The sequence below is a fragment of the Blautia sp. BCRC 81119 genome (assembly GCF_003184505.1).
GTDB classification, from domain to species: Bacteria; Bacillota; Clostridia; order Lachnospirales; family Lachnospiraceae; genus Blautia_A; species Blautia_A fusiformis.
Genome location: NZ_QJHD01000008.1, coordinates 1 through 57,671, shown reverse-complemented (window position 1 = coordinate 57,671; position 57,671 = coordinate 1). Strand labels below are relative to the sequence as shown.

At 42.4% G+C, this 57,671-nt stretch carries 48 protein-coding genes (1 of these 48 running past the window's edge); 3 read left to right on the top strand and 45 right to left on the bottom strand.

Features of this window, described 5'->3' with window-relative positions; translation table 11 throughout:
• From DMI82_RS06620 to DMI82_RS06570, 11 genes are all read right to left on the bottom strand, one after another.
• On the bottom strand, positions 1 to 45 hold the start of the coding sequence (locus DMI82_RS06620; protein ID WP_110102889.1) for a sugar ABC transporter ATP-binding protein. The gene continues 1,467 nt to the left of window position 1, outside the view; the window shows 45 of its 1,512 coding nt (coding positions 1–45); the start codon lies at positions 43 to 45; the stop codon falls past the left edge of the window.
• A gap of 21 nt (positions 46 to 66) precedes the next feature.
• Positions 67 to 1,041: an ABC transporter permease gene (locus DMI82_RS06615; protein ID WP_110102888.1), complete on the bottom strand. Its 975-nt coding sequence runs from the start codon at positions 1,039 to 1,041 to the stop codon at positions 67 to 69.
• A gap of 157 nt (positions 1,042 to 1,198) precedes the next feature.
• The gene (locus tag DMI82_RS06610; RefSeq protein ID WP_110102887.1) at positions 1,199 to 2,206 is read right to left on the bottom strand and encodes a substrate-binding domain-containing protein; all 1,008 of its coding nucleotides are present in this window, start codon (positions 2,204 to 2,206) and stop codon (positions 1,199 to 1,201) included.
• Entirely contained in the window at positions 2,203 to 3,990 is a 1,788-nt protein-coding gene (locus DMI82_RS06605) for a cache domain-containing sensor histidine kinase (RefSeq protein WP_110102886.1), read from the bottom strand. Before DMI82_RS06605 ends, DMI82_RS06610 begins: the two co-directional genes overlap by 4 nt.
• Positions 3,987 to 5,603 (bottom strand): response regulator, encoded by a 1,617-nt coding sequence (locus DMI82_RS06600; RefSeq protein WP_110102885.1) that lies wholly within the window; start codon positions 5,601 to 5,603, stop codon positions 3,987 to 3,989. Before DMI82_RS06600 ends, DMI82_RS06605 begins: the two co-directional genes overlap by 4 nt.
• Positions 5,604 to 5,851: 248 nt before the next feature.
• Positions 5,852 to 6,853, bottom strand: a complete 1,002-nt coding sequence (locus DMI82_RS06595) for an aldo/keto reductase (RefSeq protein WP_110102884.1) — start codon at positions 6,851 to 6,853, stop codon at positions 5,852 to 5,854.
• A 46-nt stretch (positions 6,854 to 6,899) separates the two neighbouring features.
• The gene (gene pfkB, locus DMI82_RS06590; RefSeq protein WP_110102883.1) at positions 6,900 to 7,829 is read right to left on the bottom strand and encodes a 1-phosphofructokinase; all 930 of its coding nucleotides are present in this window, start codon (positions 7,827 to 7,829) and stop codon (positions 6,900 to 6,902) included.
• Between the two features lies 1 nt (position 7,830).
• Positions 7,831 to 8,883, bottom strand: coding sequence for a galactitol-1-phosphate 5-dehydrogenase (locus DMI82_RS06585; RefSeq protein ID WP_110102882.1), 1,053 nt, complete (start codon positions 8,881 to 8,883; stop codon positions 7,831 to 7,833).
• 2 nt (positions 8,884 to 8,885) lie between these two features.
• Positions 8,886 to 10,403, bottom strand: a complete 1,518-nt coding sequence (xylB, locus tag DMI82_RS06580) for a xylulokinase (protein ID WP_110102881.1) — start codon at positions 10,401 to 10,403, stop codon at positions 8,886 to 8,888.
• Positions 10,403 to 11,428, bottom strand: a complete 1,026-nt coding sequence (locus tag DMI82_RS06575) for a LacI family DNA-binding transcriptional regulator (RefSeq protein WP_059086078.1) — start codon at positions 11,426 to 11,428, stop codon at positions 10,403 to 10,405. The genes xylB and DMI82_RS06575 overlap by 1 nt, the downstream gene beginning before the upstream one ends.
• 34 nt (positions 11,429 to 11,462) lie before the next feature.
• Complete coding sequence (locus tag DMI82_RS06570) at positions 11,463 to 12,314, bottom strand: class II fructose-bisphosphate aldolase (RefSeq protein ID WP_015527310.1); 852 nt, start codon at positions 12,312 to 12,314, stop codon at positions 11,463 to 11,465.
• 347 nt (positions 12,315 to 12,661) lie between these two features.
• Between DMI82_RS06570 and DMI82_RS06565 the strand changes: the two genes are divergently transcribed.
• A complete protein-coding gene (locus tag DMI82_RS06565; RefSeq protein WP_015527311.1) occupies positions 12,662 to 13,108 on the top strand; it encodes an RbsD/FucU family protein in 447 nt (148 codons plus the stop codon).
• A gap of 117 nt (positions 13,109 to 13,225) precedes the next feature.
• Here DMI82_RS06565 and DMI82_RS06560 read toward each other — a convergent pair whose 3' ends face one another.
• From DMI82_RS06560 to glf (DMI82_RS06550), 3 genes are all read right to left on the bottom strand, one after another.
• Positions 13,226 to 16,150: a C1 family peptidase gene (locus DMI82_RS06560; protein WP_158526434.1), complete on the bottom strand. Its 2,925-nt coding sequence runs from the start codon at positions 16,148 to 16,150 to the stop codon at positions 13,226 to 13,228.
• Positions 16,151 to 16,189: 39 nt separating this feature from the next.
• Positions 16,190 to 17,062, bottom strand: coding sequence for a hypothetical protein (locus tag DMI82_RS06555; RefSeq protein ID WP_110102879.1), 873 nt, complete (start codon positions 17,060 to 17,062; stop codon positions 16,190 to 16,192).
• Between the two features lie 122 nt (positions 17,063 to 17,184).
• On the bottom strand, positions 17,185 to 18,300 hold the full coding sequence (gene glf / locus DMI82_RS06550; protein WP_110102878.1) for a UDP-galactopyranose mutase: 1,116 nt from the start codon (positions 18,298 to 18,300) through the stop codon (positions 17,185 to 17,187).
• 249 nt (positions 18,301 to 18,549) lie between these two features.
• Between glf (DMI82_RS06550) and DMI82_RS06545 the strand changes: the two genes are divergently transcribed.
• Complete coding sequence (locus DMI82_RS06545) at positions 18,550 to 19,488, top strand: Rpn family recombination-promoting nuclease/putative transposase (RefSeq protein WP_110102877.1); 939 nt, start codon at positions 18,550 to 18,552, stop codon at positions 19,486 to 19,488.
• A gap of 66 nt (positions 19,489 to 19,554) precedes the next feature.
• Here the strand turns inward: DMI82_RS06545 and DMI82_RS06540 are convergent, their stop codons facing one another.
• The 14 genes from DMI82_RS06540 to DMI82_RS06475 all read right to left on the bottom strand — a co-directional run bounded on the left by DMI82_RS06540 (position 19,555) and on the right by DMI82_RS06475 (position 35,021).
• Complete coding sequence (locus DMI82_RS06540) at positions 19,555 to 20,460, bottom strand: sugar phosphate nucleotidyltransferase (protein WP_110102876.1); 906 nt, start codon at positions 20,458 to 20,460, stop codon at positions 19,555 to 19,557.
• 24 nt (positions 20,461 to 20,484) lie between these two features.
• Positions 20,485 to 21,603 carry a UDP-galactopyranose mutase gene (gene glf / locus DMI82_RS06535; RefSeq protein ID WP_110102875.1) on the bottom strand — a complete coding sequence of 373 codons (1,119 nt, stop codon included), beginning with the start codon at positions 21,601 to 21,603 and terminating at the stop codon, positions 20,485 to 20,487.
• Positions 21,604 to 21,630: 27 nt separating this feature from the next.
• Positions 21,631 to 22,761, bottom strand: coding sequence for an acyltransferase (locus tag DMI82_RS06530; RefSeq protein WP_110102874.1), 1,131 nt, complete (start codon positions 22,759 to 22,761; stop codon positions 21,631 to 21,633).
• 82 nt (positions 22,762 to 22,843) lie between these two features.
• A complete protein-coding gene (locus DMI82_RS06525; protein ID WP_110102873.1) occupies positions 22,844 to 24,289 on the bottom strand; it encodes a flippase in 1,446 nt (481 codons plus the stop codon).
• 43 nt (positions 24,290 to 24,332) lie between these two features.
• Entirely contained in the window at positions 24,333 to 25,370 is a 1,038-nt protein-coding gene (locus DMI82_RS06520) for an NAD-dependent epimerase/dehydratase family protein (RefSeq protein ID WP_110102872.1), read from the bottom strand.
• Between the two features lie 47 nt (positions 25,371 to 25,417).
• A complete protein-coding gene (locus tag DMI82_RS06515; RefSeq protein WP_092068630.1) occupies positions 25,418 to 26,146 on the bottom strand; it encodes an IspD/TarI family cytidylyltransferase in 729 nt (242 codons plus the stop codon).
• Positions 26,147 to 26,222: 76 nt separating this feature from the next.
• A complete protein-coding gene (locus DMI82_RS06510; protein ID WP_110102871.1) occupies positions 26,223 to 27,602 on the bottom strand; it encodes an O-antigen polymerase in 1,380 nt (459 codons plus the stop codon).
• Positions 27,603 to 27,650: 48 nt separating this feature from the next.
• Positions 27,651 to 28,733 carry a hypothetical protein gene (locus tag DMI82_RS06505; RefSeq protein WP_092068636.1) on the bottom strand — a complete coding sequence of 361 codons (1,083 nt, stop codon included), beginning with the start codon at positions 28,731 to 28,733 and terminating at the stop codon, positions 27,651 to 27,653.
• Between the two features lie 24 nt (positions 28,734 to 28,757).
• Positions 28,758 to 29,558: a LicD family protein gene (locus DMI82_RS06500; protein WP_110102870.1), complete on the bottom strand. Its 801-nt coding sequence runs from the start codon at positions 29,556 to 29,558 to the stop codon at positions 28,758 to 28,760.
• A gap of 76 nt (positions 29,559 to 29,634) precedes the next feature.
• Positions 29,635 to 30,759, bottom strand: coding sequence for a glycosyltransferase (locus tag DMI82_RS06495; RefSeq protein WP_242981818.1), 1,125 nt, complete (start codon positions 30,757 to 30,759; stop codon positions 29,635 to 29,637).
• Positions 30,759 to 31,418, bottom strand: a complete 660-nt coding sequence (locus DMI82_RS06490) for an HAD hydrolase-like protein (RefSeq protein ID WP_110102869.1) — start codon at positions 31,416 to 31,418, stop codon at positions 30,759 to 30,761. The genes DMI82_RS06495 and DMI82_RS06490 overlap by 1 nt, the downstream gene beginning before the upstream one ends.
• Positions 31,415 to 32,632: a hypothetical protein gene (locus DMI82_RS06485; RefSeq protein WP_110102868.1), complete on the bottom strand. Its 1,218-nt coding sequence runs from the start codon at positions 32,630 to 32,632 to the stop codon at positions 31,415 to 31,417. The genes DMI82_RS06490 and DMI82_RS06485 overlap by 4 nt, the downstream gene beginning before the upstream one ends.
• On the bottom strand, positions 32,632 to 33,456 hold the full coding sequence (locus DMI82_RS06480; RefSeq protein ID WP_110102867.1) for a DUF4422 domain-containing protein: 825 nt from the start codon (positions 33,454 to 33,456) through the stop codon (positions 32,632 to 32,634). Before DMI82_RS06480 ends, DMI82_RS06485 begins: the two co-directional genes overlap by 1 nt.
• A 329-nt stretch (positions 33,457 to 33,785) precedes the next feature.
• Positions 33,786 to 35,021, bottom strand: a complete 1,236-nt coding sequence (locus DMI82_RS06475) for a zinc ribbon domain-containing protein (RefSeq protein WP_158526433.1) — start codon at positions 35,019 to 35,021, stop codon at positions 33,786 to 33,788.
• 311 nt (positions 35,022 to 35,332) lie between these two features.
• Here DMI82_RS06475 and DMI82_RS06470 point away from each other — a divergent pair, with 311 nt between their 5' ends.
• Positions 35,333 to 36,442: a tyrosine-type recombinase/integrase gene (locus DMI82_RS06470; RefSeq protein ID WP_110102865.1), complete on the top strand. Its 1,110-nt coding sequence runs from the start codon at positions 35,333 to 35,335 to the stop codon at positions 36,440 to 36,442.
• Between the two features lie 188 nt (positions 36,443 to 36,630).
• Here the strand turns inward: DMI82_RS06470 and galE are convergent, their stop codons facing one another.
• From galE to tnpC, 17 genes are all read right to left on the bottom strand, one after another.
• Positions 36,631 to 37,647 carry a UDP-glucose 4-epimerase GalE gene (gene galE / locus DMI82_RS06465; protein ID WP_015527335.1) on the bottom strand — a complete coding sequence of 339 codons (1,017 nt, stop codon included), beginning with the start codon at positions 37,645 to 37,647 and terminating at the stop codon, positions 36,631 to 36,633.
• A 92-nt stretch (positions 37,648 to 37,739) separates the two neighbouring features.
• Positions 37,740 to 38,663, bottom strand: coding sequence for a sugar phosphate nucleotidyltransferase (locus tag DMI82_RS06460; protein ID WP_110102864.1), 924 nt, complete (start codon positions 38,661 to 38,663; stop codon positions 37,740 to 37,742).
• Between the two features lie 143 nt (positions 38,664 to 38,806).
• Positions 38,807 to 40,162, bottom strand: coding sequence for a sensor histidine kinase (locus DMI82_RS06455; RefSeq protein WP_110102863.1), 1,356 nt, complete (start codon positions 40,160 to 40,162; stop codon positions 38,807 to 38,809).
• Complete coding sequence (locus DMI82_RS06450; protein WP_044961949.1) at positions 40,159 to 40,833, bottom strand: winged helix-turn-helix domain-containing protein; 675 nt, start codon at positions 40,831 to 40,833, stop codon at positions 40,159 to 40,161. The genes DMI82_RS06455 and DMI82_RS06450 overlap by 4 nt, the downstream gene beginning before the upstream one ends.
• 154 nt (positions 40,834 to 40,987) lie before the next feature.
• The gene (locus DMI82_RS06445; protein WP_110102862.1) at positions 40,988 to 42,808 is read right to left on the bottom strand and encodes a Na/Pi cotransporter family protein; all 1,821 of its coding nucleotides are present in this window, start codon (positions 42,806 to 42,808) and stop codon (positions 40,988 to 40,990) included.
• Between the two features lie 285 nt (positions 42,809 to 43,093).
• A complete protein-coding gene (gene greA / locus DMI82_RS06440) occupies positions 43,094 to 43,594 on the bottom strand; it encodes a transcription elongation factor GreA (RefSeq protein WP_015527340.1) in 501 nt (166 codons plus the stop codon).
• The gene (locus DMI82_RS19725) at positions 43,591 to 43,734 is read right to left on the bottom strand and encodes a hypothetical protein (RefSeq protein ID WP_158526432.1); all 144 of its coding nucleotides are present in this window, start codon (positions 43,732 to 43,734) and stop codon (positions 43,591 to 43,593) included. Before DMI82_RS19725 ends, greA begins: the two co-directional genes overlap by 4 nt.
• Positions 43,731 to 44,264, bottom strand: a complete 534-nt coding sequence (locus tag DMI82_RS06435; protein ID WP_110102861.1) for a CarD family transcriptional regulator — start codon at positions 44,262 to 44,264, stop codon at positions 43,731 to 43,733. Before DMI82_RS06435 ends, DMI82_RS19725 begins: the two co-directional genes overlap by 4 nt.
• Positions 44,265 to 44,480: 216 nt before the next feature.
• Positions 44,481 to 47,495 carry a translation factor GTPase family protein gene (locus tag DMI82_RS06430; protein WP_110102860.1) on the bottom strand — a complete coding sequence of 1,005 codons (3,015 nt, stop codon included), beginning with the start codon at positions 47,493 to 47,495 and terminating at the stop codon, positions 44,481 to 44,483.
• An 84-nt stretch (positions 47,496 to 47,579) separates the two neighbouring features.
• A complete protein-coding gene (locus tag DMI82_RS06425) occupies positions 47,580 to 48,449 on the bottom strand; it encodes a patatin-like phospholipase family protein (protein WP_110102859.1) in 870 nt (289 codons plus the stop codon).
• Between the two features lie 121 nt (positions 48,450 to 48,570).
• Positions 48,571 to 50,127, bottom strand: coding sequence for an ABC-F family ATP-binding cassette domain-containing protein (locus DMI82_RS06420; protein ID WP_021652255.1), 1,557 nt, complete (start codon positions 50,125 to 50,127; stop codon positions 48,571 to 48,573).
• A gap of 223 nt (positions 50,128 to 50,350) precedes the next feature.
• The gene (gene bsh, locus DMI82_RS06415; RefSeq protein ID WP_110102858.1) at positions 50,351 to 51,340 is read right to left on the bottom strand and encodes a choloylglycine hydrolase; all 990 of its coding nucleotides are present in this window, start codon (positions 51,338 to 51,340) and stop codon (positions 50,351 to 50,353) included.
• A 17-nt stretch (positions 51,341 to 51,357) separates the two neighbouring features.
• Positions 51,358 to 52,914 carry a cardiolipin synthase gene (gene cls, locus DMI82_RS06410; protein WP_110102919.1) on the bottom strand — a complete coding sequence of 519 codons (1,557 nt, stop codon included), beginning with the start codon at positions 52,912 to 52,914 and terminating at the stop codon, positions 51,358 to 51,360.
• Positions 52,915 to 53,311: 397 nt separating this feature from the next.
• Positions 53,312 to 54,115, bottom strand: a complete 804-nt coding sequence (locus DMI82_RS06405; protein ID WP_021652251.1) for a hypothetical protein — start codon at positions 54,113 to 54,115, stop codon at positions 53,312 to 53,314.
• 16 nt (positions 54,116 to 54,131) lie between these two features.
• Positions 54,132 to 54,950 carry an ImmA/IrrE family metallo-endopeptidase gene (locus DMI82_RS06400; RefSeq protein ID WP_021652250.1) on the bottom strand — a complete coding sequence of 273 codons (819 nt, stop codon included), beginning with the start codon at positions 54,948 to 54,950 and terminating at the stop codon, positions 54,132 to 54,134.
• Positions 54,950 to 55,327, bottom strand: coding sequence for a helix-turn-helix domain-containing protein (locus DMI82_RS06395; protein WP_015527351.1), 378 nt, complete (start codon positions 55,325 to 55,327; stop codon positions 54,950 to 54,952). The genes DMI82_RS06400 and DMI82_RS06395 overlap by 1 nt, the downstream gene beginning before the upstream one ends.
• A gap of 437 nt (positions 55,328 to 55,764) precedes the next feature.
• Positions 55,765 to 57,384: an IS66 family transposase gene (gene tnpC / locus DMI82_RS06390; protein ID WP_110102857.1), complete on the bottom strand. Its 1,620-nt coding sequence runs from the start codon at positions 57,382 to 57,384 to the stop codon at positions 55,765 to 55,767.
• Between the last annotated feature and the right edge of the window lie 287 nt (positions 57,385 to 57,671).

The window sequence follows — 57,671 nt, the reverse complement described above, 5'->3', positions numbered from 1 at the left end:
AAAGGACTTATCAATGTCCTTCATAGTTAAAATAACTTCACCCATTGTCGCATCCTCCCTCTAAGATCAGTTCTTTCTGCGTCTTGCAGAAACGTCGATATAAACTGCAACGATAACAATGATACCTGTGATGATCATCTGCTGTCCTTTACCAAGACCAAATGCCATGATGCCCTGCTGAAGAAGAGAGATGATGAATACGCCGATTACAGTACCGCCGATGGAAGCAAGTCCACCAACCATGGATGTACCACCCATAACGCAGCCTGCAATAGCCTCGTTGTTGTACTGATCGCCATAGCCAGGCTGAACAGTTGTGTATGTAGCTACAAAGAAGAGTGCTGCAATACCTACCAGGAATCCGCAGATCACATAAGCAAGCATTTCCCATTTCTTTGTGTTAACACCGGAAAGACGGACAGCCTCTTTGTTGGAACCAAGGCAGAGGATGTAACGTCCTTGTTTTGTGTTGTAAAGAACGATACCGCAGATAACTGCCATTCCCAGGAAGATAATGATTCCTACAGGGAAGCCGTTTACGGAAACGATATTACGGAACCAGCCGTTTGCCTCACTGGCTGCCGGCCAGCTTACTGACTGTGTTTTTGTGAATACAGAAGCAATACCTTTTGCAATATTCATGGATGCCATGGAAATAATGAATGGCGGTACTGACATGTAAGAAACCATCCAGCCATTGAAAATACCAAAGCAGAGACCGATCAGAATGCAAAGGATCATGGCAACTGCACATGGAACCTTGTAGGATGTCATGCAGTAACCGGATACCAGTGCACAGCAGAACATTACAGGTCCGATGGAGAAATCAATTCCTCCTGTAGCGATTACGAATGTAACGCCAAGTGACAAAAAGCCCAGGAAGTACACATAGTTCAAAGTAGACTTGATACTGTCAACAGCCGGAAACTTGTTTCCAAGAACTACTTTAAAAACCAGGAACATAAGAATCAGAACACAGACAAGAAGTATTCTGTTCAATCCGAGCTTCTTAACGATTGGATTTTGTTTTAACTTTTCCAATTTTTACCCTCCTCACGTTTTGCACGTATCTTGTGTTTTCTTGGTTATTATAATACCGTCAAAAATCAATAATTGTAATAGAATATCTTTCAAAAAAAGGTTAAATATTTACTGTACTGTAAATATTTAACCCTTTTCTTTGTGCATTTATGACTATTTACGGTGTAAGATCACCATATGTTTTTAACGTATTAAACGGGAAAAGCAGTTTTTCGATCTCACTGGTATACATATTGTCAGGAGTTACCAGCTGGCACCCGGAATTAATATTCTTTTTATAGTTTTCTCCACGCAGCATCTTAACTGTTTCCCGAACACCCACATACCCCATTTTAAATGCCTTCTGTACAACGATTCCCTGGAAGATTCCGTGTTCCATCAGCTGAACGGCCTCCTGTGAGCTGTCTACTCCCACCACCCTGATCCGGTTCTCTGCTTTTGCTGCCTTTACTGCTCTTGCAGCACCTACAGAGGAATATTCATTCATCCCCGCGATCATCTTGAGATCCGGATATTTTTTCATCAGCTCTTTTGTAAGCTCATAGGACTTGTCATACTGAGAATCACAGTATACCACATCCACGATATTATCCTTCCGACTGCCAAGTCCTGTCCGGAAACCTTTTTCTCTTTCAACTGCCGTAGATACACCCTTTACGTGTGAAACGATCGCAATCTGATCATCCGTTCCCACAAGATCCTTCGCAAACCTGCCAAGGATCTGTCCCGCTTCCAGATTATCGGTCGCAACGGTAAGATCCTGGACCTCTTCCTGTGTGTAGGAATCAATAAATGCGATATGTATTCCCTGTTCCTTTGCCTTCTTCAAAAGCTGGTCGGATTCAGTGAAGCTGGACGGCGAGATCAGGATCGCGTCCGGTTTTTCTTCTGTTGCCCTTTCGATCAGCTTGTTCTGCCCATCCACATCATTCTCTTCCTCAGGTGCCCATACGCGGATATCTGCATTATATTCCTTTGCAGCCATCTCCGCCCCCTGGATCAGTGATGTCCAGAAATCGTTGGTACCGTCTACAACCTTCGGAATATAGATCAGCGATAGTTTTCTCTCTTCTTCTACCTGTTTATAATAGACTATTCCGGCTACAAGCCCCGCCACAAGGCAGATGACCACTCCTAAAGTCAGGAGTTTTCTATGTTTTTTCATATTGATTCCTCCTGTATTCCCGGAATGGTGATCGTGGCAGTGGTTCCGACACCTTTTTCACTTTCATAGGTGATCCCGTAATTTTCTCCATAATAAAGCTTCAGACGTTTCTGTACATTGTAAACACCCACACCATTGGAATGATAATTCACCTTATGTTTATCATAAATATGTGACAATGTTTCCTCATCCATACCTACACCGTTGTCGATCACCTGAAGAACTGCATTTCCATCCTTCATAAAGCCTTTTACCTGCAAAAGTCCCTTACTCTCTTTATATTTCAGTCCATGATAGATGGCATTTTCAATGATCGGCTGGAGAACCAGCTTGATCAGAGGGATATTTAGTATAGAAGGTTCTACATCGATCTCGAATTCCAGCTTGTCCTTGTAACGCATCTTCTGGATTGTAAGATAACCCTTGGCATACTCCACTTCCCTTGCGAGAGGAACCACTTCATCTTCATTACTGATGCTCTGACGAAGAAGACGTGCCAGGGATGCTGTCATCAGAACAACCTCTTCGTACTTTCTGCCCTCTGCCATCCAGATGATCGAATCCAGGGTATTGTAGAGAAAATGAGGATTGATCTGGGACTGAAGGGCCTTAAGCTCACTTTTTCTCTTTGCTTCCTGTTCCTTCACGTTCTGCTCCATAAGATCCTGTATCCTATGTGTCATCACATTGAAAGATTTCGTCAGGCTTCCGATCTCATTCTCTGAATCGATTTCCACATCTGCTCCGTCAAAATGCCCTTCCTGTACTCTGGACATGGAATCTCTGAGACGCTGAAGAGGATATGTGAGACTCTTTGCCAGAAATCTGGAAAAAAGCAGTGCCACGATCATCAGAAGTGCGGAAATAAGCACATAAATACTCTGTGCCTGATTGCTCTTGCGCAGAAGTTCGCTGACGCTCATACAGCCCACAACGGTCCATCCGGTTTTATTTGATCTGGAAATAGAATACAGCTTTCCTCTGTTTCCCCTTTCGGTACGCACCGTATCTTCTTTTGATTTCACGATCAGGTCGATATTTTCAGTCTGCAATTCATTGTAAAGCTGCTGCTGTTGGGGATGGTATACTATATTTCCGCTTTCATCCAGAATGAATGCGTATCCCTTTTTCCCGATCGTATTCTGATCACAAAGTTCACTGATGGCACTATAATTCAGATCAATAAAAAAGACTCCCTCTTTCTCACCACTGTTGGAAAAATTACGGATTCCCCTGCTTAAAGTGATCACCCACGGACGCTCTCCGCTGATGATGTGCTGTACATGAGAAGATGTAAGAAGCGGGCCTTCCGGCTTCTGTAAAGCTTCCAGATACCACTCCTGGGTGGAAAGCTTCAGATCCGGATTCACAGACTGCTTGCCGTCGTTGATCAGCTTCCGTCCATTACTTCCAATGATCCCAAGATTTCGGATATCACTTCGTCCGTCCAGAATAGTCTTGAACTGATTGAGCAGGCGCTCTCTTGTTCCATCGTCCACATTGTCGCCAAAAAGATATTGCTGTACATCCTCGTTACTGGAAATCATATAAGCTATATTTTCCATGTAATCAATATAGGAATCAATATTCTGATTCATCTGCTGCACGATATTCTGGGTGTAGACAGCAGAATTTTCAAAAATAGAATTGCGGGTATATCTCATGGAAACACCTGTTATGACCAGCACCGCACTTAAAAGCAGCACCGTCACTACCGCAAAGATCGCACTCTGGATACTCTTAAATTTTCCTATGATCTTTGCCGCAAACCGGATATCTCTCATTTACGTTTCTCCCTTGCATATTCTGTTGGTGTGCAGCCGGTCATTTTTTTGAAGGAGATCCCAAAATAATGGGGATCTGCAAATCCGACTTTCTCGGCAATTTCATAATTCTTCATAGTTGTATTCTCCAGAAGTTCCTTCGCCTTCTCCATACGGGTACGGATCAGAACCTCTGTAAAAGTCTCTCCCGTAAGATCCTTAAAGATCGTACTGAAATAGCTTGTACTGATATTCAGATAGGAACAGATACTGTTCAGGCTTAAATCCGGATCCATATAATTCTTCTGGATATAATCCAGGGCAAGTCTGGCCTGACGCTGTCCGCTGGAGCTGTTTGCATCGGAAAGTGTCTGGAAAATCTCTCCGATATGATTCCTGACCAGTTCAACAGCACTGTCAAAAGAATTCTGCTCCGTAACCTGCTGCAGAAGTGCTTCTCTTTTGGAAAAAAGCCTGTTGTCCGGAACCATATCCTCACAGGTTTCATCTGCTGCACGGATGATCTGCTGAAGATACACGCAGGCACGACTCTTATCCACCCGCGCTTCCTTGATCTCAGAAGAGATCTGTTCCAGAATATGCTCTGCGTTTTCCTTTTTACCCGCTTTCAGAGCAGCTGGCAGCTTCTCTACATAAGCTTTAATGGAAAGATTTTTTTCCTCCGGCTGTTCTTCCATATCAATAAGAAGGCTTCCTCCAAGGAGATAACGATATTCAATAGCTTTCTCAGCAAGTTCATGGGATACACGAAGCTCCTGCTGAGTTCTGGCCCAGCTTCCCACACCGATAGAAATATCCAGCGACATCAGTTCCTTCAGCTTATCCTGAATCGTCCTGCAGATCTCCATGATCTTCTGTTCAAACTCTCTGGTACGGTTTCCCATGAAAAGAGCACCGACCTTGTTATTTCCGGCCTGATATGCCACTCCTGCTTTTTCCTTGCTGATGATCTCATCACTGATATTAAAAAGGACAAAAGACATCAGTGCACTCTCCTGGCGTTTCTCCGCAGTAAGCTGACTGCCGTCCGAATACAGATCCAGATCAAAAACAGCCACACGATAACATGCTGCCTCAAGATCGATTCCCAGTGCTGCAAGCTCTTCCAGACTTTCCTGCCGTGTCTTGATATTATCCACAAAGCCCTGCAGCGCTCTGGAACGGATCACAATGGCGTTTTTCTGATAATTCTCGGAAGTCTGTGTCAGACGTTCCAGCTTCTCTTTTTCTTTTCTTTGCTGGTCCACCTTCTCCTTCATTTTTCCGATAACATTTCTGAGTTCCATGGCTGTCACCGGCTTCAGCATATATTCACTGACACCATACTGGATCGCCTTCTTGGCATACTCGAATTCTCCGAATCCGCTGAAGATCACGATCACGATGTCCGGATAATTATCATGGAGAAAACGGCTCAGTTCCATACCATCCATATATGGCATAAGGATATCTGTAAGCACGATATCCACCGGATGGTTCTGTACAAATTCCGCTGCTGCTTTCCCGTTATCACAGTCTCCTACCAGCTCACAGTCCATTGCTTTCCAGTCAATATTCTCCCGGATCGCATCTCGAACAAGTATCTCATCATCTACCAGTAAAATACGATACATAATTTCTGTTGTCCCCCTCTGATCAGTTTCTGTTGTTTTTATTGCACATCCCCCTGACAGATCCTTCCCCCCGTCTCTGTCATTTTCATTGGTAAGATTACTGTCCTTTCTGTGAACAATAACTGTTAATTCTTTTTATATGTTAACATGTTTGGTTAAAATTTACAACGGAGTTTCTTAGTCCAAATTAAATACAAAGAAATCCCGCATCCAACATATGGGACACGGGATTTTCCTGCATATTTTTATTATTTTACGATAACGCCATCCTCATCCCAGAGGTCATGCCAGTCATTTGCACCATGCCACAGGAATACCTGGCCTTTTACAAGACGGTTGCCTTTTTCCAGAGTTGCGATGGTTGCCATTTCCTCTTCTGTAAGTGGATCCTCTGTAACACATTTCAGGTTGCTTGCATAGTTGTGCACAGAGAACGGAATGGAGATTTCTCCTCTCTGATGTGCCCACTTCAGAGCGATCAGAGCCGGATGAACACCATGTGCCTTTGCGATTGCCTGCATCTCCGGAACCTCCAGATCCGCAACATCCTCCGGGCAGATATCTCTCTCCGGTCTGCGTGGAGAACCGATCGGCATATAGCCTACCGGCTGGATGTTATGCTCTACCAGATAATCATAAAGCTCCTGCTGTTGGAAGCATACATGAAGCTCAAGCTCACAGGTTGCAGGTTTGATCTTCATGAGCGGAAGAACTGCCTCAAGCTTCGGAATGGTCATATTGGAAATACCGATATAACGGATCTTTCCTTTTTCTACCAACGCCTCACACTGGCGGTATGTATCCATAAACTCCTCCACACTGAAGGGTTTGGAATCCGGATTTCTGGAATCCACATCACATCCCGGTGCATGATAGTTCGGGAATGGCCAGTGGATGAAATACATATCCACATAATCGCACTGAAGATCCTTAATGCTCTTATCACAGGCTTCCTCTACTCTTCTGTGCATGTCGTTCCATACCTTTGTCATGATAAATAGTTCTTTACGCTTTACAACACCTTCGTCAAAAGCGTCCTTAAATACCTGTCCGATCTCATGCTCGTTTCCGTAGCATGCGGCACAGTCAAACATACGGTAGCCACTGCGGATCGCGCCTGCAACAGCTGCAGATACATCCTCTGCGGATACACGGTCGGAACCGAAGGTTCCCATTCCGACACACGGAACCTGCTCGCCGGAAGGAAGTGTCACTTTCGGCACAATTGCCGGATTGATAACTTCTGCCATCTTTACATCTCCTTTTTTATAAAAATTTTCTTATTATAAGCTTATCTTATAAACGCCTGATCTCGATCTTCGGAAGAAGAGCCTCCATATCCTCCATCACAAAGAAGCCCGTTTCCTCGCGCATGGCTGCCGCTGCTGAGATCGCACTGGCTCTTCGCAGAGTCTCTTCCAGAGAAAGTCCCTCACTTAATCCAAGGGCAAAGCCTGCGATCATGGAATCTCCGCAGCCTACGGTATTTACCGCATCGATCTTCGGAACCACCGCACGGAAAATCCCTTCCTTTCCGACTGCCAGGGAACCATCTGCTCCAAGCGAGACCGCCACGATCTCCACACCACCGGCGTGGATGGCTTTCGCGGCTTCAATGATATCGTTGATATCGTCACAATGCTTGCCTGTCAGCATACGGATCTCATCAATGTTAGGCTTGATCAGTGTCGGTGCTGCCTTGATTCCCTCTTCCAGAAGCTTGCCGCTGGTATCCAGGATCACCGGTTTTCCGGCGTCTTTCACAATCTTCACGAGGCGCTGGTAGGCACTTCCGTCAAGTCCCTTCGGCACGCTGCCGGACATTGCCACAACAGAAGCGTCTTTTACAAGCTGGCGGAATTTTTTCTCAAAGCCCTCAAAATCTGCCTCTGTCAATGTAAACCCCGGCTCCAGGAATTCGGTCTGTACATGATTCACCTCATCCCAGATGTTGATACAGGAGCGGCTCTCCGCATCTACATGGTAAAAAGCACTCTTAATACCAAAGGGTTTCAGGGCAGCTTCTATATAATTGCCTGCGTGGCCGCCTACAAAGCCGGTGGCAACCACTTCGGCACCGTAAATGGACGCCGGCTTGGAAACATTCAGTCCCTTTCCGCCGGGAACATAGGTACATTCACGCACCCGGTTCACTTCGCCCACCTTAAAATCATCCACTACATAACGCTTGTCAATGGCAGCGTTTAAGGTTACTGTCAGGATCATATCAGTCTTCCTCATTGGAAAGAAGGATCTTTCCTTTTACAAGGCCCGGTGTCTTGAACAGCTGGAAAGCCTCCTGTGCCTGACTCATCGGGATTTTCTTATAAATGAAGCCCGGGTCAAACTTCAGCTGGCCGGTTGCAAAATAATGAGCAGTCAGATCCCACTCACGTCCCGGATATGGTGCACTGTAGGACATCCAGGAACCGGTAAGCCTGAACTCCTTACGGTTCATATTCTCCCACTGCTTCGGTGTGAAAGTAAGGTTCTCATGAGGAGTACCGATGAAGCATACATGTGCTTTGTTTGCTGCAAGCTCGAACGCCATGTGCATGGTGGGAACCTGTCCGGCTGTCTCGAATACGAAGCCGTATCCCTTGCCACCTGTGATAGCCATGGCTTTTTCCATATATCCATCTTCCTTTGTGTTGATGATCTCATCTGCGCCGAGACGCTTTGCAAGCGCAAGTCTCTCATCGCTGATATCAAAGACCACTACCTTCTTGGAGCCGAAGATCTTTGTCCACTGCATGGTGAACATACCAACCGTACCGCCGCCAAGGATCGCCACATACTCACCGCCGTGGTAATCATTCTGGAATACACCGTGGATAGCTACGGTTGCAGGCTCAAACATGGCTCCCTGCTCATATGGAACATTGTCTGCGAATGGTACTGCATTCTGCTCAGGAACCACTACATAATCTGCGTTTGCTCCCTGTTCTCTGGAACCGATGAAGCTGTAATGCTTGCAGAGAGAAAAATTACCCTTCTGGCAGTCGTCACATTTCATACAGGGAAGAAGTGGCGCACCGGATACACGGTCACCGACCTTCACCTTGGTAACGCCTTCTCCCACTTCCACCACGTCACCGGAAAATTCATGTCCCAGCACGATGGGATAAAAATGTACGCCGTGATTTAATACACGCGGGATATCAGATCCGCAGATCCCGGAATATCTTACCTTGATCTTCACATGGCCCGGTGTTACCTGAGGTTCTTCCACTTCCTGATACTGAACATCCTCATTTGCTACTACTACTGCTGCTTTCATGATCACTTTTCCTCCTCATTTCTCATCATAGGTTCAAGAGATTTATAGAGATTTAAATAGGTTTTATAGGTTTTCTCATAAACGTCCCGGTTTTCCGGGTTCGGTTCATGTCTTCTTGTTTCCTTTACCGTAAGACGGATGGCCTCATCATAATCCTGATACATTCCAACACCAACACCTGCCAGAATCGCTGCACCAAGTGTTGTTGCCGTATCAGAGGACGGCACTACGATTGGTTTTCCTGTGATATCGGATTTGATCTGTGTCCAGAGAAGAGAATTTGCAGAGCCTCCCATTGCACGGAGAACTTCCACATCTGCTCCTGCTTCCTTTGCCACCTCAAGGTTGTGTTTCAGAGAAAGTGCTACGCCTTCCATACAGGCACGTACCATATGTCCCTTGGTCTTGGCAAAATCCAGTCCATAGAATACGCCCTTCGCATTAGGATTCCAGATCGGGGAACGCTCACCGGACATATATGGAAGAAATACCACTCCGTCACTGCCTGGTGCGACCCTTTCCGCGATCTCATTGAGCTGGTTCAGAGAAGATCCTTTTTCCCCTGCTACAGAGCGCTCATAATCTGCAAACTCACGTTCAAACCAGCGCATGACACCACCACCTCCGGTGGTTCCTCCCTGAAGGAGCCACTGTCCCGGAACCACGTGATAGCCAAGGATCAGTCTGGGATCTGCCTTATACGCATCCATGCAGATGCTCATTCCGCCGGCCTGTCCTCCCTGCTCCTGTGTTTCACCCGGATGGATCACTCCAGCCCCCAGTGTTCCGCATGCCGCATCCAGACCACCAGCAACAACCGGTATTCCCACAGCAAGGCCGGATTCCTCCGCCGCCTTCTCTGTAACTATTCCCACAACATGATCACAGGCACAGATCTCAGGAAGAAATTCCATGGGAATCCCAAGCTTTCTGCACATATCCTCATCCCAGGCTGCCTTTCTCATGTCAAAGCAATGCAGGCCATAGCCCTGGGAAACATCCTGGCTCATCACACCTGTCAGCTTATATGCAATGTAGCTGTTGGACTGCAGGATCTTGTGGATCCTTTGGTACACCTCCGGGAGATTTTCTTTATACCAGAGAATCTTTGCAGTTGTGTAGGACGGCTGAAGGGAATTACCGGATACTTCAAAAATCTGCTCTGCCCCGATTTCTTTATTCAGTCTGTCACAGATAGACTGTGCTCTGGTATCCATCCAGATCGGAGTGTTTGTCAGTACATTTCCGTCCTTATCCATGGCAATGGCTGACCAGCTCTGGCCGTCAATACCGATGCCTGCGATCTCCTCAGGTGCTATCCCCGCTTTTTGGATGGCCTTCTTTACCGCCTGACAGACAGCACTCCACCATTCTTCCGGATCCTGTTCTGCCCAGCCCTCCTTCGGATAGTAAACCGGATAATCGCCGTTGGCCGCAGCCACAACCGTTCCCGATTTTTCAAAAACCGCAACCTTACAGGCACTGGTGCCGATATCAATACCTAATAAATATGGTTTCATTATAGCTTCTCCTTCTCGTCCAGCACACGGACGGATTTTCCCATGATGATCTCTGCGCCAAGCTTCTCCGTGATCGGTTCTGTTTCTTCACTTGCAGCCCCTTCCAGCCGTTTCAGCATGATTCCCGCCACTTCTCCGGCAATCCCCTGTGTAGGCTGTGCCACAATGGTAAGCTTGGGATTGCATGCTCTGGCAAACTGCAGATTGTCAAAACCGATCATAGACAGCTGTTCCGGGATCTTAAGACCCAGCTCATTCATCCCGATCACCGCCCCCATGGTCATCTCATAGTTGGTAACAAACACGGCCGTCATATCCGGATTGTCCGCAACAAGCTTCTCAATTCCCTGCACACCGCCCTGAATGGTATAATCGCCGTGATAGATCAGAGATTCCCGTACCGGTATATTTTCTTTTTCGTATGCATTGCGGTACCCCTGGAGACGTTCCTGAGCGGTGGAAATTTCCTCCGGTCCGCCAATGATCCCGATCTTACGGTGTCCTGCCTGAAAAAAAACTCTCATTGCGTCCTCAGCCGCCTTCTCGTTGTCTACAAGAACACTGTCACAGGAAAGCTCCCGGATCCTGCGGTCAATGAGTACGATGGGCTTTCCGGTTTTCTGAAATTTTTTCAGATGATTGCCTTCCGCATCCACCGGCATGCTGATGATCCCGTCCACACGCTTCCGGCTTAAAAACTCCACTGCATCCCGCTCCAGCTTCTTATCAGTACGGCAGTCACAGACAATAGTCGCATATCCGTGACTCCTTAAGACATCCTCCATTCCTGTGATGATCTCCGCGCAAAAGGTATTGTTAAGCTCCGGGATCACCACGCCGATGGTCTTGGTAGCATTGGTCTTAAGCCCTCTGGCCACCTCATTGACCTCATAATGCAGCTCCTGAATGGCCTCCTCGATCTTTATTCTGTTTTTTTCTCTTACGTTTCCGCCGTTAAAATAAGAAGAAATCGTTGCGAGCCCAAGTCCGGTCCGCCTGGCAATATCTTTCATGGTTGCTGCCATACAGATCACTCCGTTTCTGTTTTTTTACAGAAGATCATTCTGCCTTTCCATCACAGCCGCAAACCTTCATACGCGCCTCAACCAGCTCCTTCACTGCCTGGATTGCTTTCTTTCCGTAGGCTTTCGGATCGATGGTGTTCTCATTCTCTGCAAAGGTCTCCTTCACTGCCCTGGAATATGCGGCACGAAGCTCTGTTGCAAAGTTAACCTTGCAGATACCACGTTTTACACAGTCGCTGACATCCTCATCACTGAGTCCGGATGCCCCGTGAAGAACAAGGGGGATATCTACGACTTCGCGGATCTCGCTTAAGCGTTCCTTGTCAAGAACCGGTGTTCCCACATAGAAACCATGTGCGGTTCCGATGGCAACTGCCAGGGAAGTAACACCTGTACGCTCCACGAATTCCTTCGCCTCCTGCGGGTCGGTGTTAGTGTCTGCCTCAGCCTCAAGATCATCCTCTTTACCACCGACCTTACCGAGCTCAGCCTCACATGGGATATCCAGGGCTGCTGCCACATCCGCAACTCTCCTGGTCTCTCTGATATTATCCTCAAAATCCAGCTTGGAACCATCGATCATCACAGAAGTATAGCCTGCATGCATTGCCTGCATCGCAAGCTCAAAGCTGCTGCCGTGGTCAAGATGAAGGCATACCGGAACGGAAGCCTTGGCTGCCTCTGCTGCTACGATCGCAGCGTAAGTCTCAACCGTACCATATTTAACAGTAGAAGGTGTTGTCTGGATCATAACCGGTGCTTTCAGCTCCTCAGCTGCCTGGATGATCGCCTTCACCATCTCCATATTCTCTGCGTTGAATGCTCCTACTGCATATCCGCCCTTCTGTGCCTTTAACAGCATTTCCTTCGATGTAACCAGTGGCATAATCTTCTCCTCCTTGGAATCATAATCATTGTGTTTGTTTTGTATTATTTTCTCATTTGGTTCAGAAACCGAAACGTTTCCGTTTAAGTTCATCATAGCGCTCCATACGTTTTCTGTCAACCATAAAATTTTCATCATTTATAGGAAAATATTCCCTTGAAAAGAAGACCAAATACCGTTAGATTAATTAATAAGAGTTCTAAAGCCTGTGGCCGGGCAGGTCTGTCTGATACTACCGGCGTCATAACAGTTTCGGAAATCCATGTATCCTGTTCTGATCACCTGAGCCTGATGCTGTAATTTCCGAAATGCTGTAAGTACACAATGATCTTAGGAGGATATAAACTATGTTAAAAGGAATTCCAGAAATCTTATCACCAGAATTACTGAAGGTTTTATGTGAGATGGGACACAGTGACCGTCTTGTTATCGCTGACGGAAACTTCCCTGTAGAATCCATGGGAAAAAATGCCATCACCATCCGCTGTGACGGACATGGCGTTCCGGAGATCCTGGATGCCATCCTGAAGCTCTTCCCGCTGGATACTTATGTAGAGCATCCGGTAAACCTGATGGAAGTAATGCCTGGTGATAATGTGGAGACACCGATCTGGGATACATATAAAGAAATCGTTTCCAAGCATGACGAGCGTGGCGAAAAAGCCGTCGGAAACATCGAGCGTTTCGCATTCTATGACGAAGCAAAAACTGCATACTGCATCATCTCCACAAGTGAGAAAGCACTTTATGCCAACATCATGCTTCAGAAAGGCGTTGTGATCAACAACGACTGATCTTTCTTTTGAACTGCCTGATATAATCATATATAATACACATATTCAACCAAAACATAAAACGCCCGGATCTGGAATGTTTCAAGCCAGATCCGGGCGTTTTATATTTTAACACTTTTATCTCTTTGCTGCTTTTGCGGCGTATCCTCCGCAGAGTACTTTTCCACCGGAGGTTTTTATCCCTGCACGCACCGCATAGTAATACGTTGTTCCCTTTTTTGCGGTCTTATCCTCAAAGGAGGAGCTGCTGCCTCCGGAAACTGTACTGATCTTTTTCCATGAACCCTTTCCGGTCTTACGGTAGATCTGATAGCAATCTGCTTTCTTCTGCGCTTTCCAGCAGATCTTCAGCCCCCTGGAGGTCTTCCTGACACTGGATATCTTCTGAAGTTCCGGATAGGACAGGATATAGCTGCTTGCCTGATATCCTCCGAAAACTTTTTTCCCGTCTACATTCTTATAGGGCCTCACAGCATAAGCGTAGGAGGTGATTCCCTCAATCTTCGTGTCCTGCCAGGACAATACTTTGTTGTTCACGGTTCCGATCCGAACCCAGCTTTTCCCCTGGAGCTTCCGGTAGATATGATAGCCACTGGCTCCGGAAACCTTCTTCCAGGATACCCTGTTACATGGTCCGCTGACAGCTTCAGCCACTGCACGGGCCTTCCCCAGCTCCGCTTTTGCTGAGAACGGCGAAGATACGGCTCCATAAACAGTCTTCTTTCCGGAACGTACATAAGAAGCCCGGATCCGATACGTATAAGTGCTTCCTGTTTTCACTGCAGTATCCTGCCAGGTCACTACATCTGCTGTCACGGTTGCCATTTTTTTTGAATTTCCGCTTTCATCCCAGCGATAGATAGCATAACGATTGCAGCCGGGAACTGCTTTCCAGGAGATCCGTATCCTGTTAAATGCCTTGGAAACCAGTTTTACACCTGTGGTCTGACGAAGCTTCACCGTAACCTTACAGGTAGCTCGGATTCCCCTGGCATTTTTTCCGTAGCAGGTTATGGTTGCTGTTCCCGGATTTTTTGCAGTAACAACGCCGCTGCCATTTACAGCAGCCACACTGGTATCTGAGCTTTCCCAGACAATGCCGGAAGCATCCATCTCGGATCTGGTAGCCGAAGCATTCAGTGTTTTCTGATCTCCGGAATACAGACTTATCTCAGACGAAGAAAGCTGCATCCTCGCCGCACTGCTCAGAGTCCTGGTATGCACCTTGATCCTCGGAGTTACCGATGGATTAAATTCAACTGCATCCATCCAGGTATCCTCCGCATTATATCGCAGAAAGCTCTGACCGGATACGATAGACGGAGAAAAGCTGCACCAGCCATAACTGACCTCTGCCTCCACACAGTATTTTATATATGTGCTTCCTGCATTTGTCACCACAATAGAATACAGACTGTTCTGGCTGAGCAGAACCTCTGGGATCTGAAAGGTCATAACCCCAGCCATCGGCTGACTGCAGGAAACCGGTGTGGAATATGCCGGTGTTCCACTGGTAGGATCACTGGCATCCTTCAGATTTGTGTATACCTGCACAGTATAGGAATTATTGGCAGACATGGAGCTAAGAGTCACCTCGCCAAGCGATTCCGCTTTTCCGTTTCCTGCACTGGCACGAAAAACCGTGGACAGCTGTTCTCCCGCATACATGCGGATGGAGCCAAGCCCTGACGTTCCGTCATAAAAATAATTGTTGCTATATTTCGGTGTATTGACAGCCGTAGCCGCAACCAGCTCACTGACAGACTTATCCTCATAAGACATATAAAAATATCCGGATTTTCCCCAGCCTGTACCCCAGCTGTTCTTAACGATCCAGGCTCCGTCTCCCTTTACCTTGGAAGATGCCCGGAAATTCTTCGCAGAATAATTGTCATCCCACCCCACCACTGTAACTACATGATTCACGTTCTTGGTGCTGGTAGGATAGGAATAGGCCGCTGTACTTGCATTGTAATAGGCATTCTGTGCATTATACATCACAGTGACCGAATTATTTGCAACCAGAAGCTTCTTCATGGCATTTACGGAATAATCGGAAAAATAGGCATTTTTCAGATAAGCAGCTGCATTGTACGCCTTGGATGCCGCCGGAGTCACACCGGTTTTCTGTGTATGCGTGGAATCTGTTGCCAGCGGCACATCCCCTTCTGTTGTCATTCCGGACCAGGTGCTCAGAAACATGGAAGCCAGAAGATCATTTCCGCCCTCATGATAATCTGCGTTTCCTTTATCATCTGTCCCCATATGCTTATTGACATCCCCGTAGGTATTTCCAAGCGGGTCATTCTTTCTGTTTGCAAAAAAATACGCCAAATGCTCTTCCGACAGATCATAAGTCCCAATGCCCTGGGTCAGAAACGAAGTTTCCAGAAGAGAGGCCATTCCAAATGCCCAGCACATACCGTAGGGCTCCTGATTCTTTACGGAAGTGACATATCCCTGATCCGCTGCATTATAATAGGACGGATAGGCCGCAGCTCTTCCCATCGGTACCTCATCCACATCATTTCCGATCTCCACGGCGGTGGAATAAGAGGTCAGATTATCAAAGGGTGCCAGCTGTTCCTGCTCCTCTTCCTCCGTAAGCGGACGGCCCTTGATATATTCGATGCCGGACTCACCACTGTCTGAGGCATCCCCGAAGCTCTCCTCACCGTCACCAAAGGTATCCTCCTGGGAATCAGAGGACGATCCTTCTGATGTTTCGGGAGTCTCTGTATCCTCCTCGGAGCTCTGCAAGGCTATATCCTCGGTATCCCCGTCGGCTGCCTCTGCAATATCCTCTGTCTGTTCATCCGGGATACCGGTATTCCCTGCGGTATTCCCTTCTGCAGTCTCCGTCGTATCCTCTGCTTCCGCTGACTGCGTCTGTGTATCTTCTGACCATTCTTCATTGAATCCTTCCGCAGAATCACTGAAACCTTCCACATCGGCTGCCATGACCGGAATCTGGCTGCCCGCAACTGCCACACACAGAAGAAGCGGCAGTAATTTCTTCCTAACAAGCTGTAATCTCTTCACAAAATTCTCCATTTTTCTTATATTGATCTGGTTTATCTGTTAACGTTTCTTCAAATGATAACCCAGAATTCCGATTACTGCAAGTACTGTTGCGATCCCGATCCAGATAAACGGACTTTTATACCAGGAATTTTCTTCTTTAAAGGATGTCGCAGCTGTGCCATTGACCGGCTTGGTGACAGCTTCATCCGCAGATTTCCCACCTTCTGTTGTTCCATCCGCTGCAGGTGGTCCCTGGACCTCGCCTCTCTGAGCCTGAGAACTACCTGTGCTGGCCGTCCCTGCAGGTGGCCCCTGAACCTCACCTCTCTGAGCCTGAGATTCATCTGTGCTGGCCATCTCTGCAGACGCTCCCTGTCCTTCGCCATTCTGAGCCTGAGAGCTGCCTGTATTGTCCGTCTCTGCAGACGTTCCCTGTCCTTCGCCATTCTGAGCCTGAGAACTGCCTGTGCTGGCCGTCCCTGCAGACGTTCCCTGTCCTTCGCCGGCTGCGGAATCCTGCGTATCGGATGCGTCTCCCTGATTCACTGCAGAAGTCTCTTTCTCCGTGCCCCCTGCGATTCCGACCTTCGCCAGCTCCGCATCCTTTGAGGGCCGTAGCTCCTCCAGCGGCACATAACCGTATCTGCCATTATACTCTGTATATCCCCAGGTCTCACCATTCTTCTCTGTCTCCCCTTCGATATGCAGGACAGTACCATCCCTTACCGTCTTATCATTGAGCTTTTCACCTTTTCCGTCGGTGGACGGATAGATATCCACACCAACTCCACCGGAATCCACAGTCATATAATAATCTGTGGTATCTGCCGGAGCTTCCACCTTCACCACAACCGACTTGTCCGCATACACCGGAACACTCATACTCAGCACCAGCATTCCTGCCAGAAGCACACCTTTGCACCTTTTCATTGCTCTTTCCTCCCTCAAAAAATCTCACTGCCATTCTATGCATAAAATCCCCTTATATTTCTCTTTTGCTTTGGCTCCGAAATATAAGAGGATCTTATCATTAGTTATATCCAGTATCTTTTTTATGCAAGCTCCCGCTCACACATATCCAGCGCAGAAGCGATCACCGCATCCATGTCATAATATTTATATTCGCCAAGACGGCCGCCGAAGATCACCTTCGGTTCCTTCTCTGCAAGCTCCCTATACTGTCCGTAAAGCGCTCCGTTCTTCTCATCATTGACCGGATAATACGGCTCATCTCCAGGCTTCCACTCGGAACTGTATTCCCGGCTGATCACCGTTTTCGGAAGATCATTACCCTCCTCATCCTTTCCGAACTCAAACCATTTATGCTCGATGATACGGGTCCATGGAGTCTCCACATCCGTATAATTCACTGCTGCATTTCCCTGGAAATTAGGTTTATCCAGTGTTTCATTCTCAAAACGCACGGAACGATACTCCAGAGTTCCCAGCTTATAGTCAAAATACGCGTCGATGGCACCTGTGTAGATCACCTTCTCCGCCATTGCATCGTACTGCTCTTTTTTCTCCAGGTAATCCTCATTCAGCCGTACCTCGATACCGTCCAGCAGATTGGCAACCATCTTCGTATAACCACCCACCGGGATTCCCTGGTACAGCGCATTGAAATAGTTATTGTCAAAGGTCAGACGCACCGGAAGCCTCTTGATGATAAAAGCAGGAAGCTCCGTACATGGACGTCCCCACTGCTTCTCCGTATAGCCCTTGATCAGCTTCTCATAAATATCCGTACCTACAAGACTGATAGCCTGTTCCTCCAGATTCGAAGGTTCTGTGATCCCTGCAGCCTGCCGCTGCTCCTCGATCTTTGCCGCAGCCTCCTCTGGAGTCACCACGCCCCACATCCTGTTAAAGGTATACATATTAAACGGAAGACTGTACAGCTCCCCGTGATAATTGGCAACCGGACTGTTGGTAAAACGATTGAAGGTGGCAAACCGGGTGATATAATCCCAGACCTTCTTATTATTGGTATGGAAAATATGTGCACCGTATTTATGCACGTTGATCCCTTCCACCTTCTCTGTATATACATTTCCCGCAATATGCGGACGCTTGTCGATCACAAGCACTGACTTCCCGGCACGCTTCGCCTCCTGTGCAAAAACCGCACCGTAAAGACCGGCACCTACGATAAGATAATCGTACATTGATTTCATTCTCCCTGTTCTTTCATTGATGCTGTTATTTTAACACCGGAAAAGGGTAGCTGGCAAGAAGCCACTGTGAAATCCCGATAAATCTTATGTAAGAATGTTATCAAACAGATCTCCGCAAGCTGCAAAAATGATAAAATATCAGATATCCGCTTCTCAAACACCAAAATGTATGATACCCTGTAACTGGATCAGATAATAAACTACTCTGATCACATAAACAGATCGAAGGTGGTGAAACCTATGGGTACAAAGGATACCATCACCAAAGATTACATGGCTGACAACCGCGTTTTTGCGGATGTGTTCAACCATATGCTGTACAAAGGAAAAAACATCATAGACCCTGACACTCTTCATCCACTGGATACCACAGCTCTCGCTGTCCCCTACGGATCCGGCACTTCAGAAGTTCCCGTCCAGAAATTCCGGGACGAATTCAAATCTCTTAATGTTATGCACGATGATTCAAGGATCTATCTTCTCCTGGGGATTGAAAATCAATCGGAACAGAACTTTGCAATGCCGGTTAAGAATATGGTCTACGATGCATTAGAATACGCAGGACAGGTAGAAAATTCCGCCAGATCACACAGAGAAGCAAAGCAATGGCCTTCTACATCCGGAGAATATCTCACCGGCTTCTACAAGGATGACCGGCTCATCCCGGTCATAACCACGGTCGTGTACTTCGGTTCCGACACCTGGAACGCTCCCAGGAGCCTCCACGAAATGCTCTCTGTCCAGGGCCCCGAAATTCTTTCCATGGTCCCGGATTACCGGATCAATCTCTTCTCACCTGCCGAGATAAAGGATGAAGAACTTGACAAACTCCAGAGCAATCTCAAAGAAGTCATGCTCTTCATCAAATATTCCAAAGATAAACGGAAGCTCCAGGAGCTTACATCACAGAGTCCCGGCTTCCGGTCACTCGAGCTCAAAGCAGCCAGGGTCATCGACTCCATAACCGGTATCAACTTACGTTTCACAGAAACAGAAGGGAGGGTTAATATGTGTCAGGCTGTTCAGGAAATGTGCGATGATGCGCGTGCCGAAGGCCATCAGGAACAAGCTATGCTGACAGCACAGCGTATGCTTCAGGATCCAAGATTCTCCCCTGAAGACATCTCCAAATTTTCAGGCCTTTCTCTTGAGGACGTGCTGAAATTACAGAAGAAATAGTTCGTATTGTAAATGCTCAGATCCTTTGTGGGGATCTGAGCATTTTGCTATTTTACAATACCAATATTACTTTATATCACAGAACAGTTCTTCTTTATAAACACCACGCTCCAGCATACCACGAAAACTCTCTTTTACAACCGCAACATCCTCTTTATAGGTCATGCCATACCATGTATCATTAGTCCGCAGCACCTTAACAGACATCTTATCCTCTGCCAGAAGTTCACCGATAAAGATTGGAATCAGATACTCGGCTTTCTGAGGATTACCCGGTACTTCTTTCTCGAAGAACTCTTTGAAGCCCTCTTCCAGAACATCTAGAAAATCAGGAGTCAAGCCCCACATATTCATAGATACCAGAGAATTCACATCGACAGCCACACCGTCTGCTTCTGCTCCGGTTGCTGTCTTTACAATGTTCTTTGTTTCCACAACCTCTGTCAAGTTATTTCCTTCATCCATCTTGCAGATACCACGGGTCACACCACCGTTATCGGACAGCGTGTTCTTCAAGACAAAACCTGCCATGCAAGACTCACCGCCATCTACAAGATACTCGTGGACGGCCTTGAAGCCTTCCTTGCCATAGTAATCATCTGCATTAATCACAATGAACGGGGTTTTTATTATATTTTTCGCTGCAAGCACAGCCTGACCAGTTCCCCACGGCTTTGTACGGCCTTCCGGAAGTTCTCCCGGAATATCGTTGATATCCTGGAAAGCATAGTCCACAGTTACTGAATGCGCCTTGCAAACCGCCTCAATCCGATTCCCGATCACATCCTTAAATTCATTTTCAATATCCTTTCGGATAATAAAAACCACCTTGTTAAAACCAGCTTCGATCGCATCATGAATCGAATAATCCATGATAATATGACCCTGCTCATCAACCGGCTCCAGCTGTTTGATACCACCGCCAAAACGGGAACCAATACCAGCAGCCATGATAAGTAATGTTGTTTGCATTTAATTCCCCCTCATTTCCTGATCTTAATGTAATTCCTCTTCGCAGCGATCCAATACAGCTGCAATAACCTGATCCATGTCATAGTATTTATATTCACCAAGACGTCCGCCAAAAATCACACTTGTCTCAGCTTCTGCCAGCTTTTTATACTCTGCGTAAAGAGCTCCGTTCTTTTCATCATTAACCGGATAATAAGGCTCATCCCCAGGTTTCCATTCAGAACTGAACTCCCGGCTGATCACTGTTTTGGGAAGATCATTGCCTTCCTCATCCTTACCAAATTCAAACCACTTATGCTCAATGATACGCGTCCATGGAGTTTCCCGATCCGTATAATTCACAGCTGCATTTCCCTGGAAATTTGATTTATCCAAAGTTTCTGTTTCAAAACGCACAGAACGATATTCCAGTGTGCCAAGCTTATAATCAAAATATGCATCAATCGGACCTGTGTAAACTACTTTTTCAGCCAATGCATCTAATTCATCTTTATTTTCCAGATAATCTGTATTCAAACGAACCTCAATACCCTCCAGAAGATTTGCTACCATCTTCGTGTAACCACCAACTGGAATCCCCTGATACAAAGCATTGAAATAGTTATTATCAAATGTCAGACGAACAGGCAGACGTTTAATGATAAAAGAAGGAAGATCCTTACAATCACGTCCCCACTGTTTCTCTGTATAACCCTTAATCAGCTTTTCATAAATATCACGTCCAACCAGTGAAATTGCCTGCTCTTCCAGATTCTTTGGTTCTGTAATTCCAGCTTCTTTTCTCTGCTCCTCAATCTTCGCTGCAGCTTCCTCCGGTGTTACCACACCCCACATTTTATTAAATGTATACATATTAAAAGGAAGACTGTAAAGCTCCCCTTTATAATTAGCGACCGGGCTGTTTGTAAACCTGTTGAACTCTGCAAACTGAGTGATATAATTCCATACTTTCTTGTTGTTAGTATGGAAAATATGTGCTCCATATTTATGTACGTTAATACCTTCTGTTTTCTCTGTGTAAACATTTCCAGCAATATTCGGTCGCTTGTCTACTACAAGAACTGTCTTTCCTAATTTTTTTGCTTCGTGTGCGAAGATTGCTCCGTATAAGCCGGAACCTACTACTAAATAATCGTACTTCATTTTTCTTTCACCTTTACATCCTTTCTTTTAACCAAAAATTTTTCTTTCAAAAAAATTGTAAATTTCTCTAAATATCTTCAGCCATGAAACACTATATTTATCTATAATTCTCATATAACTTTTCTCAAATAGATTCTTTCTTACTAAATCAACCATTGTGCATATAATATAAACAATAGCAACTACTCCAATAGAATAAGGAATGATCATAATAGAATCCTGATACCTGTAATTTTTGAATAAGCTCATCCACAAAAAAGATCTGACAATTTTATTATCATGAATCAGGTACACTCCAAATGTTGCAGATGCAGTTATATTTATCCATTTATGATAATTCATTTTCCATCTTGTGAACGCTAAAAACAATGTCAAAGATACCAGCAATATAGGTAGTTTTTCTTGTCCATAAAGATACGTTTCATGCGTAGCAAATATATTCCATTTTTTACCAATTACTATGAATATAACCCCACATAAATATGTTAATAAAGAAAATAAAAAACACAATTTAAAATAATGTTTTGATGTAAATTCAATCCGGAATTTATATTTTTTCTCATATCCAGCAATTGCATATAAAGTCACAAACCATAAAAATGAATTTCCCTGATATTCCGAATTAATAAATGTTGGAATTATGGACCAGCATACAATAAGTAAAATCAATAATTTCTGATACGATTCTTTTTTCAGATTATTTAAAAATTCATTTAAAAATGGATGTATCAATAATAAAACAAAATATGTACTTGCAAACCACCATGATGAAAATGTAATTGGAAAACACATTTTTATCAATGACTGCATTCCAAAATTTTTCATATCTACTATTACAGATATGAAAAAAATTACAAACGAATAAAAAAACACTTGTCCCCAAAACTTTAAGATTCTTCTTATATAACTGAATACTGATGTTTTCCGATCAATTAAAAAATATCCAGAAATTAATACAAATATATTTACGCCAATTTTCCCCCCACCGTAAATAAAATTATACCAAAAATGAGAAATCGTAACTGAATTTGTCTGCCATTTAAATCCACCATGAAAAGCAAAATGATGAAATACAATTAATATCATGGATATTATTCGTAATAACTCTATTGACGAATTACGATTTTGAATTCTATCAATAACATTTTTATTTGACATATTTCAATGTCCCTTCTTTTTGTCATTTTTCAACAAATAAATATTTTTCTATAATAATGAACTGTTGGGATTTTATAATTTTTTATTGTTTTCTTTTTAATTTTATCATTTCCAATATTTCTAATATCATTTCTTCTTTAAGTATCAACAATGTAATTCCATAAACTCCAAAGAATAATATTGCTGATATTACTAACATGGCAAAATCCCCCCAACCTAATCCTTTTATCCACAAAGATGCCAAGCTTGCCAAAACTAAAGCTATCGTAATTTTTATAAAATGAATCTGCTTAAATGAATCATGCACTTCATTTTTCAATGTCATATACTGGACAATAAAAACTGCAAGCTCCGCAACCAATGTACCTATTGCAGCTCCTGTTGACGCATAAACTGGAATCAATAATGCATTGATAATGACATCCACGACAGCACCAACAATCTCAGAATATAATACAATTTTCTCTCGTCCTGTTGGTACAAGTATCTGAATTCCAAGTATATTTGTAATACCAATTAATAAAAGAGTTGGCATAATCACCTGCATTGGTATAATAGAGCCAACATAATTATTACCTGACAAAAAGAAAATGCCTTCTTTTGCAAAATAAATAAAATATACAAACAAAGGTGTTGCCATTAAAAAGACAAAATTCAATGCCTTTCTTGTAATTCTATGAAACTCTTTCAATTCTCCTCTTTGTATATAATAAGATGCTCTAGGCAACAATACTGTTCCTAATGATGTTACAACACTCACAAGGATCACTTTAATTTTTACTGCTGCATTATAATATCCCACATCTGTATCTGTTGTCATAAATCCCAACATTACCGTATCAAGATTTGTATATATTGTTGTTGCACATGACATAGCAAAGAATATCAATACTGGTTTTAGGTGTCGCCTAAAATTGTAATTTCCAACAAGCTTCAGATTTATAAATTTATGTACATTAATCAAATTTAAAATATTCGATGCAGAAGCTGCAAAAATTGTTATTCCACCATAAATAACATAGTCCGTCTGTTTATGTACGAGAAAGAACATAAAAATCAGTGCGATAAATTTGAAAATAACTGATCGTACTGTGATATAAGTATACTGTTCCAAGGCTTTATATAACCATTCCATGCCGATAGATGTCAAAATAATGTTAAAACTCAATATTACATACAATTCTTTTTCACATCTAAATTTAGGTACATAAAACAACAATATAATCAATACCATATAAGAAATCATACTCATGATTATATTAATAATCAAAAGTTCCTGTGCTACCTTGGAAAGTTTCTCACGATTATCCCTAACTTTTGCACACGCACGAATTCCATATGTAGGAATACCTAATTGAGCAAACATAGAAAAATATGTAATAACAGATGTTGCCATCGACACTTTTCCTGTTCCAACTGGCAATAAAACTCTTGATACATACGGAAAAGTTATCAATGGAAAAATGAAAGAAGACATTGTCAGAATTATATTCATAATAAAATTTAGTTTTATTGATTTCTTTTTCATTTATTTTTTCTACTCTCTTAATTATAAGATTTTCGTACTTACTCTATATTCCCTCAATCTTCATCTGTTCAATCATTCTCTTATATGCATCCTCTAAGCCTATTTCTGGTGTCCACCCTAAAGCTTGTAATTTATCAGAATTTAACTTCATTTTCGTATCTTCTGCATAACCAAATACATTATCTTTAGGAATATCGTATATTACTTTAATTTTCCCATTTGAAATTTTATCCGCAACCATATGCGCCATTTCTGCAATTGTAGTATGTGATTTTGGATTTGCCACATTATATGCTTCACCATTTTCTCCGCAAAGTAAAATTATAAATAATCCTAAAACACAATCTCGAGTATAACAATAATTTCCTTCCGATAATCCTCTCGTATGCAATACTATATCTCTTCCTGAGATTACGCTTTTAGCAAATTGAGCAAATACACGATTCTCCCCTGGCAAAATTCCTGCGCCAAACGTTTGCGCTAACCTGGCAATCTTGACTTTAACTCCGTATTCTCTCATATATGCAACACACATATTTTCGCATAACCGCTTACTTTCAGGATAATTACTACGTACTTTCAATGGATTAATGTAACCAATCTTATCTTCTGTTATCTCTGTATCAGAATTATTAAATGTTCCATACATTTCCATTGATGAAATATATACCATTGATTTACATTCATTTTTACGAGCAAGTTCTAAAATATTTTTTGTACCCTCTATTGCTGTAGATAATGTCTCTACTGGTTTTTCAATCATTAATTTAGATGTTGTTACAGCAGCACAATGAAAAATCCAGTCAACTTTTTTATTAACATTAATAGGAAATGTGATATCACCAACAATAAGCTCAATATTGTCCAACTCATGTCTACTATATAATTTATTTGCTTTTTCAATATTTCTCACTAATGCAATAATATGAATACCTTCTACTGCTATAAGCGCTCTTACTATTGAAGCTCCGATAAGCCCAGTTGCTCCAGTTACCAGAACAGTGGTTTCCTTCAGTTGCTCATACTGTAACGGATATTTTGCGATATATTGCAAATCATCCTCTAGCGGTCCTTTTCTCATCCAGCATCTCCTTTAATTTATTTTTCTTTATAAGCTTTTTATTATCCTTATTCAAGCCCATATATTTGCTCATTTTCTTTTGCTTCAAGAATAGCTCGCATAGTATAAAAATCTTCTGGTGTTGTAATTTTAATATTTTCTCCTGGTCCATCAATCAGATAAAGATCATATCCATATCTTTGCATCATTGTGCAAGAATCAATACAATTCTTTTCACCTTCTGAAAGTGCTTTTTCATGAGCTTTCAAAATATCATCTAGCCAAAAACTTTGTGGAGCTTTGGCAACTCTTGAATTATTCCGACTTGGGACATAATCAATTGTTGCTGTTCCCTCATTAACAACAAGTATTGTCTCTTTTACTTTAGCTGTTGTGATTGCAGAACCATATTTAATCACCGATTGAATATTGTCACTAATTACTTTCTCATTAATCAATGGTCTAACGCCATCATGAATTAAAACAATGCTTTTTTCATCTTTTGCAATCTGTTTTGCAGATTTAAGACCATTGTATATGGATAATTGACCTGTTTCCCCTCCAGGAACTACAGATTTTACTTTTTCAATACGAAATTTATAAAGAAGTTTATTTAAATATGGAATCCAATCTTTTATACACACAACCACAATCGCATCTATCATAGAATGGTTTTCAAAATATTCCAATGTATGTATTATTATTGGTTTATTATACATTTCAAGAAACTGTTTCGGTCGATCTTTACTATGCATACGGCTTCCAACACCTCCAGCAAAAATCACTGCAATATTCATCCCTTGAACCTCCTAGTCTCTAGCTCGTGTTAATCAAATTTAATTATCTCTTGATTATTTGTCCATTTTTTATGTTCTAATTTGTTCCCATTGGTATTACTGTTTTCTTTTGCCTTTTGAATTTAAGTTTAATCCCATGTCTATACTCCAATGCAACTCCTTTATCAATCAACACCTTATATAATATAAATGTGACTAACAAGTGCTTCACAAAACCTATTGATGCTACCGTTTCGTAAAATCTGTCTGAAAAAATCAACATAATTAAATCATTAAATAAATATGCATATATTATTATTGTAAAAGGTTTATTGTTATATATTTTTCTATAAGCGCAACTAAAATATAAAGCAATTATTGCCATAAGCGGTACAATACCATCATAACCAAAATCATAATAAAACTGATAAAAAGTTGTATATACATTACCAGTATTTAAGCCATTATGTTTTAAAAATGGAAGATCTAATTGATATAAATATTGACTTATTCCATATTTTCCTCCCAAATATGTATAAATATTACGAAACACCTGACTTCCCCACAATTCAGGTGTATGACGAGTTCCTTGTAAATACGTATCCAAATTTTGTATTGGAGCTCCAATATATACATAAATTGATTCCAGAATTAGATTTAAAGTGCTATTCTCACCCGTACGATTCAAAAGCATATTGATTCCGATAAGTAATAAAATTATTCCAAAAATAATACCTACAATTTTAAATAATAACTTTGTAAAATTTCGACGTTTATTAAGTCCAAAACATATTACCGTTATTATCAAAATTGCAGTTATCATCCTAAATAATGCAGTTCTACCACCCGATAACATCTGATCAAATGCATAAATTCCCAAATATATTATCTGTATAATTTCTATTTTTTTCTTTACGGCTAAATTATTAATTAAAATATAAAGCAATACATATGCATATGCAGTTATCCAAACACTACCATGTCTATATATAAAAGATGCAGAGACTGCCTTTTCAATAAAATTATTATAATTGAACAGTGTAATGACATGATACTTGCCGGCTATATCAAAAATTGATGAAGTACTATACCCAAACGCTGCTACAACATCTTTTATATATTTAGCATGATAAAACACTACTAGAAATTCCAAAATAAGAAATACTAGTTGAATCAAATAATTTATAGAAATATAATTTCTGGAATGTTGTTCTCCATAATTTCGAACATCAACTCTTTTCATGTAAAAAAAAGCACTAACAATTCCAAATGCAATCATTCCTAAAGCAATTACTAAAATAGTATTCAAATGAATTTCTACCTTGTACATCCTTGCAAAAAAAAGGCACAAAAATTCTGCAATTAAAAACATTTCACAAAAAACGCAAAATGGAGAAAAAATATCTGCATGAGTAATTAAATACCCAAACATTAAAAATACAATTGTTACTAAAATAAGTACTATAAGATTAAACATTTTCACCTGTTCCTCATATATTAGAAGTTCAATATAACTTCACAAATATTATATACTTTGTTTCATTGCACTTTTTAAGAAATATCCTCTTCTTAATTTCCCACCAATTTTGCACGCATTAGCTTTTAATGTTTCATATTCTTCATCGAGCATATTGTCTATTATGTTTCTAATTTCATCTGTTGACTTTATTGTTATTCCACAATGATTTTTCTTAATAAAATTTGCTAGTGCAGCTTCTTCCCATATAATTACAGGAATTCCAGCTGCCAAATACATTGATGTCTTATGCGGATTATTAATTTTAAGATAATCTCCATAAACTCCAGTACAAGTAGCACTGCTGTCTCCATCCCAGACCAAGCCAAAACTACCTTGTAGATTATAAATTAATTCTTCTGGATTAAATGCCCCAACATAATTTGTATTTGAAGAAGCTTTTTCTCGTTCAAAATTAATCCCATATAAATTAAAGTTACAATTTTCCGGTAAATTATATATATATCCAGCCTTGTGTTTACTCAATGCTCCCGCTATGATAACTGGACCTTTTCTGCTTAAGTTTCTCTTTTCTAATAATTCTTCATTATAATTCTCAACTAAATAATCAAATATTCCTAATATATCCATTTTATCTTTATGTATTTTCCATTTTTCATGCATAAATGACTTCATTTTTTCATTATGCACAATGATTTTACTGCAATTCTTAAATGAACTAATTTCTTCAAATCTCATTCTAATTTTTCGAGATAATGGAACATCATTTCTTAATGTAAAACGAATTGCCTCAACGTCATGTATGATTATTGAAGTATGTATTCCTCTTTTTTCCAAATTTTTTATAAGTAATGAAAACAACATTGTATGTTCTAACAATGGAAACTGAATATATATCCAATCATTTTTTTTTATTTTTTTTAATGCATTCTTCCATAACATATAAACATCATAATGTGCTTTTATTTTTCCTAATCTTGTTTTGTTTTCACGTCCTTCTATCAGGCATGGAATCTCAATTTTTTTTAAATTATTCCACTTAAAAATAGTTTCTACATCTTGTCTGGCTTTAACTCCAGCTGTTTTTTGTATCAACTTATGTTTATCGGTTTCCACAACATAATAATTCATTTATTATATCCGCCTTTCCCTCAATCATCCCTCAATATAAGCATCAAACTCATGATTTATCCGCTTACTTTCTGGCGGAAGTTGCATATAGTCTCCATATATTTGTGTCAAATAAAACTTCCAACATGCTGGCGCATGAAATTTTTTCCCACAAAATTCCACATCATTATATGGTAAGTATTCTTTCTTTTTCATTCTTTCATTAGGACCCAAACTCCAAGCAACTCCACCAATATACTCTTGTTTGTCAAAATCATACCGATGAGCCAGTTTATCTAATTTTCTCCCAATTCTTTCTGGGGTATACATTCGTAAAAAAAGAATCATCGGTATTTTAACTATACTTCGTACAAAGCCTTTTCCTTTTCCTATAGTTGCACTGCACCGATTAATCCATTTTTTTAATGGTTCCGCTTTACTCAACAATATATCACTTTCTTCCTTATCATCTGGAAGACCATCCATCGGAAAAATATCAATCCACAAATGTTGATCAACATTTGAATATTCATTTTTTACATAGGTTCTTGTATCAATAATTTTGGCAAATGGCCAAAAACTGTTTCCCATCTGTAGACTGATTAATTTATAATATGGTCGAATATTTTCTTTTCTTAATAAATCATGTAATTTATCAAAATCCGGACGTGGCATTAATAAATCAACATCATCATCCCATGGAATAAACCCTTTATGGCGTACTGCTCCTAACAAAGTTCCTCCCGATAAATAATATCTCAGCCCATTCTGATCACAGAATGCCGCAAACTCACATAATATATTCAAAATATACTTTTTAACTTCCGTATTATCTAACTTTCTCATACTTTACAGAGATGAAACACCATTCTCCTATCTCACAGTCCTTTCTTTAATCTTATAGTATCTCTCTACTCAAACATTACTTGTAAAGTTCTAAAAATTCATTTACTGTATCTTTTATGCTGAACTTTTCTTTTTTTAAAAAATAATATGCACATTTTCTATCATCTGTTCTTTTTCTAAACTTTAAAATTACATCCACCCATTTTGCCGCAGTATTAAGTTTTATATCCAAAAATTCAACACTATCTGTTAATTTTGCACTTCTATCTATCTGATCCGATAAAATAACCGGTAGACCTGATGCCTGAGCTTCCACTCCTACAATTGGTAATCCCTCAAAATGTGATGGTAACAGAAAAACATCCATTGCCATAAATAATTCTTGAACCTTATTAGTCGTACCGTAGAAAATCACCATATCATCTAATTGTTCTTTTCTTATTTTTTCTTTAAAATCTTGTTCATCTGGTCCCTCACCTATTAGCAATAATTTTGCTTTAATATTCCTTTTTCTTATTTCCTTTAATATTTCTATGAAATATTCATGATTTTTTTGATAACAAAATCTACCAACATGTCCTAATAATATTTCATCTTTTATTCCCAATTTATTACGGATTTGGTATCTCACAGCTGCATCAAATCGAAATTTATCTAAATCAACTCCATTATTAACGATAACTATTTTTTCTGATTCAACATTTGGAAACATCCATTTTGCGGCGACTTCTGAACACGCAACATAATCTGTTGCAATGTATTTCAAAAATCTTCTACAAAACTTATGAATATATTTTTTTACTTTTCTATGTTTTCCATCTACTCCAGCTGCATGTGAATGTAAAATTACCTTTTTAGCGCCAGAATATTTCGCTGCTAATCCTGAAGTGAATAATTTATTTGCAACATCTGCATGAATATGCACATATTCATAGTTATTATTCTTTATAAGTTTTCTTAAGTTACTATAACATTTAATCTGTTTTAACAATTTATTTCCATCATATCCGACATAAAATACTTGTGTTCCTCTTTCATTAAACAATTCAATATTTTTAGTATTTGCAAAATGCTCTATTGCAGCTATGTCAATCTTAATGCTTCTATCAAAATTATTTGTTATCACATTCTTAACAAGTCCGTAAACACCACCCATATTTAAATCATCGACGTTAACTTCTAAAACCATTTTATTATTCATTATGAATGAATCAACCTCTCAAATCTGTTCTTTCTGCCTATTAATACTGATTTCACTCTTGCTTTTCGTGCTCCTAAAAAATCAGCCTTTATACTATCTCCAATATGTATCATTTCATAAGCATTTATTTTTTTATCTTGTATTACCTTTTTAAAAAGTATTCCTGAAATCTTATTTACCCCATATTCGTTTGAAACATATATCTTTTCGTAATCTAATATATTACAAGCTTTCAACATTTTCTGAATCACCTCAGAAGGCAGATACATATCTGAAATTATTAATATATGTTTTTTCTTTTTCACACATGCTTGATATAACGGTGCTATATTTTCTTTTCTATGGCAATGTTTTATTTCTTGCTGTATTTCTTCTTTTCTTAATTGCTCTATTACATCCTCTTCATATAATCCTCTTAATTTTTCATATATTTGATCTAATGTAATTTCCTTATGATTATTCTCTTCTCTTGCTTCAAATTCTGCTTTCTTTCTTAAAATACGAAATTTTTCAGCGTTCTCTTTTCCAAGAATACATTTTCCAACCAAAACAAATATATCTGATGGTCTATTTACATCTCTTTCAATTAATGTATCAAATACATCAAAACTAACGTATTGATAATGACGTATTATATATCTATATACTAATTTATTCATCTCCGAATCCAACTGTAAATATAGAAATATGGAAATGGTATTTTAAAAACTGATTTCATAAAGCCAGTTTTCCAAACACTATTGCTTAATGCTCGTAACAATTCCTTAGGTTTATATTCCAGTAATCCTTTCTGACTAACATAATATTCCTTTATTCCATCCGTATTATAAAAAAATGAAAACAATTCTACATCTTTTAACGATGGATATTTTCCAAATTTAATCAATGGCATAGCTAACTCGATATTATTACTTATATCGATATTATTATTTTTGATTTTTTTTATAAAATTTATAGCTCCTTTTTGCCATTCTCTAATACAGCGAACACAATCCACCTTATCAAAATACTCATACGTGTTACATACAGGAATAATTCTATCTTCTCTTTCTGTATAGCCATATGTTGATCCTTCTGTACTTTGAAAAAGCTTTTCAAGAACCCCAAAAAAACAAAGCAAACTTTTTCTCAATTTAGGATTTTGACTATTGTATATATATCCATCAACACTTCCACTTAGTAAAACATTTGGCATAATTCCAACATAATATCCATGCATGTTTACATTCAACTCGTTTAACGAGCAGAATTTTTCAAGATAATATTGCATTGAACCATGCCATCCGATATCTACAATTGCACAATCCCCATAAAAGTTGATTTGATTCAAATATTTTAATAAATATTCTTTTTGTTTTCTTGATTTTTGTTTTATTTCTTTTTCCAGTCTTTTATAAATATTTTTTATCTCAACATTTTTATCTAAGGTTGTATATTGAAATTCCTTCAAAAGATTCCATTTATTTTCACGTGCAATCTCTTCTCTTTCTTCTTTTGAATATCCATAATATTCTAATATTTTTCCCAAGGAAATATATTTTTCTATACTTAAATATTGTATTGATTCTTTATAGTCATCACATTTATACAGCAACGCTTGTCGTATACTTTTTCTTGAAAAATATACATATTCTATTTCAATATCATCAGGTGCAAAAATCTCATATGACTTTTGCATCATATATCCATCTCTTGAAAAAAAATACACTTTCTTTATTTTTTCATCTTGTAGTTTTGAATATAGCCATTTTGTAAATCCTAAAAGAAATGGACCGAAATATTTCCATCCAAACTGATAATATGAAGATTCTTTTTTTATTGATGGATCATTCAACACTTTATTAATATCATCATTTTTAATAGTATTTCTCATCAAAAGCTACCCTCGTACCTCTTCCCAGCAAATTTAGCCTTAATAAAAGCACTTCCCTTTTTCCACCAATTAATCTTTTCCATATGCTGGTAAGGCAACTCTTTAATCTCATTTTTCTTAATTTTCCCAAGTTTAATCTCACCATCAAGCCACACATTAAATATTATCTCGCTTACTCTTCCATAAAATCGCCCCTGAAATGCTGATAATTCCTGTGGATCGATGCGTTTTTCTAACTCGAAGAGAATATCAAATAACCATTCACAATAATCATTCAGATATCTTTTTTGCATGATCATCATATTGAACATATATCCGTAAGTGTGTTTTACAACTTCATCATAACTTTTCAGATAGTCGGGATATTTTTCAGCGATTATCTCTCTGGTGATATCTAATTGAGATGCATAATGTGTATGTTCATAATGGGAATATAAGGTTTCTATATAATACTTTCTTTTTTTAGGTACAAAAATTTTATATTTTTCCAACATTGGGCGCAACTCATTATACGTAAGAACACCTTCAAATGGTGCCTTGGTTTTCTTTCCAAAATGGCGTCTGTAATGTGCCAATCCTGTATAATCCGTGTCAAGATTTTTCCACGCCCAATATAAGCCTGTAAGCTCACAATACGCAGCGTTTTTGTTTGAAATGTTTTCTCCTGTATTATCTTTTTGATACCCTAAATCCAGCGGATTTCCATTCTGATCTGTTTTTCCCTCTGCACCAACATGCAGTGGAAGATACATTGCATCTTGAGGCATTTCATATTTTTTATGTGTTGCTACTATAATTTTTACTGTAGGCGTATTCTTCGTCATTTCAATATTTCCTTACATGCTTTCTCTCTTTTTTCTATTCATCCTCCATATGCAAGTTTTTATTTTTCATAACTTCGAATACACTCCCCAACTCAAAAGCCGGCACATTCTTCGCCGTGCCCATCCCTTCTTCAGGCGCACACACGACAGGCGGTATTCAACCCGACGGTGTTTATCACTGATATACACCGTGTTTTGCTTTCGCTTTCTTTTTGTCAGCACGGCAAAGCCGATGCACTGACTTTATGACATCTGTTTTCTGACATGCCATAAGGTCAATCCACCTGCTCGCTTTTCATACTGATATTCTGTTTCCTTTGTTCTTCCCTTCATGCTCTGCGTCCAAACTGTGTCAGGCACTTTTTCCCGAGATTTCTCACAGCATTCAGATACCGATTCGTCTGGTGTCCGTTGGCACAGCAGCATAGTTCTGTTCTGGTGTCAGTCCGAATGATTTCTGCACCACACTTTGCACAAATTTTGCTGATGCCGGTGGCGTGGACTTCGATAACAATGATTCCGTTTTTCCAGGCTTTGTAGTCCAGGTACTGGCGGATCCTGGTGCTTAAGTGGAGCGGGCCCCAGTTTCCTGAGCCTTTCATGACGTTTCTGGAATATTCCTGGTTATAACGTGGAAGTACGATCACAGAAACGTCCTGCTCTACGGCAAAACGTAAGATCTGGCTTGTGACCTGGTGTCCATAGTGTTCAGAAAGATGTTTCAGATGCATCCAGTATTTCTGATCAACTCTGCCTGTCTGTCTGCCTCCGGTTGCTTCCTGGGACTTCTGGATCTTTTCCAGAAGCTTTCTGCAATGGTGGCTGTATTCCTTTCCGCCTTTCCAGAACTTCACTGCAATCTCCTGACCGGTTCCGTCCAGAACAACGCCTACCGCAAAGGCATCACTGTTTGTAAACTGAATACAGAGTATCCTGCATCCTGCCTGCATCCTCTGACGTACGGTTGCTGTATTTTCATTGTTCTGACGTACTGGAACATGCAGCATGTCATATTTGTATTCAAAAACTACGGATGGGGACATGAGTCTGGCGTTTTCCGGAAAGTCTCTGCCTGACAGCCGGCAATGCATCCAGGTCCATGTGTCTCCTGTCCAGACACGCAACGTGATCTTTTTAGCGGAAAAATCCTGATACATTCCTTTGTAATAAGTAACTGCTGCATTTAGTTTCTCTGCTCTGCCAATCTTCTCATCCTGGACAAAATGGCTGATATAGCTTTTGGCTGAAGCAATTCCTTCATTGGCTGCTGCTCTTCGAAAATACAGTGGAACCTTTTGCCAGGGGAGGGGATCTGATGGTATGCGTCCGCCTCGTCCCGGAATGCTCATGATCTCCAGCTCGCGTAAAGTCTGCTGGCTTCCCATTTCCCAGAGATCCGTATGATCCAGAAGCAGGTTGTAATAAAATTCAGCGATCCGGTTATAAAATTCCTGTGTGGTCCGCAGCCATTCCGGATGTCTGCACCAGAGATGCAGTCGCCAGGTTGTGATGCTGTAGCCGCTTTTTCCGGTGTTTTCTTTTTTGCCGGTTTCCGGTTCTTTCATTTTGGTTCTCCGTTTTTTGCAAAGAAAAATCATTATAATATAACTTATCTAAATTATTATTTTTGTCACTTATCATTTCCATAAGCGACAGGTGATTTTCTCTCAAATTGCATAGTTTTTGAATCTTAATCAATGATAGCATTGCACACTGTCACTGCCAAGATACGAAAAATGCACCACTTTCGACCAAAAATGCAGGTTTTTTCGGTTGATTTTTTTTATATACGACAAATTTTCCTTTTTTTCGCTTATTAGTGGTCACAAAAATGGTCAGACTTTTGCTATAATAGTGCGAAAAGGAGACTACGATTATGCCTAGAAAAGGGGAAAATATCAGAAAAAGAAAAGATGGCCGATGGGAAGCACGCTATGAAAAATGTCGTGACCAGAATGGACGTATCCAGTACGGATATCTGTATGGTCGTACATACGAGGCTGTAAAAAAGAAAAAGCTGGCTGTTTTATGTCAGAATAATCTTCAAAACTCTCCGGGAAAGTGTTATGTATTTCGAAACCTCAGTGAAGAATGGATGTTATCCATGCGTTATGCTGTAAAGCTCAGCACCTATGCCTGCTACGAAACACTTCTTGATACACATATCCTTCCGGAATTTGGTGATACGCCGCTGAGATACATCTCTTCTGCTTCTGTATATACCTTCTCTGAAAAGCTGAAACAGCAGGGGCTTTCGCCACGTACCATCAAAAATCTTCTGATCCTGTTCCACAGTATTTTACGCTATGGTGAAAAACAGGGGTATTTGAATCTTTCACAGCTTGAATTTCGGTATCCCAAAATAAATACCAGTCCTTTTCAGCTTATTTCTCATGAACATCTCACAAAGCTGATCACAGTTCTCTCTGCTGAGGACTCAGAATTTCCCATCGGCATCCTGCTATGTATTTATACAGGGATCCGCGTTGGCGAGCTCAGCGGTATCCGGTGGGAAGATATTGATTTTGATAAAAAGCTGCTACATATAAGGCGAACGATCTCACGGATAAAAAATCTTGATTATTCTGGTGAATCTGATGACGAACCCAAAACCGTTTTAATGATAGATCCTCCTAAATCAGTCTCATCCATCAGGGATATTCCAATCCCTGATTTTTTATTGAAAAAAATGAAGCGGATTGCTGCTGAACCTGATTCATACCTGCTGACGGGTACGAATCGTAAATGTATGGAGCCCAGAAATATACAGCGTAAATTCCAGAAGCTCCTTCAGCAATGTGAAATCCCCAGTATCAACATTCATTCTCTCCGGCATGCTTTTGCCACCCGTTGTACGGAAATGGGATTTGACAGCAAGACACTTTCTGAAATTCTGGGACATTCGTCCGTCAAGATCACCATGGATATTTATGTGCACAGCAGCATAAAACAAAAGCAGAAGTGCATGGAAAAGCTGAACTATTAGCAGTCAGAATTATGGTCAAAGCAGGCCGGAAGTCCTCATTTATACGGGTTTCCGGCCTGTTTGTCGCTTATGGAAATGATAAGCGACTTTTTTACCCTCAAAAAAGCAACACGGCAGACACCCCTTCGGGGCTGTCTGCCGTGTTTTATATCGCTTTTATGTTTTTATGTAATTAAGCTTTCTGTTCCTTAAGCCTCATATCCATTAGGGTTCTGGCTCTGCCATCTCCAGGAGTCTGCACACATCTCGCGGATTCCGTTCTCTGCCTTCCAGCCAAGCTCTTTCTCAGCTTTGGTTGCATCGGAGTAGCAGGTTGCGATGTCGCCTGGGCGGCGTGGTTTGATCACATATGGGATCTTAACGCCGGTAGCTGCCTCAAAGTTCTTAACAATATCAAGAACACTGTAGCCTTTTCCGGTTCCAAGGTTGTAGATGCTTAATCCGGAATTGTCTTCCAGCTTCTTAAGGGCTTTTACATGGCCCTTGGCAAGGTCTACTACGTGGATGTAGTCACGGACACCTGTTCCATCCGGTGTATCGTAATCGTTTCCGAATACGCCAAGCTCTTTCAGCTTGCCTACTGCTACCTGTGTGATATATGGCATCAGGTTGTTCGGGATACCATTTGGATTCTCACCGATGGTTCCGCTCTTATGAGCACCGATCGGGTTGAAGTAACGAAGAAGAACTACGTTCCACTCCGGGTCTGCCTTCTGGATGTCTGTAAGGATCTGCTCCAGCATGGATTTGGTCCAGCCATATGGGTTGGTACACTGTCCCTTCGGGCACTCCTCGGTGATCGGGATCATTGCCGGATCTCCGTATACGGTTGCTGAGGAAGAGAAAATAATATTTTTAACATTATGTTTTCTCATCACGTCTACAAGAGTAAGGGTTCCTGCGATATTGTTCTCATAATACTCCCACGGCTTGGCAACAGATTCACCAACTGCTTTCAGTCCTGCAAAATGAATACAGGAGTCGATCTCTTCTTTGTCAAAAACTTCATTTAATGCTTCGCGGTCCAGGATATCTGCTTTATAGAATTTCACCGGTTTGCCTGTGATCTTGGATACTCTGTCCAGAGCCTTCTCACTGGAATTGCATAAATTGTCAACTACTACAACATCATATCCTGCGCTCTGCAGCTCTACAACGGTATGACTTCCAATGTATCCTGCTCCACCTGTTACTAAAATTGCCATAGTTTTTCTCCTCCTCTATTGGATCTAACTGTTCCTGTTTATTTTAGCACTGTTCCTTTGTTTCCACAATAGCAGAAAACCAGGTTTACTACCTAATCCCAGAGTCCCTGCGGATAAAGTCCCTGATCCTTCAGATTCTGGATCGCAGCTACCACTACCGGTTTGTCCTCTTTATAGGTCACTCCGTACCATTTATCCTGTGTGGTAAGGACCCTGACTGCTGCCTTTTTTTCCTGGAGGAGCTCGTCAACTACAAACGGAAGGAAATATTCGCATTTCAGAGGATTTTTCGGAATGCTCTTTTCAAGGAATACCGGGAAACGTTTTACCAGCTCTTTCATAAATCCGCCGGTGAATCCCCACATGTTCATGGACACCGGAGTCTCTCCCGGGAGACTTGTCCAGGTTTTTCCATCGTCCTCTGTGTAGGCGGCTCCGCCGTCACGTTTCTCAATGTGTGTTCGCTCATTGATATCTGCAAGATATCCATTTTCATCTGTCTCACAGACACCTCTGGAAACGTAGCCGTTGTCTGTCAGGGTATTCTCAAGACGGTAGCCTACCATCATATACTGGGCAGGTACGGTGTCCTCCTGGGCCTGGATCAGGAAATCATACGCCATCTTAAAGGCATGGGTTCCATAATAATCATCTGCATTGATCACTACAAACGGTCCGTCGATCTCTCCGGCACAGCTTAATACCGCATGTCCGGTTCCCCATGGCTTCACACGGCCTTCCGGAACCTGGAAGCCTTCCGGGATGTTGTTGAGATCCTGATGCACATAAACGATCTCCACCTTGTCACTTAAGCGGTCGCCGATGGCATCGCGGAAATCCTGTTCATTCTCTTTTTTTATGATGAATATCACTTTCTTAAAGCCTGCACGTACGGCATCATAAATGGAAAAATCCATGATGATATGACCTTCCTGATCTACAGGATCGATCTGTTTCAGTCCGCCGTAGCGGCTTCCCATTCCTGCTGCCATTACTACCAGAACCGGCTCTTTCATAATTTTGTTCCTCCTGATTTTTAGAAATACAGGGATTTTTTCCCATACATAGTTTAAGCCGGTCAGATTCTCATCCGACCGGCCTTTGAACCTTTTTTTATTATACTACACTTCACCGTGAAATCCTACTGATTATTTTCAGTTTATTTTCGGTCAGAAGTATTCTCCGGGAAAACGATCTCCATCCTGGTTCCAACTCCCTGTTCACTTTCCACATTGATCTGTGCATGATGAAGCGTTGCTCCATGCTTCACAATGGAAAGCCCCAGACCTGTTCCGCCGGTCTGTCTGGAATGGCTTTTGTCTACCCGGTAAAAGCGCTCAAAGATCCTTCCCTGTTCACTTTTCGGGATTCCGATCCCGTCATCTGCCACACAGTAGAACGGATGCCCTTTCCGGTTGCCTACCATGATCCGTACATGACCATTCTGTTCTGTATAGCGAACTGCATTGTCTGCAATATTAAAAAGCATCTCATAGAGTACATGGCGGACGCCCTGGATCTTCTCTGCACTTCCGGCAAGCTCAAGGGAAATATTTTTCTTTCCGGCAGGATGTCTGAGATTATTTCTTACGTCTTCCGCAAGCTCATAAAGATCCACCTCTTCAAAAGGAACCTCACTGTTGCTTTCATCCAGTCTGGAAAGCTGGATGATATCCGCTACCAGATTGGAAAGTCTTATTGATTCATGGTAGATCCTTCCGGAAAATTCCTGTATATGATCTGCCGGAACCATGCCGTTCATCATAAGCTCCGCATAACCGGAAATGGACATCAGCGGGGTCTTCAGCTCATGGGAAACATTTGCAGAGAATTCCTTCCGGATCTCCTCTGCCTCCTTCAGTTCTTTTACCTGCTGCCGGATCTGTCGGTTCTGTTCATCCACCCGCACAAGAAGGGGACGCAGTTCCTCATAGCACACATTGTTCAGCGGATGCTCCAGATCCAGCTCGTTGACCGGACGGATCAGCTCTCTGGTCTGTCTCTGTGCAAAAACAAACTCCAGGATCAGTACCAGGAGCATCAGAAGTCCCAGCACAGCAAGACTTGAGATCCATGTGGAATATATGGAGTCTACGGTTTTTCCTACACGGAGCACGTTTCCGTCATCCAGCTTCACCGCATAATAAAAGGTCTTTTTTGCAAAGGTTTCTGAATAACGGATGCTTTCGCTTTTTCCATTTTTTTCTGCCTGTATAAATTCCGGACGATCACTGTGATTTGCCAGTTTTTTCGGAGAGGTCTCAGAATCGTAGAGAACGGTTCCGTCTTTACGGATGAGAGTCACACGACTTGATGATACTGTCCGAAGCTTTTTTGTGAGAAAGGAATCTCCATACTCATCCATGGCAAGGCAGATATACTGCGCTTCCTCACGGACTCCACGCTGCATGTATGTGTTTAATTTATTGTAGGTGATCACACTTGCTGCCAGAAACGTGACAAGAACAGCAAAAATGATCATAATGCTTGTATGATGCAGAATTTTCTTTTTCATACATGATCTCCGATCCGGTATCCCACGCCACGCACTGTCTCGATCAGATTTCCGGCTTCCCCCAGCTTTTGTCGGAGAGTCCGTACATGAACATCTACAGTCCTTGTTTCTCCGTCAAAATCATAGCCCCACACATGGCACAGGATCTGGTTTCTGGACATGACCAGTCCTTTGTTCTCCATAAGATATTCCAGAAGCTCGAATTCCTTTCTGGTCAGCTCCTTCACCTCACCCTGATAGCTGACTTCGTGACGGGACACATTGACACGAAGACCCTTACAGTGCAGTTCCCTCTCTTCGCTCTGCCTTGCGCAGCGCCGAAGGACCGCTTTGACCCTGGCTACAAATTCCATCATCCCGAAGGGCTTGGTGATGTAATCATCTGCGCCGCCCTCCAGACCTTTTACCTTGTCAAACTCCGCTTCTTTGGCTGTGACCATGATCACCGGGATATCCCGGGTCCTGGTGTCACTTTTCAGTCGTTTCAAAATATTATACCCATCTTCACCCGGGAGCATGATATCCAGCAGGATCAGTTCCGGCATATTTTTTTTCATGGCTGTGTCAAGTTCTGCCCCGGTTTCAAAACCTTCTGCCTCAAAGCCTGTTGTCTCCAGGGTATAGACAAGAAGCTCTCTGATATTTCTCTCATCTTCCACACAGTAGATCATTCTATATCCTCTCTGTTCGTTTTTTGCCGTTGGCACTTCATAATCGTCTGGTCTTTTTTGTTCCATGCCTTCAGTATAACTGCTTTCTTTTTACTGCACAAGCCCTGGCCGTCTGCTGATACAGATAACCAGGGCATAGCATTTCGATATCTTTTTATTGGCTGCCTGCCGCTGCCATCTGGGCTGCCGCCTGCTCATCCTTTATTTCCGGAAGCTGATACTGATTCCGGATCACCTCCAGCGCACGGTAGAAGGTTTCGTCCGGCCCATGTTTGATCTGCTTCAGGTGCTGATGTGTATCAAAAGCATCTTCATGAACCTGTGTCACACAAACACCGATATTGGAACAGTGATCTGCCACACGCTCCAGGCTGGTAGTCACATCGGACAGGATGAATCCCATTTCAATGGTACATTCTCCGGCGCGAAGTCTCTGGATATGCCGGTACTTCAGTTCCTTGCTGAGTTCATCGATCACTTCCTCCAGTGGCTCAATCTCTCTCGCAAGCTGCACATCCTGATTTTCGTAAACTTTGTAAGCAATATCTACAATGTCTTCCACCGCATGCTCCATGACACGTAACTCTTCCAGCGCCTTATCCGAAAACTTCAGGCCTTTTTTATAAAGCTCCTGTGCGGATTCCATGATGTTCACACCGTGATCGGAAATCCTCTCGAAATCACCGATACAGTGGAGCATGATGGAAACACTGTGACTGTCATGAACGGAAAGATCCTTCTGGTTCAGTTTTACAAGATAGGTTCCAAGTTCATCCTCATAACGGTCTACCTTTTTCTCTGCTTCTTCCACCAGAGTCTTTCCTTCTGCGCTGAAATTCTTCAGAAGGTCCAGGGCGGTAAACAGAGTTCTGTGAGAATCCTCTGCCATTTTTTTCGCTGCATTCCTGCTCTGCTCAACTGCAAATGCAGGTTTCTCCAGAAAACGGCTTTCCAGGATCATGAAATCCGGATCTGCTGCCACCTTCTCCTCCTCTTCCTTCCTGTCGCGAATAGTAAGACAGGCAAGCTTCTCCAGAGCCTTTCCAAACGGAAGAAGGACAAGAGTTGCCGTGATATTGAAGGCACTGTGCAGGATCGCGATCCCGGCCGGAGTCGCTGCCTGTGCCATAAATGAAAAATGTACTGCTGCATTTATCGCATAAAATACTGCCATGAACAGCATGGTTCCGATCAGATTGAAATACAGATGGACCATAGCCGCACGTTTTGCGTTTTTGCTGGCTCCGATGGCTGAAAGGATCGCAGTGATACAGGTACCGATATTCTGTCCCATGATAATAGGAAGTGCTGCACTGAACGGTACCATTCCGGTAAGGCACAGTGCCTGGAGGATACCAACCGATGCGGAGGACGACTGGATGATCGCTGTCAGCACTGCTCCGGCCACAACTCCAAGGATCGGATTGGAGAATTTCACCAGCATTCCAGTAAACTCCGGTACCTCTGCAAGAGGTTCCACAGCTCCGCTCATGGCATTCATTCCATACATCAGGATCGCAAAGCCTACAAAGATCGCTCCCACGTCCTTTTTCTTCTGGCTTTTTGTAAACATGATCAGAACCACGCCGATCAGTGCCAGTATCGGTGAAAATGACGTCGGCTTAAAAAGCCGGATAATAAAGTTATCACTCTGGATACCTGTAAGACTTAAGATCCATGAGGTTACGGTAGTACCGATATTGGCACCCATGATGATCCCCACAACCTGGGACAGCTTCATGATTCCCGAGTTTACAAAACCAACAACCATAACGGTAGTTGCCGAGGATGACTGGATCACTGCAGTCACACCCATTCCAAGAAGAACGGCTCTGATGGGATTGGAGGTAAGTGTCTCCAGGATCCGCTCAAGCTTTCCGCCTGCAACCTTCGCAAGCCCGTCTCCCATTAAGTTCATTCCATAAAGGAAAATAGCAAGGCCGCCAAGCAATGCCAGTACGCTGAAAAAGTCCATAATACTCTCCTTCACTTTCTCTTTTTGATATGTTTGATTTCCTTTTTTCTCATTTCAACGATTTTCATAATAGCGGCCTATTGTAAAATTTTCCCCACTGGAATGTAAAATCTGTGTAAAAAAATAAAACAGAGGATCCTGTTACGGGAAACCGATTTCCCGTCAGGATCTCTCTGTCCTATATATCGTACAGTGATTTTTATCCTTATGATGTGTTTTGTGCTGCGGATATTCTCATTCCGCTGAGCTGCATGCTCATGAGCAGAGCTGCCCTGCGATCTGTGATCAGAATCCGCGGATCTCCTCATCCTCAGATCCGGTCTTGTCGATGGATTTTATTACAAGGTAATAGCTATAATCATCATTGACCTTTACTTCCACCCGGTCTCCTACACGATGACCGCGCAGTGCCTTGCCGATAGGCGATTCAATACTGATACGGTTTTCCATGGAATTTCCGCGGATGGAAGTAACCAGCTTGTACTTCTCCACCTCATTATCTTCTTCAAAAAGAACTTCCACGATATCGTCCATTCCCACTTCGTCAGATCTGGAAGCATCGGATACAATGGATGCCGTCTTCAGCATCCTCTCCAGATAACGGATGCGGCTCTCGTTCTGATTCTTATGCTTCTTGGCTGCATAATACTCAAAGTTCTCACTTAAGTCTCCCTGGGCACGTGCCTCCTTGACCGCCTCAATGGCTTCCTTACGTACTACCAGTTTACGGTGTTCGATCTCCTGCTCTATTTTTTCAACATCCTTGCGGGTAAGCTGTTCTCTCATTTCTCTGGCATCTCCTTTTCTTTATAACATTCAGACTGATCCTGGATCTGTTCTCCACTTCCTGTGAAGCTTCTGTCACAGATACAGGATTTCTGGAAGGTTACCGGAAATACCATAGCAGATACGCTCTGCTTTGTCAAACAGCGCATACCTGTTCTTCGGCTTCCTCCTGCTGGTGTACTCGCTGTTCAATATAATCTGCCATATGTTCTTTGGGGATATCCAGTAACATGGAAAATTCAGAATAGAGATGATCCTCTGCAAGCTTCAGATACCGCTCGTCTGTAGCGGTTGTTTTTTTGCCATGAGATAATCTGGCCTGTTTTCTGACGTAGATCGTCTTGATGATCCGAAGAAGATCTCTGCATTCACAGGTACGGATGCATTTCTTGTAGCTATCCTCCCGGAATTTCTCATTCTCAATACTCAGTGTCTCAATGGATGGGATCTCATCGATAAGCCTCTCCGCTTCTTCCCTCGTAATGATTCCGCGAAGCACCTGCTTTCCACCTTCCACCGGTGTAAATATCTTCCCATCTGTTTCTCCTCCGGGCCTCAGTACATAATAAAGCTTCTCGCCGGAGGAACCATCCACCCTCATTGTGGTAACTCCTGTTACCTGGCAGATGCCGGTACGACCATACACAACATATTCGCCTGTTTCAAACATTTTTCCACTTCCTTTCATTTTTTTACTTTTCTTTTGTTATCCTGGCGCTTATTGTGCTCTAATGAAAGCTCCCTGCCAGGTTATATATCCAGACAAGGAGCTTCTCACTGAGGATTCTATCCTTATTTTACTACTTTTCCCATTTATTTGCAAAAGAATTCAAAAATTTTTTTTATTTTTGTGAAATATGCCCACAATGAGGGCATATATTTTTTGTTATAATTCTTCTTTTTTCTTTCTTCCCAGACGGATGTCTTCCATATGAGATTTCAGTTCCGGTGTCATACTGTCAAAGAGATAGGTTTTGCTGTTGTCCCTGCGCTCCTGCCATTCTTCTCTCATCTGCTGTTTTGCGGAAGCGATCTCATCTTTGAATCCGCGCGCTGAGATCCTGGCAGCTCCCTGTCCCATAATGATGATCTGCTCCAGTCCGTCTGATGTGGCAACTGTCACGTTATGCTTCCGTCCGATTTTATGGACAGTGCGTTCAATATACTGATCTGCCGTTTCCGCTTCTTTTGTATAGACAACATGAATGTTATGATACTGGAAGGTTTCCTCCGGATGGCCCTCCACACGGTAGGCATCAAATACCAGGATCAGGATGCAGCCCTTGATCCCCTGATAATCACTTAGTATGTCCATTAACCGGGACTGTGCCGCATGAAAGTCTGCCTGTGCCAGATCTCTTAAATCCTCCCAGGCAAATATGATATTGCAGCCGTCCACCAGCAGATAGTCCTCTCTGTGGATGGCCGGACTGCTGTTTCTCCAGGCGCCGTGACCGGATTTTGCCGGAAGGCCGGAATCTGCTGCACCTTTGCCTCCCTTCCCGGAAAAGCTGCTTCCGCTTTCCGGATTTCCGAAGCTTCGGCTGTTACTGCTGTATCTCTTTGAGCTCACCGGACCAAAGGTTTTCTCAAAGATTGCCTTCAGTTCTTTTTCCTCTTCGTAGCTTCCATACATGGAGGTATATTTTCCACGGCCGGCATTGGCTGTTCTGTGATCCGGACTGTTTTTGGCTGTTCCCTGAACTGAACGCACTCCTGCAAAGCTGTTGTCGGAATCCTCATAGGCATCATTACTGTCCGGAAGCTGAGCTCCTTCCAAATGCATATATTCTTCTACCTCATACCAGGGAACCACGAAGCCTGCTCCATGGGCACAGAATACAGAGCCTGTAGGATTCTCAAGATCTCTCTCGGAATCATATCCGATCTCCTCTGCGATCTGCTCCTGATCCTGACAGGGTTCATAGCCATTCAGAGTACAGGTCAGATGACCTCTGCCTCTTGTGTAGGAAACTACCTGGCTCTGATAATCTCTCATTTTTGCCACCGGCGCACTTCCTTTGATCACCGACAGCTCTCCCTGGGTTTCCGGCCCCTGAAAGGTTCCCTGCATCCTCTGGATATCCGTCATGGCACGTCCTACATTTTCTGCCGGAACCTCAAGTCGGAAGCTGTAATAGGGTTCCAGAAGAACTGTCTCTGCTTTCTTGAGGCCCTGGCGCACAGCACGGTAGGTCGCCTGCCGGAAATCTCCACCTTCCGTATGCTTCTGATGTGCCCGCCCGGTGAGAAGTGTGATCTGCATATCGGTGATGGGTGATCCGGTAAGGACTCCCATATGCTCTTTTTCCTCCAGATGTGTCAGGATCAGCCGCTGCCAGTTCCGATCCAGCTGATCTTCATTTGCCGCAGTAAAAAACTGCAGTCCGCTTCCTCTCTCTCCCGGTTCCAGAAGAAGATGCACCTCTGCATAATGACGAAGCGGTTCAAAATGTCCCACGCCTTCCACCGGTGCGGCAATGGTTTCTTTGTATACGATATTACCGGTCCCAAATTCTACTGCCACATGAAAGCGCTCCCAGATCAGATGCTTCAGGATCTCGATCTGTACCTCGCCCATCAGCATGGCGTGGATCTCTCCCAGCTGCTCATCCCACATGATATGAAGCTGCGGTTCTTCCTCCTCCAGCTCCTTCAGACTTTTCAGCATCCTGTGGGCGTCACAGCCCTCCGGAAGGATGATCTGATAATTCAGTACCGGTTCCAGCACCGGCATGGCAGAATCCGCCTCAATGCCAAGTCCCTCTCCCGGATATGTTTCGGTAAGACCTGTAACTGCACAGACGGTTCCTGCCTCTGCCTCTTTGAGCATTTCAAATTTTGCACCGGAATAGATACGGATCTGATCTGCCTTTTCCTCCCAGATCTCCTCTGCCGGAATACCATTTCTTCCTGCATTAGTCAGCGTCTCCTTAACCTTCAGGCTGCCGCCGGTGATCTTCATATAAGTGAGGCGGTTTCCCTGCTCATCTCTGGCGATCTTAAAGATCCTGGCTCCGAATTCTGCGGGATAGGACGGTACTGCCATGTAGGTCTCCATTCCATGGATAAAAGCATCTACGCCTTCCATCTTCAGGGCAGATCCAAAAAAGCATGGAAAAAGCTTTCGCTCCAGGATCAGCTCTGCCACGTCCTTTTTTGCGATCGTTCCTGTTTCCAGGAAGCTTTCCAGAAGTTTCTCCTCACACATGGCGATATTTTCCAGAAAATCATCCGTTCCATTTATTTTATCAGAAGCGCCCTGCGTTCCGGATATATTCTCTTTTTCTGCTTCGCTGGCGTTGTCTTTCAGCTGCATTCCTTCAGCTGACGGAGATTTCCCGGAGTTATCCACAGGATTCTCCTTTTTCCCTGCTGCTTCTGCACCGGAGCATTCCAGTTCTCCACTAAAATCCACACAGCATCCGCTTAATTTCTTCTTCAGCTCCTCAAGAAGTCTTTCCCTGTCTGTTCCTTCCTGGTCCATTTTATTTACGAAAAGAAATGTTGGGATCTTATACTGTGTCAGCAGTCTCCACAATGTCTGTGTATGCCCTTGCACACCATCTGCGCCATTGATCACCAGGATCGCATAATCCAGCACCTGCAGGGTACGCTCCATCTCAGCAGAAAAATCCACATGCCCCGGTGTATCCAGAAGTGTCACTTCCATATCCCCCATGGAAAAAACTGCCTGCTTTGAAAAAATGGTGATTCCTCTCTCCCTCTCAAGCTCATAGGTATCCAGATACGCATCCTTGTGATCGACTCTTCCGATCTTCCGGATCCTTCCGCATTTAAAAAGCAGGCCTTCCGATAATGTCGTCTTTCCTGCATCCACATGGGCAAGCACGCCCAGGCTTATATGTCTGTGTTTTATATTCTGAGGTTTTTCTCCCATTGAAAATACCCCTTTCTGTTGTAATGATATTCAATATCATAACATAGAAAGGGGTATAAGTCGAATTTTGTTTCGGTCTGTGATTCAGGAATCCAGGTAGGCTTTCAGCTTCTCCAGATCCTTTTTCATATCTGCTCTTCCTGTCTGGTAAATCCGCTCCAGATTGCTCTCATCACGCTCGATCATCGCCGCCTGGATGGGACTGCTCGGACGGATGATATGAATGCGACCCTCTTTTTCCAGAGCAGACAGTTCCTCCAGTGTTTCATTATAATGAATATGCCGTTCCTCCAGATCCTTCAGAAAAGCCGGATATTTATGTAATACTGCTTTCAGAAAAAGCTGCATCTTCGGGTTTGCTTTTTTTCGGTACTTCACATCTCTGGTAAGCACCACTACGTTTTTTTCGTATCCCCGGGAAAGCATCCATTTAACCGGGATCGGATCAGACACACCACCATCCAGAAGTCTCTTTCCCTCAAGCTTCACCGGTCGGGAGGCTACCGGGATCGATGCAGACGCACGCATCCATTCAATATCCTCCACATCTCCGTTGGGACATTCATGATACACCGGTTTTCCTGTATCCAGGTCCGTACACACCACTGTAAATTTCATGGGATTTTCTGCGTAGGTCTGACGGTCAAAAATATCCAGCTTCCAGGGCAGTTCATAATATCCGAATTCCCGGCTGTATACATCTCCTGTGGTGATCCAGTTCCGGATGCTTGCAAGTCTTTTATCCTTGCAGTACTTTTTGTTATAGCGAAGAACTCTTCCGATCTGCCTGGACTTATAATTGCATCCAAAAACAGCTCCAGCCGATACGCCCACCGCACTGTCTGCATAAATCTCATTTTCCATCAGAACATCGATCACGCCGGCTGTATACAAGCCTCGCATACCGCCGCCCTCCATAACGATACTGAATTTTTTCAATTGTGTTTCTTCCATTTATTTGTCCTCTGTATTCTGTCTGGCAGACTCTGCTGCCCTTATGCTGTCATCTTTATGTCCCATTTATTGTACTTTTTGAATTATATCGGTCTTTTCTGCCATATATCTATATCCATTATCAGAATATCTTGGTTGTCCACTTGCTCATATCCCAGACTTCATTTACCACATCCTGATAAAATTCCGGTTCATGGCAGATGAGAAGGATACTTCCGCGGTATTCCCGGAGAGCTTTTTTCAGCTCGTCTTTTGCATCTACATCCAGATGATTGGTAGGCTCGTCCAGAAGAAGAATATTGGTGTCACGGTTCACCAGCTTGCAAAGACGCACTTTTGCCTGCTCACCACCGCTTAAAACTCGTACCTGGCTCTCAATATGCTTGGTCGTCAGCCCGCATTTTGCCAGTGCGGAACGCACTTCATACTGGGAAAATGACGGAAATTCCTGCCAGAGCTCTTCGATACAGGTAGTTCGATTCTCACCTTTAACTTCCTGCTCAAAATATCCGATCTCAAGGTTCTCGCCCTGCTCCACACTTCCGGAAAGAGGCTTGATCAGTCCGAGAAGGCTTCGAAGAAGTGTTGTTTTTCCTATTCCATTGGTTCCCACCAGTGCGATCTTCTGTCCCCGCTCCATCGTAAAATTCAGTGGCTTGGAAAGCGGCTCATCATAACCGATCACAAGATCATGGGTCTCAAAAAGCATCTTTCCTGGTGTTCGTCCATAACGGAATTTGAACTCCGGCTTCGGCTTCTCTGCTGCCAGCTCGATCACATCCATCTTGTCCAGCTTTTTCTGGCGGGACATAGCCATGTTTCTTGTGGAAACACGGGCCTTATTCCTTGCTACGAAATCCTTCAGCTCACTGATCTCCTGCTGCTGTTTGCGGTAAGCAGCCTCCAGCTGTGCCTTCTTGACCGCATAGACCTCCTGGAAATGATCGTAATCTCCTACATAACGGTTCAGTTCCTGATTTTCCATATGATAGATAATGTTAACTACAGAATTCAGGAAGGGAATATCGTGGGAAATAAGGATAAAGGCATTCTCATAATCCAGAAGATATCTTTTCAGCCATGCAATATGCTCCTCATCCAGATAGTTGGTAGGCTCATCCAGAAGCAGGATATCTGGCTTCTCGAGAAGAAGCTTCGCAAGAAGTACCTTGGTTCTCTGTCCGCCGCTTAGATCCGTAACATCACGGTCAAGCCCAAGATCCAGAAGGCCCAGAGCTCTGGCAACCTCCTCCACTTTGGCATCGATCGCATAAAAATCGTGAAGTGTCAGTTCGTCCTGGATCGTTCCAAGCTCTTCCATCAGACCATCCATCTCGTCAGGATCTGCAGTTCCCAGCTTGTCGCAGATCTCGTTCATCCGTTCTTCTTTTTTGAGAAGAGGATCAAAAGCGGATTTCAGCACCTGGCCGATGGTCATCCCCTTTTCCAGAACTGCATGCTGATCCAGATAGCCTGCGTGGACATTTTTTGCCCACTCTACCTTGCCCTCATCCGGCATCAGTTTTCCGGTCACAATACTCATAAATGTGGACTTTCCTTCGCCATTAGCGCCTACAAGTCCGATGTGTTCTCCCTTAAGAAGCCGGAAAGATACATCTTCGAAAATCGCTCTGTCTCCAAACCCGTGGGTCAGGTGTTCTACATTTAAAATACTCATTTGTTATATTCCTTTATCATTGTGGTTTTTCTGTTTTCCCGGAAGGGATTTTTAATAATGCTATAGTATTATACTTGATATTTTTCTCTGCTGTAAAGTCAAATCTCTGTATACACTACGATCGGCTAACTGGCAGCTTTTTTGTATTACCGGTTAAGCAGCTGAATACTATTAAATAATTTTCCATCTTCCTACTTCATTATCTTCTGTAAAAATCCTGTTCTTATTTATTATGCCATCGGATCTCACCGTTTAATATGATCGGATAACGGATCAGCTTGTCTGAATCAAGGTTTTCCGCATACATATCTACTGCGGTTATCTGGTGATTATCATATGTGGTATAATAATAGATTCCCTTTGTCGTGTTGCAGCATGAAGTATAGATCGTGATCTCATATGCGCCCTCTGATACCTCACAGCATCCCCGCTGCTGATCAACAGAGCCTAAAATATGGAAAAACTGGCTGACACTTTCGTTTTCCCCATCTCCGGATATTGCGTTTAATTTTGTAAATGCAACCTTTACAAATCTTGACTGGCTTGAAAGATCTCCCGGAATTCCCATTCCGCCCATTCCTCTGCTGTATGGATCCAGCTCGAGCACTCCTGCAAATGTACTTTCCGGCTGCTTTCTGGATACACCCGCATAATTGTTAAGCGCAAACATCTGACCGGGGAATGGAGGATTATTTGTAAGTACGCCAACAGGATCGTCATAGATGTGCATTCCGTCTTTCATGGATTCTACAACGATGCATTCCTCCTTGTCTGCGATCATCCAGTGAAGCTGTGCGGTTGGAAGCTGTTCACTGAAGGGTGTTCCCATAAGCTTCATATTGGAAAGCATCCTCCTTGCTTCAGCCACCGAAGCACACTGGGTAAGGATCCATGGAATAAATTCATATTGCGCCACCTGGACAAGATCCTTATCTGCCTCTGTCGCTTCATCTGCATATGCCGCATTCCCCACAAAGTTAAGTCCTGCCATACCCAGTCCCTTTTCATTAGCCGCATCATAATAAAGCGGATAATCTCCTGCTACAAACGCCATTCCTATGAAAGCATAATGTGTTTTTGCTTTTCCTGCATATCGGAAATCGAACTCATAATTTCTTGGGGTTATGGTCACCTCTTCCCCATAGGAAAACTCATAGTCAAGAGTTCTTCCCATATAAAAATCCTTTGTCTGATACGTTGCTGCTGTACACATAGATTTACACCTCTTCCTTACAATAATCCTGCAAACAATCTCATGAAAAGCTGTCCCAGACGAAGATATGCACTGCGTCCTGTCCGGTATTGTTCTGTTACTTCCCGACATTCCTTCATTGTTTTTTCCAGGTCATTTCTTATGGATAACACAGCCGGACTGTCTGCCATAAAGCATCCGTTTTCAAAATGATGATAAAGGCTTCTGTAATCCAGATTTATGGTTCCGCAGGTTGCCATACAGTCATCTGCCACGCTCATCTTGGCGTGACAGAAGCCAGGTGTCCACTCATAGATCCGCACTCCATTTTTAACCAGTCCATGATAAAAGGAACGTGTAACACTGTAAATCATTTTTTTATCCGGGATTCCCGGTGTAATGATCCTGACATCAACTCCCCTCTTTGCAGCAAGACACAGCGCATGTGTCATTTCATCCGTAATGATCAGATATGGCGTTATAAACCAGCAGTATTTTTCAGCTTTGTTGACCATGCTGATATAAACTTCCTCTCCTACCTGTTCACCATCCATTGGACTATCTGCATAAGGCTGTACAAATCCGTTCTGAGCTGCCTTATATTCTGATCTTATAAAATATTTGCTGAAATCCTCATTATTATTCCTGTCATTGGCTGCATTCCACATTTCAAGGAATGTTGCTGTAAGCGACTGAACTGCATCGCCTTCAAGACGGATCCCGGTATCCTTCCATTGTCCGTAGGGATTGGTGTAATTAAAATATTCATTTGCCAGATTATAGCCGCCTGTGAAAGCTGCTTTTCCATCGATCACGGTTATTTTTCGATGATCACGGTTGTTCAGAAATACATTCAGACCCGGCATAAACGGATTAAATACCCGGCAGTGGATTCCGACCCGCTCCATCTTTTTTACAAAATCCGTATTAATAAAGCCAATAGAGCCCATATCATCATAAAATACTCGCACTTCCACGCCTGCCTGTACACGCTCCTCCAGCACTTTCTGGATCTTTTTCCAGGCCTCTGCATCCTCTATCGCATGGTATTCCATAAAAATAAACTTTTCAGCCTTTGACAGTGCTGATAACTGTGCTTCTAATCCCTTTACCGCCTCATCATAATAAACAATATCCGTGTTCTGGTATACGGGATAACCTGCATTTTTCCAAATATACTCACTGATATTTCCTGCTTTGGGGATTTTGTTTTTGATATTTTCCAGTTTTTCCCGATTGTCCGGCAGAAGCGGCAGAAGCTTTCTGTCGATATCCGCATATCGTTCTCGCATTTTACGGGTTCCGCCATTTAATCCGATCAACAGATACAGCGCTACTCCCATGATCGGAAACACAAGTATCAGAATGATCCACGGCATTTTCATGGAAGAGGTCTGATCGGATGCATATAGTGCCAGAACCAGAATTCCTGCAAAGACTCTAGTCAGCAGATTAACGATCTCCGCATATTCATTCAGCCTTGTGATCACGATAATGATAAAAGCTGCTTCCAATAAAATACAAAGCACTGAAAAGCATAATCGAATGACACCGTTTTTCGTTTTTGCTCTGCCCTCCAGTGTATCCTGCCTCATAAAACCGCCCCTTTCTGCATTGAATGGAAATTTTCTGTTGTGCGTAAGCCTAACTGAATATTCCTGTTTCGTAGTAAACTCAACAATTATCTTTTGTACTGCAAACAGCGCAGCTCTTACCTGGTGGTTACTTATCCACTGTAATAAAAAATGAAATACGAAGAAAGCCCTGGAAGCTGCAACTTCGAGGGCTTTTGCTTTTTCTGTTATAGACACTTTAATTCTTTTTTGCCTGCGAGCATTATATCATATGCGATTTTTCTTCGCAATATACTCTGTATACTTTTTAAGATGTTTCTGTTTTTACTGAACTCTTTGCTTCTATCATTGCAATAACTTTCTCCGCTGGTTTCCCAACTAGACATGTGATTGTTGGTATTCTTTAACCTGTTTTCACTTACCGCTTGTACCGCAACATACCATTTTTCAATTCAATAAATTTTCCGTTAAAGATTTCCTGCAACACCTGTCTGCATGGTATCCGTTGCAATCTTCTAACCTCAGACGCTTCCATTACTCGGAAAGTAGTTTGGTGATGATCTTGATAAAATGCAATGAGCGATTCAATATACGGCTCAGCATCTTCAAACGTCCAGTTTGCTTCCTCCTTCAAACGCGAGAATACCGATACCAGACTAATACATCGAACATCTTCAAAATTTGTAGCGCCATTCCGAGCATTTCGGTCATCGGAGCAGAACACATAAATCTGCTCCCCAAGCATCACCGACAAGACCTGCAACAGCACAAAAGACTTGATTTCTCCAAGATTATTTTTCTTGCCCACTTCGATATCGAGTCGTTCAAGCTCTTTCAAATAATCCTCTCTCGATATCGCCGTGTAATCAGCATCTTCCAATGCTCGATAATGTTCCGAAAAGTAATCTTTAGAAAAAACATCACAGGCCAATTTTAACATCTGTGTATAAGTCGCACACGCCAGCGGCCCTCGTACATGTGACAGGCTTTCAAGAATTTCTTGATCTGTGTAGCTTTTTATCTTTTGCGCGCCAATCTTTTCGCTCAACCAGATTGGCGCATCAGCATTATACCGATTAAGTTCTGTTACGATTTGCGCATGACAAAAGAACACATATTCCGGCAATTCCATGACCCGGTCAATCAAATGATTATCGCCGCCATCTTGAACAGAGTGCGTTTTGGAAATGAAATCGGTATCTAGCAGTGCATATTTTTTCACTTCGCTTTGACACCCCTCAATCCAAACCGTACTCTTTTTTCAGTTGAGTAATGTAAGCCACATCGTCATTTTCTCTGGATTCTGTCAGATACTCATGCTGTCTGTTATACTCAACTTTCTCAAGGAGTGTGCCAAAAGATTCTGTTCCCCTGCCATCAAGCTGCCAGCGCTTTGCCTTACCTATCAGTGATGCCCTTTTCATTACATTCGCAGAACTTATCTCCAGCAGCTTTTCAGCCTGCTGGTGGGATATGTTTCCACTTTCAAACAAGCGCAGTACAACTGCCTTGTAGGGCATAGCAAACATATCCATAAGTATCAAAACGGAATCTACCGAAACCAAATCTTTATCAATTCCATACAGTAGAATTTGCTCATGGAGAAGTTGATCCGGCATCAAAAGCAGACCTGCGAAGGCATTAGCTTCCAAGTCCTCCTGTGTTCTTCCTGTTTCATCACCTGTTGCCGAATCCAGCATAGAACCATTTTTTATATAGCTCTGGTCTGCATTTTCTACATAACAGTAGATATGGTACAATTCATGCGACGCAGCGAAAAACTGCTTACATAGTGGAAGTGCCGTATTTACGCACACAAAAATCGTATCCTGCTTCAAAAAAGTCAATGCCCATAATTCATCATCATGAATTGGAAAACGAAGCAGTTCCAGTGCAATTTCTTTCTTTCTTGCATAGTTCTGTATAACAGCAAAAATATTATCTTTGATAATAGAATTACCGACATACTCTGCCGAAAACTGCCTGACAACAGATTGAATTTCATCAAATTTCCTGTTTTGGCTTACAAAAAGGCTATCTTTCAGAACATTGTTCATCACTTATCCTCCCAGAGCTGCTCCATCTTTTTGCCATTCTCGCATGCCCTAGTGTGGAACAGAATCATGTCGGACAGTTCATCCGCAAGCCGGATTCCCTTTCTTGCTTCTTCTGTTTTAACACGCCCCATAAACGCATGAATCACATTCGTATCCATCGGCTTTTCTGGCATCTTCATCAGAGAATCCATCGACACATGCAGATATTCAGAAATCTTATGAAGTTCAATCGCATTGATTGCTCTTGCACCATTCATAATTTTGCTCATTGTCTGTTTGGAGACTCCAATTCCTTCTGCCAGATCAACCTGCTTTTTGTTTTCTTTTTTCAGTTCAGCCTGAATGTTGTTTGCAATTATCATATTTACATCCAGCATATAATCGCCTCCTGTTCTTGTACTTATATTATACGCTCTTTCACATAGAATATCAATTATTTAGAGACTGATCTTAGTTTTTAATTTATTTTGTCGCTATTTTAGTTACAAGTCATCGCTAACCTTCAGAAGAGTGGTTTACACTAACGCTATAAACCTGTATTTTCCTCATTCAAAAGACCTTCTACAACCTCAACAGAGAGATTTCTATGATAGAACAGCTCATTGCCGAAGCAACAAAATTTGATTTCAAAGTTGCTCTCAAAACGAATCCACCAAAAAACCGGTTAAAAAACACCCCATTGCTTTTCCAACGAGGCTTGTAATTGTTGCAGGTCGACAAAATGCTTGTTTCTACACCCCTTGACCTTTCTTTCGTATACGGTAAACTATCCGTACTGCTCTAACTTTAAGCCGCCGTTTCCGGCGGCAAGGTTTTAAATATTAGTTGCTTTTGTTTTGCTCCGGCATATTGCTGGAAGTTTTTCAGACCATGGCAGGATATCATTTATAAAACTATATTCCCTGTCATCCTGGTGGTCCTTCAATACAGTCAGGACATGTTCAAGATACCGAAAAGGATTCAGATTGTTAGCTTTTGCCGTTTCTGTGATGCTGTAGATAATAGCACTGGCATTTGCGCCATCCAGACTGTCGATCAGCTTCCATGTATGCTTATGGAGACAAAAGCTACGCAGAGCACTTTCTGTCGCATTGTTATCCATAGGAATATCACCGTCTTCCAGAAAGGCTTTCAGAGAAACTTCCTGATTGATACAGTAGTTGATCCCATCCAGAGTCTTTCCTCTGGAAAGCTGATTTTTAATCTGGATCTCTTTTGCCCATGCAAAGAAGGCCTCTACAAGAGGTCTGATATTGGCCTGACGGTACATCTTTCTGACTTTTGCAGGCTGTCCCTCCATCTGGTTGTCCAGATGATAGATTGCTGCGATCCGGCTGACTGCTTCGTAAGCTACAGTCTCTTTCGCATTTTTCTGTGCTGCTTTCGGCAGGGCTTTCAATGCCTCCGCAAACCTGCGCCTTGCATGTGACCAGCAGCCGGCAAAGACGATGTCTGGATTTTCCCTGTCCAGCTTCCTGTATGCAGAGTAACCGTCGCATACTACGATCCCTTTAAAATCCTTCAGGAATTCTTCCGGATGGTCCGCTTTTCGGGTTCGCTGGTATTCATACAGGATGATCGGAGTATCCGCATAACTCTTTCCGGTCCGATAGATCCACATGTAACTTTTACTGTTTACCGGCCGTCCATCCTTAGTGACCATGACTGGAGTCTCATCAGCCTGAAGTACATGAAACTGATACATCTCCTTATGGAGCCGGTCATAAAGGATTCCCAGATACCTGTCCGCACACTGGATCATCCAGTTTACCATGACCTGTCTGGAGATATGGATGTCATTCCGCAGGAATTCCTGGCTGATCCTGTAAAGAGGAAGCCCGTTTACGTACTTGGCATTCATGATGCTTGCCGCAAGTGACGGAGTGAGCAGGCTGTTACGGAGCAGATTCTTCGGACGGTCCGCTTTTATGATTGTCTGGTTGTCCTTACCAGCGTAGACTGCCACATGATGTTCTTCAACAGTATAGACTGCCGGCTGCACACGTACCCTTTTATATATCTCGTCTGGAAGCTGTTTCCATCCATCTGTGCCAAAGACATCCTGGAGTTTTTCTTCTGACAGGGTATGGACGATCACTTCAATCGGAAGATCTTTTAGAGCTGCCTCCCGTTTTCCTTTATTTTTACGACGCGGCTGTATCACATCTTCCTCAACAGGCTCAACTACATACAGTGTTTCCGTAAGTGCTTCAGCCTCATTAAATATAAGCTCCAGTTCCAGCTGTCCGGAGATCGTTTCCAGTTTTTCGGAAGAACGGCCGTAACGCTTATTGTTTGCGTCAGCGATCTGCTCGATCAGGCGCTCCATGTTTGTATTCAGCTGGTGAATCTGATCCTGCATGGACAGGATGACTGCCATAAGTGTTTCCCTGCTGAAATTATTCAGTTCTTCTTCTGTATATACTTTTGCCATGGATGCCGTTCTCCTTTACCTGATGTTCCTATTGTAACGCAAAGATAAAGAAAAAGCGAATCAGGCAGACAGGGTATTCGTCATTTTTACTAATAGATGAATACTATGAAAAACTCAAAAAACTATTAGTTTTTCGGGCTTTTCAGAGTACTTATCCACAAGCCCTGCAAAGGGGCCTGAAAGTACTCCTGAATAAATGAAGGCAGCGGAATTATGAAAAGTGGATAACTCTTTTTCGGGACTTATGATGATTGGAAGATGTTTTTTTATTTTCTCTGTTTTGCACA

Excerpts from the sequence above, each read along its gene's own strand:
- bsh (WP_110102858.1), bottom strand. The coding sequence starts at position 51,340 with ATGTGTACAGCAGCAACGTATCAGACAAAGGATTTTTATATGGGAAGA.
- DMI82_RS06475 (WP_158526433.1), bottom strand. The coding sequence starts at position 35,021 with ATGAAAGAACCGGAAACCGGCAAAAAAGAAAACACCGGAAAAAGCGGC.
- DMI82_RS06470 (WP_110102865.1), top strand. The coding sequence starts at position 35,333 with ATGCCTAGAAAAGGGGAAAATATCAGAAAAAGAAAAGATGGCCGATGG.
- DMI82_RS06600 (WP_110102885.1), bottom strand. The coding sequence starts at position 5,603 with ATGTATCGTATTTTACTGGTAGATGATGAGATACTTGTTCGAGATGCG.
- DMI82_RS06595 (WP_110102884.1), bottom strand. The coding sequence starts at position 6,853 with ATGGCAGAAGTTATCAATCCGGCAATTGTGCCGAAAGTGACACTTCCT.
- DMI82_RS06435 (WP_110102861.1), bottom strand. The coding sequence starts at position 44,264 with ATGTTTGAAACAGGCGAATATGTTGTGTATGGTCGTACCGGCATCTGC.
- DMI82_RS06525 (WP_110102873.1), bottom strand. The coding sequence starts at position 24,289 with ATGAAAAAGAAATCAATAAAACTAAATTTTATTATGAATATAATTCTG.
- DMI82_RS06530 (WP_110102874.1), bottom strand. The coding sequence starts at position 22,761 with ATGTCAAATAAAAATGTTATTGATAGAATTCAAAATCGTAATTCGTCA.
- glf (WP_110102875.1), bottom strand. The coding sequence starts at position 21,603 with ATGAAGTACGATTATTTAGTAGTAGGTTCCGGCTTATACGGAGCAATC.
- DMI82_RS06500 (WP_110102870.1), bottom strand. The coding sequence starts at position 29,558 with ATGAGAAAGTTAGATAATACGGAAGTTAAAAAGTATATTTTGAATATA.
- DMI82_RS06400 (WP_021652250.1), bottom strand. The coding sequence starts at position 54,950 with ATGAACAATGTTCTGAAAGATAGCCTTTTTGTAAGCCAAAACAGGAAA.
- xylB (WP_110102881.1), bottom strand. The coding sequence starts at position 10,403 with ATGAAACCATATTTATTAGGTATTGATATCGGCACCAGTGCCTGTAAG.
- DMI82_RS06395 (WP_015527351.1), bottom strand. The coding sequence starts at position 55,327 with ATGCTGGATGTAAATATGATAATTGCAAACAACATTCAGGCTGAACTG.
- galE (WP_015527335.1), bottom strand. The coding sequence starts at position 37,647 with ATGGCAATTTTAGTAACAGGTGGAGCAGGATACATTGGAAGTCATACC.
- DMI82_RS06485 (WP_110102868.1), bottom strand. The coding sequence starts at position 32,632 with ATGAGAAATACTATTAAAAATGATGATATTAATAAAGTGTTGAATGAT.
- DMI82_RS06515 (WP_092068630.1), bottom strand. The coding sequence starts at position 26,146 with ATGAATATTGCAGTGATTTTTGCTGGAGGTGTTGGAAGCCGTATGCAT.
- DMI82_RS06445 (WP_110102862.1), bottom strand. The coding sequence starts at position 42,808 with ATGGACTTTTTCAGCGTACTGGCATTGCTTGGCGGCCTTGCTATTTTC.
- DMI82_RS06460 (WP_110102864.1), bottom strand. The coding sequence starts at position 38,663 with ATGAAAGAGCCGGTTCTGGTAGTAATGGCAGCAGGAATGGGAAGCCGC.
- DMI82_RS06540 (WP_110102876.1), bottom strand. The coding sequence starts at position 20,460 with ATGCAAACAACATTACTTATCATGGCTGCTGGTATTGGTTCCCGTTTT.
- DMI82_RS06420 (WP_021652255.1), bottom strand. The coding sequence starts at position 50,127 with ATGAGTATTTTAAATGTAGAACACCTGACCCACGGGTTTGGAGACAGA.
- DMI82_RS06605 (WP_110102886.1), bottom strand. The coding sequence starts at position 3,990 with ATGAGAGATATCCGGTTTGCGGCAAAGATCATAGGAAAATTTAAGAGT.
- DMI82_RS06520 (WP_110102872.1), bottom strand. The coding sequence starts at position 25,370 with ATGAGAAAAGGACCGCTAGAGGATGATTTGCAATATATCGCAAAATAT.
- DMI82_RS06490 (WP_110102869.1), bottom strand. The coding sequence starts at position 31,418 with ATGAATAAATTAGTATATAGATATATAATACGTCATTATCAATACGTT.
- glf (WP_110102878.1), bottom strand. The coding sequence starts at position 18,300 with ATGTACGATTATCTTATCGTAGGTGCCGGTCTTTACGGTGCGGTTTTT.
- pfkB (WP_110102883.1), bottom strand. The coding sequence starts at position 7,829 with ATGATCCTGACAGTAACCTTAAACGCTGCCATTGACAAGCGTTATGTA.
- DMI82_RS06585 (WP_110102882.1), bottom strand. The coding sequence starts at position 8,883 with ATGAAAGCAGCAGTAGTAGTAGCAAATGAGGATGTTCAGTATCAGGAA.
- DMI82_RS06505 (WP_092068636.1), bottom strand. The coding sequence starts at position 28,733 with ATGAATTATTATGTTGTGGAAACCGATAAACATAAGTTGATACAAAAA.
- DMI82_RS06570 (WP_015527310.1), bottom strand. The coding sequence starts at position 12,314 with ATGCCACTGGTTACATCGAAGGAAATGCTGTTAAAGGCACAGAAGGGC.
- DMI82_RS06545 (WP_110102877.1), top strand. The coding sequence starts at position 18,550 with ATGGGTACAAAGGATACCATCACCAAAGATTACATGGCTGACAACCGC.
- DMI82_RS06495 (WP_242981818.1), bottom strand. The coding sequence starts at position 30,759 with ATGAATAATAAAATGGTTTTAGAAGTTAACGTCGATGATTTAAATATG.
- DMI82_RS06510 (WP_110102871.1), bottom strand. The coding sequence starts at position 27,602 with ATGTTTAATCTTATAGTACTTATTTTAGTAACAATTGTATTTTTAATG.
- DMI82_RS06450 (WP_044961949.1), bottom strand. The coding sequence starts at position 40,833 with ATGATCTACTGTGTGGAAGATGAGAGAAATATCAGAGAGCTTCTTGTC.
- DMI82_RS06610 (WP_110102887.1), bottom strand. The coding sequence starts at position 2,206 with ATGAAAAAACATAGAAAACTCCTGACTTTAGGAGTGGTCATCTGCCTT.
- DMI82_RS06565 (WP_015527311.1), top strand. The coding sequence starts at position 12,662 with ATGTTAAAAGGAATTCCAGAAATCTTATCACCAGAATTACTGAAGGTT.
- DMI82_RS06555 (WP_110102879.1), bottom strand. The coding sequence starts at position 17,062 with ATGAAAAGGTGCAAAGGTGTGCTTCTGGCAGGAATGCTGGTGCTGAGT.
- DMI82_RS06575 (WP_059086078.1), bottom strand. The coding sequence starts at position 11,428 with ATGGCAGCAACCATGAAAGATATTGCCAGGCGGACCGGACTTGGGCTC.
- DMI82_RS06430 (WP_110102860.1), bottom strand. The coding sequence starts at position 47,495 with ATGGGAGAAAAACCTCAGAATATAAAACACAGACATATAAGCCTGGGC.
- DMI82_RS06480 (WP_110102867.1), bottom strand. The coding sequence starts at position 33,456 with ATGACGAAGAATACGCCTACAGTAAAAATTATAGTAGCAACACATAAA.
- tnpC (WP_110102857.1), bottom strand. The coding sequence starts at position 57,384 with ATGGCAAAAGTATATACAGAAGAAGAACTGAATAATTTCAGCAGGGAA.
- DMI82_RS06455 (WP_110102863.1), bottom strand. The coding sequence starts at position 40,162 with ATGAAAAAGAAAATTCTGCATCATACAAGCATTATGATCATTTTTGCT.
- greA (WP_015527340.1), bottom strand. The coding sequence starts at position 43,594 with ATGAGAGAACAGCTTACCCGCAAGGATGTTGAAAAAATAGAGCAGGAG.
- DMI82_RS06425 (WP_110102859.1), bottom strand. The coding sequence starts at position 48,449 with ATGGAAGAAACACAATTGAAAAAATTCAGTATCGTTATGGAGGGCGGC.
- cls (WP_110102919.1), bottom strand. The coding sequence starts at position 52,914 with ATGAGGCAGGATACACTGGAGGGCAGAGCAAAAACGAAAAACGGTGTC.